This is a genomic window from Hyalangium sp., from assembly GCF_045802625.1.
In the GTDB taxonomy this organism is placed as follows: domain Bacteria; phylum Myxococcota; class Myxococcia; order Myxococcales; family Myxococcaceae; genus Hyalangium.
Window position 1 is genome coordinate 1 of sequence record NZ_JBJMQP010000189.1, and the last position, 41,816, is coordinate 41,816.

Annotated in this window: 30 protein-coding genes and 1 pseudogene; 17 read left to right on the forward strand and 14 right to left on the reverse strand. The window is 64.8% G+C overall.

Annotated elements, in window-relative coordinates:
- The 3 genes and pseudogenes from ACJ8AT_RS31525 to ACJ8AT_RS31535 form a co-directional block, all read left to right on the forward strand.
- A pseudogene (locus ACJ8AT_RS31525) lies at positions 1-537 on the forward strand (hypothetical protein); the annotation flags it as partial.
- 326 nt (positions 538-863) lie between these two features.
- On the forward strand, positions 864-1,601 hold the full coding sequence (locus tag ACJ8AT_RS31530; protein ID WP_407741647.1) for an alpha/beta fold hydrolase: 738 nt from the start codon (positions 864-866) through the stop codon (positions 1,599-1,601).
- Positions 1,602-1,615: 14 nt separating this feature from the next.
- Positions 1,616-3,643, forward strand: a complete 2,028-nt coding sequence (locus ACJ8AT_RS31535) for an ATP-binding protein (protein ID WP_407741648.1) — start codon at positions 1,616-1,618, stop codon at positions 3,641-3,643.
- Between the two features lie 9 nt (positions 3,644-3,652).
- On the opposite strand, the gene ACJ8AT_RS31540 is transcribed toward ACJ8AT_RS31535, so the two are convergent.
- On the reverse strand, positions 3,653-4,486 hold the full coding sequence (locus ACJ8AT_RS31540) for a class II glutamine amidotransferase (RefSeq protein ID WP_407741649.1): 834 nt from the start codon (positions 4,484-4,486) through the stop codon (positions 3,653-3,655).
- Between the two features lie 229 nt (positions 4,487-4,715).
- Here ACJ8AT_RS31540 and dnaK point away from each other — a divergent pair, with 229 nt between their 5' ends.
- The 3 genes from dnaK to ACJ8AT_RS31555 are packed head-to-tail and all read left to right on the forward strand — an operon-like array spanning position 4,716 to position 9,107.
- A complete protein-coding gene (dnaK, locus tag ACJ8AT_RS31545) occupies positions 4,716-6,317 on the forward strand; it encodes a molecular chaperone DnaK (protein ID WP_407741650.1) in 1,602 nt (533 codons plus the stop codon).
- A 24-nt stretch (positions 6,318-6,341) separates the two neighbouring features.
- Entirely contained in the window at positions 6,342-8,330 is a 1,989-nt protein-coding gene (locus tag ACJ8AT_RS31550; RefSeq protein WP_407741651.1) for a DnaJ domain-containing protein, read from the forward strand.
- A 30-nt stretch (positions 8,331-8,360) separates the two neighbouring features.
- Positions 8,361-9,107, forward strand: a complete 747-nt coding sequence (locus ACJ8AT_RS31555; protein WP_407741652.1) for a CvpA family protein — start codon at positions 8,361-8,363, stop codon at positions 9,105-9,107.
- Between the two features lie 36 nt (positions 9,108-9,143).
- Here ACJ8AT_RS31555 and ACJ8AT_RS31560 read toward each other — a convergent pair whose 3' ends face one another.
- Positions 9,144-9,470 (reverse strand): hypothetical protein, encoded by a 327-nt coding sequence (locus tag ACJ8AT_RS31560; RefSeq protein WP_407741653.1) that lies wholly within the window; start codon positions 9,468-9,470, stop codon positions 9,144-9,146.
- A gap of 694 nt (positions 9,471-10,164) precedes the next feature.
- Between ACJ8AT_RS31560 and ACJ8AT_RS31565 the strand changes: the two genes are divergently transcribed.
- Positions 10,165-11,043: an AHH domain-containing protein gene (locus ACJ8AT_RS31565; RefSeq protein WP_407741654.1), complete on the forward strand. Its 879-nt coding sequence runs from the start codon at positions 10,165-10,167 to the stop codon at positions 11,041-11,043.
- 16 nt (positions 11,044-11,059) lie between these two features.
- Positions 11,060-11,623 carry an imm11 family protein gene (locus ACJ8AT_RS31570; RefSeq protein ID WP_407741655.1) on the forward strand — a complete coding sequence of 188 codons (564 nt, stop codon included), beginning with the start codon at positions 11,060-11,062 and terminating at the stop codon, positions 11,621-11,623.
- Between the two features lie 22 nt (positions 11,624-11,645).
- Here the strand turns inward: ACJ8AT_RS31570 and ACJ8AT_RS31575 are convergent, their stop codons facing one another.
- Together ACJ8AT_RS31575 and clpX are read right to left on the reverse strand one after the other, a co-directional pair.
- The gene (locus ACJ8AT_RS31575) at positions 11,646-14,663 is read right to left on the reverse strand and encodes a tetratricopeptide repeat protein (protein WP_407741656.1); all 3,018 of its coding nucleotides are present in this window, start codon (positions 14,661-14,663) and stop codon (positions 11,646-11,648) included.
- Positions 14,664-14,783: 120 nt separating this feature from the next.
- Positions 14,784-15,857 (reverse strand): ATP-dependent Clp protease ATP-binding subunit ClpX, encoded by a 1,074-nt coding sequence (clpX, locus tag ACJ8AT_RS31580; protein ID WP_407741657.1) that lies wholly within the window; start codon positions 15,855-15,857, stop codon positions 14,784-14,786.
- A gap of 226 nt (positions 15,858-16,083) precedes the next feature.
- Here clpX and speA point away from each other — a divergent pair, with 226 nt between their 5' ends.
- Positions 16,084-18,105, forward strand: a complete 2,022-nt coding sequence (gene speA, locus ACJ8AT_RS31585; protein ID WP_407741658.1) for a biosynthetic arginine decarboxylase — start codon at positions 16,084-16,086, stop codon at positions 18,103-18,105.
- A gap of 846 nt (positions 18,106-18,951) precedes the next feature.
- Here the strand turns inward: speA and ACJ8AT_RS31590 are convergent.
- A complete protein-coding gene (locus tag ACJ8AT_RS31590) occupies positions 18,952-20,853 on the reverse strand; it encodes a hypothetical protein (RefSeq protein ID WP_407741659.1) in 1,902 nt (633 codons plus the stop codon).
- Positions 20,854-21,374: 521 nt separating this feature from the next.
- Entirely contained in the window at positions 21,375-22,085 is a 711-nt protein-coding gene (locus tag ACJ8AT_RS31595; RefSeq protein ID WP_407741660.1) for a hypothetical protein, read from the reverse strand.
- A gap of 814 nt (positions 22,086-22,899) precedes the next feature.
- Between ACJ8AT_RS31595 and ACJ8AT_RS31600 the strand changes: the two genes are divergently transcribed.
- The 5 genes from ACJ8AT_RS31600 (at position 22,900) to ACJ8AT_RS31620 (ending at position 27,423) form a co-directional block, all read left to right on the forward strand.
- Positions 22,900-23,817: a DUF6310 domain-containing protein gene (locus ACJ8AT_RS31600; protein ID WP_407741661.1), complete on the forward strand. Its 918-nt coding sequence runs from the start codon at positions 22,900-22,902 to the stop codon at positions 23,815-23,817.
- Positions 23,814-24,569, forward strand: coding sequence for a DUF5953 family protein (locus ACJ8AT_RS31605; RefSeq protein WP_407741662.1), 756 nt, complete (start codon positions 23,814-23,816; stop codon positions 24,567-24,569). The genes ACJ8AT_RS31600 and ACJ8AT_RS31605 overlap by 4 nt, the downstream gene beginning before the upstream one ends.
- A gap of 77 nt (positions 24,570-24,646) precedes the next feature.
- Positions 24,647-24,949, forward strand: a complete 303-nt coding sequence (locus ACJ8AT_RS31610) for a GNAT family N-acetyltransferase (protein WP_407741663.1) — start codon at positions 24,647-24,649, stop codon at positions 24,947-24,949.
- 127 nt (positions 24,950-25,076) lie between these two features.
- Positions 25,077-26,645: a rhomboid family intramembrane serine protease gene (locus tag ACJ8AT_RS31615; protein ID WP_407741664.1), complete on the forward strand. Its 1,569-nt coding sequence runs from the start codon at positions 25,077-25,079 to the stop codon at positions 26,643-26,645.
- 172 nt (positions 26,646-26,817) lie between these two features.
- A complete protein-coding gene (locus tag ACJ8AT_RS31620; RefSeq protein WP_407741665.1) occupies positions 26,818-27,423 on the forward strand; it encodes a hypothetical protein in 606 nt (201 codons plus the stop codon).
- Between the two features lie 51 nt (positions 27,424-27,474).
- On the opposite strand, the gene ACJ8AT_RS31625 is transcribed toward ACJ8AT_RS31620, so the two are convergent.
- The 3 genes from ACJ8AT_RS31625 to ACJ8AT_RS31635 form a co-directional block, all read right to left on the reverse strand.
- The gene (locus ACJ8AT_RS31625) at positions 27,475-28,128 is read right to left on the reverse strand and encodes a DnaJ family molecular chaperone (protein ID WP_407741666.1); all 654 of its coding nucleotides are present in this window, start codon (positions 28,126-28,128) and stop codon (positions 27,475-27,477) included.
- Between the two features lie 158 nt (positions 28,129-28,286).
- Positions 28,287-28,886: a hypothetical protein gene (locus tag ACJ8AT_RS31630; protein ID WP_407741667.1), complete on the reverse strand. Its 600-nt coding sequence runs from the start codon at positions 28,884-28,886 to the stop codon at positions 28,287-28,289.
- Between the two features lie 23 nt (positions 28,887-28,909).
- Positions 28,910-30,412, reverse strand: a complete 1,503-nt coding sequence (locus tag ACJ8AT_RS31635) for a hypothetical protein (protein ID WP_407741668.1) — start codon at positions 30,410-30,412, stop codon at positions 28,910-28,912.
- A gap of 572 nt (positions 30,413-30,984) precedes the next feature.
- Here ACJ8AT_RS31635 and ACJ8AT_RS31640 point away from each other — a divergent pair.
- Positions 30,985-31,692 (forward strand): hypothetical protein, encoded by a 708-nt coding sequence (locus tag ACJ8AT_RS31640; protein WP_407741669.1) that lies wholly within the window; start codon positions 30,985-30,987, stop codon positions 31,690-31,692.
- Positions 31,693-31,836: 144 nt separating this feature from the next.
- Entirely contained in the window at positions 31,837-33,474 is a 1,638-nt protein-coding gene (locus ACJ8AT_RS31645; protein ID WP_407741670.1) for a sigma 54-interacting transcriptional regulator, read from the forward strand.
- Between the two features lie 932 nt (positions 33,475-34,406).
- On the opposite strand, the gene ACJ8AT_RS31650 is transcribed toward ACJ8AT_RS31645, so the two are convergent.
- The 4 genes from ACJ8AT_RS31650 to ACJ8AT_RS31665 form a co-directional block, all read right to left on the reverse strand.
- Entirely contained in the window at positions 34,407-34,601 is a 195-nt protein-coding gene (locus tag ACJ8AT_RS31650) for a hypothetical protein (protein ID WP_407741671.1), read from the reverse strand.
- Positions 34,602-34,666: 65 nt separating this feature from the next.
- A complete protein-coding gene (locus ACJ8AT_RS31655; RefSeq protein ID WP_407741672.1) occupies positions 34,667-34,837 on the reverse strand; it encodes a hypothetical protein in 171 nt (56 codons plus the stop codon).
- A gap of 30 nt (positions 34,838-34,867) precedes the next feature.
- Positions 34,868-35,362, reverse strand: a complete 495-nt coding sequence (locus ACJ8AT_RS31660) for an HNH endonuclease (protein WP_407741673.1) — start codon at positions 35,360-35,362, stop codon at positions 34,868-34,870.
- 83 nt (positions 35,363-35,445) lie between these two features.
- Complete coding sequence (locus ACJ8AT_RS31665; RefSeq protein ID WP_407741674.1) at positions 35,446-38,085, reverse strand: N-6 DNA methylase; 2,640 nt, start codon at positions 38,083-38,085, stop codon at positions 35,446-35,448.
- A 503-nt stretch (positions 38,086-38,588) separates the two neighbouring features.
- Here ACJ8AT_RS31665 and ACJ8AT_RS31670 point away from each other — a divergent pair.
- On the forward strand, positions 38,589-38,735 hold the full coding sequence (locus tag ACJ8AT_RS31670; RefSeq protein WP_407741675.1) for a helix-turn-helix domain-containing protein: 147 nt from the start codon (positions 38,589-38,591) through the stop codon (positions 38,733-38,735).
- A gap of 328 nt (positions 38,736-39,063) precedes the next feature.
- On the opposite strand, the gene ACJ8AT_RS31675 is transcribed toward ACJ8AT_RS31670, so the two are convergent.
- On the reverse strand, positions 39,064-41,816 hold a 2,753-nt coding region (locus ACJ8AT_RS31675), incomplete at its 5' end, for a choice-of-anchor A family protein (RefSeq protein ID WP_407741676.1).

Below are 41,816 nucleotides of genomic sequence, written 5' to 3' on the forward strand. Positions count from 1 at the left end.
ATCCTTCAGGAGCAGACGGATCTGTCCAGCCGCCGAAAGGAGATCGAGCGCTACAACCTCTACCGTCCTCCTCCAGTGGCCGAGTGGCGCCCGGCCCACGAGGTTCAAACGAACGTCGAGGACCTCGCCTCGAAGATCGAGTTCTACGAGGTGCAGGCCGAATCTCTTGTCGCCTTGCTGTACCTGAAGGAGCCTTCCTTCGTGAGCTACGAGGCGCACTCCCTGATCGCGGTAGACCACTACGTCGGGCACGAGCGCTGGGCCGAGCTCCATCGGTACATGCCCCCGGCGCAGCGGGACCGTCTGGTCCCCATGCTGGGAGGCTACCTGGGAGAGCTGCTCGTCACACAACTGGGGGGACGCTGGGTGCCACGACGCTCGCTGCTGGAGACCGCCGTGGTGGTGGACCAGAGGGCCTGGCTCCCCTTCCTTCGCGCCCACCACCTGCTGCAAGTCCCCAGCAACACGCTGGGCAAGTCCCTGGACTTCACCCTCTCCCAGTTCTTCCGCGAGGCCGCTCGCCACGCCCGCCAGTGAGAGGCTGAAGGGCGAGTCGGCGTCCTCCAAGGGGATCCGCCCTCGCAGATCCGCCAGCCGCGAGCCAGGCCGCCAGCCCGGCTTTTGTGACGTTCCTGCAACGGCTGTGAACGCAGGGGCTTGCGGGGTTATGATACGGACAGTCCGCGCGGGAGTGCGGACTGTCTCACATTCCGTCATCCGGAACTCTTGAATTCCAGCTTTCGCATCCTAGGCTGACGCGTGTCACGGAGGACTACCGCCGTGACTTATTTTTTGAGGTTTCAATGCCTGCGACTGCGAACAAGCGAAACAACATCAGGGTTTTGGGTAACGGCAGCCAGGCCATGATCTTCGCCCATGGGTATGGGTGCGATCAGAACATGTGGCGGTTCATCACTCCCGCCTTCGAGAAGGATTATCGCATTGTCCTCTTCGATCATGTCGGAGCCGGGCAATCCGATATCTCCGCCTACAACCGCAACAAATACAGCTCATTGAGCGGCTATGCCAACGATGTGCTGGAGATCTGCCGTGAGCTGTCCTTGACGAACGCCATCCTGGTAGGCCATTCGGTGAGCGCGATGATTGCCGTGCTGGCCGCCATCGCCGAGCCGGAGCGCTTCGAGAAGCTGGTCTTGATCGGGCCCTCTCCCTGCTACGTGAATGAGGGCGACTATGTGGGAGGCTTCAACCGGGGAGACATCGACGGCTTGCTGGACTCTCTCGAGAGCAATTACCTGGGCTGGTCCAGCACCATGGCGCCCGTGATCATGGGCAACCCGGAGCGCCCCGAGCTGGGCCAGGAGCTCACCAACAGCTTCTGCCGGACCGATCCCGAGATCGCCAAACACTTCGCTCGCGTCACCTTCCTCTCGGACAATCGAGCGGACCTGCCCAAGCTGAAGACCCCGTCGCTGCTGCTGCAGTGCTCTCAGGATCTCATCGCCCCGGACATCGTGGGCGAGTACCTGCACCAGCACCTGGCGGGCAGCACGCTGCGGAAGCTGGAGGCCACCGGGCACTGCCCTCATCTCAGCGCCCCCGAAGAGACCATCGCCGCGATGAAGGCGTTCCTGTGCTAGCCGAAGGCCGCGCCTTGAGAACCCCCGCCACCCCGCCCCCGGTCCCGCCCCCGGCGCTGCTGGAAGAGAGCGTCGAGGATCTCTATGAGAATGCGCCCTGCGGCTACATCTCCACGCTCCCCGACGGCACCATCGTCAAGGTCAACCGCACGCTGCTGGCCTGGACGGAGTACCCCCGCGAGGAGCTGCTGGCGGGCAGGCGGTTCCAGGATCTGCTGTCCATGGGCGGGAAGATCTTCCACGAGACGCACTACGCCCCGCTGCTGCGCATGCAGGGGTTCATCAACGAGATCAACTTCGAGCTGGTGGGCAAGAACGGCCGGACGCTGCCGGTGCTCGTGAACACCGCCCAGAAGAAGGATGCGTCCGGCAAGCTGCTCTTCTACCGGACGACGATCTTCAACATCGCCGACCGCAAGAACTACGAGCGGGAGCTGCTGCTGGCGCGCCAGAAGGCAGAGCAGGCCGCGAAGGCCAAGGCGGACTTCCTGTCGATGATGAGCCACGAGATCCGCACGCCGATAAACGCCATCATCGGCCTGTCCCATCTGCTGCGGCAGACGCGGCTGTCGCCTCAGCAGGAGAAGTACGCTGGCATCCTCCACTCCTCCTCCGAGAACCTGCTGGGCCTGCTCAACGACATCCTGGACTTCAGCAAGATCGAAGCGGGCAAGGTGTCGCTGGAAGAGCGGAACTTCAACCTCTCGCAGATGGTCCACGGCATCTTCCACAGCCTCCATGTGAAGGCCGAGGAGAAGAACCTGGCCCTGCGGGTGGAGCTGGACGAGCGGGTCCCGGACTGGCTCGTGGGCGATCCGGTGAAGATCGGCCAGGTGCTCACCAACCTGGTGAGCAATGCCATCAAGTTCACCGAGCAAGGCTCCGTCACGGTGGCGGTGCGGGTCCGGGAGCAGCACGCGGACACGTTCGCGCTGGAGCTCCAGGTCAAGGACACCGGCATCGGGATTGCCCCGGACCGGCTGTCCAAGGTCTTCGAGGAGTTCACCCAGGCCAGCTATGACATCAACCTGAAGTACGGCGGCACCGGCCTGGGCCTCACCATCTGCCAGCGGCTGCTAGAGCTGTATGGCAGCAAGCTCACCGTGCAGAGCGTGCTCGGAGAGGGCACCACGTTCTCGTTCGGCCTGCGGTTGAGGCTCGGGCAGGAAGAAGCGCCCGCCGGCCTCTCGAAGGACCGGGCGGACACACGCAGCCTCAAGGGCGTGAAGATCCTGGTGGCGGAAGATCAGCCCATCAATGTCTTCGTGCTCTCGCAGTTCTTGAACAAGTGGGGCGTCGACTTCGAGGTGGTGGAGAACGGGCGGCAGGCGATCGAGAAGATCCAACAGAAGCCGTACGATCTGGTGCTGATGGATCTGCAGATGCCGGTGATGGACGGCCACACGGCCACCCGCACGCTCCGGAGCCTGCCCGATGAGCGGTACCGGCACCTACCCATCCTCGCCCTGACGGCCTCGGCCCGGCTGGGCCTGGAGGAGCGGGCCGACTTCGCGGACTTCACGGACTTCGTGAGCAAGCCGTTCCGCCCGGAGGATCTCTTCGCGAAGCTCGTCCAGCACAGCGGCCGCTCCCAGGCCCCCGCCTCGGCGCTCCCCGCCATGGAGGCGCCAGAGCCGGGCCCCGCGGCGAAGCGGCCCCCCGAGCCTCCGCGCGTCAGCCTCGAGAAGTTCCGGGAGATCGCCGAGGGCGATGCGCACGCCCTGCTGGAGCTGAGCACTTTGGCCATCCACAACGCCGAGCGCAGCAAGCTCGACTTCCAGCAGGCGATCGAGAACGAGGACTCGGAGGAGTTCGAGTTCCATGCCCACCGGATGAAGATGACCCTGGAGCTGCTCCAGACGCACGCGCTGTGGGGCGCGCTCCAGCGGGCCCGGGAGTACCTCGCGGAAGCAGGAACGGACCCGGCCAGGGTCCGGGCCCTCACCCACGACATCCACCAGGAGCTGGATGCCCTGATCCTCGTGCTAAAGGATGAGGTGCGGCGGGTGGCCGCGAGCCTGTCCGTGCTGGAGCAGGTGTAGCGCGCCGGCTCAGGCCGCCGGGAGGTGGCGGACCTGCAGCTCCTCGCTCACCGCCAGCGTGGTGCCGTGCGCCAGCTCCACCCAGCCCTGGGGGCGCTTCACGTGGCTGGCCACCACCACCGCCCGCTGCCGCCGGTGCTCCGCTACCGCGGGCTGCGACTCCGGCGTCCTCGGGGTGATGCCGTGCACCTCGCAGGTGTCCGAGCCCTCCAGCCGCGTGTAGTAGAGCGGCGCCTCGCCCCAGCGCGTGGCCACGAGGATCCGTCCGTTCGTCGCCACGAAGTTCAGCGTCGAGGTGCGCACCGCCCCCGCCTTCGCCGCCGCGCGCTCCAGCTCCCGCGCCGTGTCCGCCAGCAGCGCCCCCGCCACCTCCGCCTCCAGCCGCAGATCCTCCATGCGGCCCTTGTCCCTCAGGTGCTTCAGGAAGTACGCGAACGCCACCTCGCTGTCCGTGGCCCCCTTCACCTGCCACTGGAGAAACTCCGGCAACGGCTCCAGCAGCGAGGCCCGCAGCCGCTCGAAGCCGTTCAAGGCCCCTTGGTGGGCGAACAGCCAGCTGCGCGCCCGGAAGGGCTGCGTGTTCTCCTCCAGGGACAGCCCCACCGGCAGCTTCCCCTCATGGAACACCAGCGCCCCGGACTCGTGGGGCGGCGCCAGCGAGTCCAACGTCAACCCCGCATCACTCGCGAGCCGCCGTAAGAGCACCTCCCCGTCCGCATACGTCCCCACCCCCACCGCGTTGGCTCTCGGCTCCGCCTGCGGGGCCACCTGGCCCTCCAGCCGCCGCAGCTGGCAGCGCAGCAGGTTCGGATCGGATGTGAGCACCGCCAGGACTGCCGCCATGGAACCGCACCCCCTGATGAAGCCTGTCGCCTAGGAGATAGATAATGATGGCTCCCCCCCGCCCTCAACCCACGCTCCCCAGGCCCCTCTCCTCCCGCTAAGCCCTTGAAATGGCTCGGATTTGGCCAGAGGGAACGTTTGACAGGCCCGCTTTGGGGTGCCTAACATCCCACCGCTTTACGCGAATTCGAGAGTGCCTGCGCTCGTGCAGGACTTCAGCGGAGACGGAATGTCGGACGAGATTGCGATCGGCATCGACCTGGGCACGTCCTATTCGTGCGTGTCGGTGGTCCAGGACGGACAGCCGGTGGTCGTTCCCAACGAGTGGGGCGAGATGACCCATGCCTCGTGCGTCTCGTTCCTGGAGGATGGCTCGGTGCTGGTGGGCAACGCGGCGAAGAAGAACATCATCGCCGCGCCCGAGGCCACGGTGTACTCGGCCAAGCGGCTCATCGGCCGGTACTTCTTCTCCGACGAGGTGAAGAAGGCCCAGGCGGTGATGCCGTACCGCATCGTCGAGGGCGAGAACAACTCGGTGCGGATTGAAGCGCGCGGCACCACGTATTCGCTGCCGGAGATCTCCGCGCTGGTGCTCAAGGAGATGAAGGCGGTGGCCGAGACGTACCTGGGCCGCGAGGTGAGCAAGGCCGTCATCACCGTGCCGGCCTACTTCAACGACAACCAGCGCCAGGCCACCAAGGACGCGGGCCGCATCGCCGGGCTGGAGGTGCTGCGCATCCTCAACGAGCCCACCGCGGCGGCGCTCGCCTACGGCTTCGGCCGGGACGTCAACCAGCGCATCGTCGTCTACGACTTGGGCGGTGGCACGTTCGACGTGTCGATTCTGGAGATCGGCAAGGACGTGTTCGAGGTGCTCTCCACCGCGGGCGACACGTACCTGGGCGGCGATGACTTCGACGACCGGATCATGACGTGGCTGGCGGAGGACTTCCTGGCCAAGACGCGGCTGGACTTGAGGCAGAACAAGTACTGCCTGCAGATGCTCAAGGACGCGGCGGAGCAGGCGAAGATCGACGTGGGCCAGCACGGCACGGCGGACATCCTCTGCGCGGGCATCTGCCAGGACGCCAACGGCAACGTGCTGGACCTGCGCCAGCAGCTCAACCAGGACCAGTTCAACCGGATGGTGATGGATCTGGTGCAGCGCACTTTCAAGGTGTGCGACGAGGCGCTGCAGAGCGCGCGGCTGACGGCCTCGGACATCGACGCGGTGATCCTGGTGGGTGGCCCCACGCGGCTGCCCATCATCCGCAACTCGGTGAAGCACTACTTCCAGAAGGAGCCCATGGAGGGCATCAACCCGGATCAGGTGGTGGCCATGGGCGCCTCGCTGCAGGCGCACGCGCTGCTGGAGGCCGGGGGCGAGACGTTCCTGGTGGATGTGACTCCGCTCACGCTGCGCATTGGCACGGTGGGCGGGTACACCGAGAAGATCATCGACAAGAACACGCCGGTGCCCATTGATCGCTCGAAGACGTTCACCACCAGCCGCGACGGGCAGGAGAAGGTGAAGATCCGCGTGTACCAGGGCGAGTCCAACCGGGCCGACGAGTGCGAGATGCTGGGCGAGTTCGAGTTCTCGGGCTTCCGCATCGGCTACCGCGGCGAGGTGAAGATCGAGGTGACGTTCGAGATCGACACCAACGGCCTGGTGAACGTGTCCGCGTGTGACACGGAGACGGGCCAGCGGACCACCACCACGCTCACCCTGTCCTCGGGCATGACCGAGGCCGACATCCAGCGGTCCATGGAAGCCACCCGCCAGATTCAGCTCGCTGGCCACAACACAGACCTCCCCTCGGTGGCCTGACGAGGCCTGGCAGGAACCGCCCCGATGTCCCAGCCCCCCGACTCCAACGCTGGCAAGCCCCCCGGCCCCCCCGCAGGCCCTGCTCCCGCGCGCCCGGCGGCCCCGGCCGCGCCTCGGGCTCCTGCTCCCGGCACGCCGCCCACGGCGCCGGCCGCCGCCCCGCCGCGCACGATGTCCTCGGGCGCTGTACCGGCGACGGCTCCGGGAGCCCCCGCACGCCCCGGCGGGCCTGTTCCCGTGGCCCAATCCCTCCCCTCGGTGGGCGCTCCGCAGCGGACCGTGTCCTCGGGAGCCATTCCCGCCACGCAGCCCGGGCCGGCCCAGGCCGCGCCTCGCCCTGCCGCTCCGGGCGCTCCGCCCGCGCAGGGGGCTCGTCCGCCGCCTCCTCCTGGGGCCGTGAACCCCGCCACGCTTCCTGTCGGCAGCCGGCCCACCGTGCAGGGCATGCCTCCGGTGAGTCCTTCCGAGCGCCCCGCCGTTCCGGGCATGCCGCCACCTCCGCCCGCGGCGTACCCGGCCGGCGCTGCTCCCACGGTGGGCTCGCCCGGCGTCGCTGGCCCCTCGGCAGGCTCGCCGGGGGTCGCGGCCCCGAGGCCTCCTCCCGCCGTGGCCCACCGCCCCACGGTCCAGGGCATCACTCCCATCTCGGTCAACCCCCAGCCTGGCCCGGGCGTCTCGCTGAACGAGCCCACGCCGTACTCGCCCGCGGCCCCGGCCTACCGGCCCACCGTGCCGGGCATCGTTCCGATCTCCGTCTCTCGCGGCACTCCGGCGCCGATCTCTCTCTCGCCCGCGCCCGGGGCTCCGGGCCCGGTGACGCGCCCGCCCACCGCGGGACAGCCGCCCGCGCCGCCTGGGGCCGCCGCCTCGCCGCGGCCGCCTCCGGTGATCATGCCGGGACAGCCGCCTCCGCCACCCCCGGGGGCCATGCCGCCTCAGGTCAAGCCTGGCGCCAAGGCCACCACGTCACTCCCGGCGCTGGCCACGGGGCCCGCGCCTCGCGCTCCCGCGGCTCCGCGCCCCGCCGGGCCGGGTGTGCCTGTCGTGCAACCTGTCGCCCCGGGCCAGCGGCCTCCTTCGCGCTCGGGCATTCCCACCGTTCAGCCGGCACAGCCCGCGGCTCCGGGCCAGCGGCCTCCGTCCCGCTCGGGGATTCCCACCGTCCAGCCAGCGCAGCCCGTCGCCGCCGGTCAGCGGCCCCCGTCCCGCTCGGGCATTCCCACCGTCCAGCCCGCGGGAGGCCACCGTCCCGTGCCGGGGGTGGCCCCGGCCGTCCCGCCGGGTGGGCCTCGGCAGCCCATGATGGGCAGCGCGCCGCTCGTGCCTCCCGTGGCTCCCGCTGCTCCCAGCGTCGCGCCCGTCGTCCCGCCTCCGGCCGCCGCGCGCGCTGCCGGGCCTGCCACGCCGCCTCCGCCGCCCCCGGCCGCCGCGGGCAAGGGCACGCTGGACGCGAACCAGATCGCCGATCTGGAGGCGCGCTGCGCGAAGCTCGATCAGCTCGACTACTTCGAGGTGCTGCAGCTTCCTCGCGAGGCCACTCCCGCGGACATCAAGAAGGCCTTCTACCGCGAGAGCCGCACCTACCACCCGGATCGCTTCTACCAGCTGGACTCCAAGGCGCTGAAGGATCAGGTGAACGAGCTCTACAAGCGCGTCACCGAGGCCTACTACGTCCTGCGCGACGACTCGAAGCGCCGCAAGTACCTGGCGGACATCACCGGCCCGGAGCGCGCCCAGAAGCTGCGCTTCACCGAGGCCTCCGAGGCCGAGTCCAAGGCCGCGGTGAAGAAGGAGCACGAGGAGCAGATCGGCACCCACCCCAAGGGCCGCCAGTTCTACCAGCTCGGCGCGGCCGATCTGGAGGCGGGCCGATGGTCCTCCGCTGAACGCAACCTGAAGATGGCGCTCACATATGAGCCCGCCAACGCTCGATACAAGGAGAAGCTCCTCGAGGCGCAGAAGAAGCTCAACGAGGAGTCCAAGTCCAAGGGCGAGGCCTTCAAGATCAAGTAAGGCGCCGCCAGCGGCAGGAGCGGGTCCGCGATGAACATCGATCTGTTGATCCTCTTCCTGGTGGTGTTCTTCGCGCTCGTCGGCGCCTATACCGGGGCCGCGAAGCAGCTCGCCCACATGGTGGGGATGGCGCTGGCCTACTACGTGTCCCGGAAGCTGGGCAGCGTGGTGGGCGCCAGGCTGGCGGCCTCGCTCGGCACCTCCGAGCTCGTGGGAGTGCTGGTCGGTTCGATCCTGCTCTTCATCGTCGTGCTGGTGGTGGTGCGCTACGCCCTGGGCGCCCTGCTCCAGCGGGTGATGACAGGCAAGGATCCGAACAACCGCGGGCCGGACCGCGCCATTGGCTTCGTGCTGGGCGGGGCGAAGGTGGCCTTCATCGCGTACGTGCTGCTCAGCGCGCTCACCTTCGTGGAGCAGCACGTGGAGGTGGCGGGCAAGAAGGTGGGCTTCTCCCCCGAGAACTCGCGCTCGTTCGCCTTCGCTCGGAACCACAACCTCTTCGAGCTGACGCAGTTCGCCCCCGTGAAGGACTTCGTCCGGGTGGCGCAGGCCAGCACCCACCCGGAGCAGGCCGCGAAGCTCGCGAATGATCCGGCCTACAAGTCGCTGCGGCAGGATCCGCGCTTCCAGCGCGCGCTCAAGGACGACGCCCTGCGCCACTCGCTCGAGCAGGGAGACACCCGGGCGCTGCTGCGCAGCAACCTGATCCTCCAGCTCATCCAGGATCCCGAGTTCGCCGCCCGGCTGGGCGCCGCCTCCCACGCCGCGGATCGTTGAGCGTCGTGCCCGTCCGAAGCGCCTGACACGGGTGCGTCACAACACGCGGGCGGCGCGGGCCTCCTCCAGCGTGTACTCCTTATGGCCCGTGGCGAAGGGGCCTGTCTTCTGGATGAGCCACGCGCGGGTGCCTGGAGGCATGTAGAAGTCCTCCTCGAAGGGGGACAACCCCAGGTGGCGCAGGTAGTCCGTGCCCGTGACGGGGAGCTCATCCACGGTGATGGCACGGGGCGTCATCAGCCCTCTCTGCCACGTGGCGTAGGCTTGCGCCGCCTGCTCCGCTGCCAGCTCCAGAAAGCCCATCGTCGAGGTGACAGGCGCCCAGCGGTCCTCCAGCAGTAGTCCCTGCATCTCTTGCGTCATTCCGGCTCGTCTCCTCCCTCAAGGGATGATGATCAGGATGACCTCGCCGTCCGGGGCTCAGGCACTGTCTCCGCGCTCTGAGGTTGCCCCGATTACTGAACCGGGGCAACCTCACCTGCCCGCACAGCCCGTGGGTTCCTAGCGCGAATACCACCCGGCATATCCTCCTCTGCCGGGTGGCGGCCCCCTAACCTGCTCCCCTGTTCACACCAAGGGGCGCCCCATGCTCTGGCGAATTCTCTGGAAGGCCGAAGCACTGTTCCTCGCCGTGTTGGTGGGGTGCTCTACCGCCCAGCCAGTGATCCGGGTGGACTCAGGAGCAGAGGGCGAAACGCTGATCTCCATCCCCCGCGCCGCCACGGCGGAGCCCGTGGAAGTGACACCAGAGCAAGTCACCGAGGCGATCCGGAGAATGGCGCGCGAGGTGCGCTTGACGGGCTCACCCCGGCAGACAGTGGAACGACTGTTTCAACTGGACGCGCTCTATGGGGATTACCTCTACCTGCTGCGAGAGCGAAAGCTCGTCCCTCTGGAGCCGGGCGTGCCCCTGGAAGGAGCGTTGACGGAGGGGGAACAACAGCTCGTCAGCCGTTACAAGGCATGGTGTCGCAGTGCCCAAGGAGTGGAGGGTGATTGCCTGGGGGCGCTCGTGGGGGGCAAGTACCTGGACATGCAAGGCCGGTACATGCTGGCCATGGCCTTGAGCAAGAGCCCCGTGCTGGAGGAGTTCCAGAAGGCGCTCGGTGACATGGTGAGCATGCAGGCCGTCCTGCAAGCAGCCATCGGCACTGTCGTCACGCTGCTCGTCTTGCTCGCGATGCCCGAGCCCGTGACCAAGTTTGTGGCCGCGTGGGCAACTGCGGCGCTCGTGCTGTGGGTCGGCGCCTTCACGCTCTACAACCTCGTGAAAGGCTGGTTTGAGTTGATGGAAGAGATGAAGGTCGCCACCACCTTCGAGGAGATTCGCGAAGCGGGCGAGAAGTTCGGCCGGCTGTTCTCACGGGAAGCGGCGCAAGCCTTTGCCATGATCGTCATGGCGCTGCTCACGCACAGCGCGAAGGGGTTCGCGGAACAGGTGGCGACGCTGCCCGGCTCGGCTCAAGTGTCGCTCCATGCGGCGGATCAGGAAGGAGTCCTGCTGTCCGAGGTGGGCGCGGTGGAATCGGTGGCCGTGACGGATGACGGCTTCCGCATGGCGCTGGCCCCAGGCGCGGTGGCGATGGCGGCGAGCGGTGGGCGCAGCACTCGCAAGCAGAATCACCACATCGGAACCATCGCGAATGAAATTTCGACCTTGCGTGGTGGCCCGTGGACCCCTCGCCTCAAGAAGCTTTTCGCCAGGGCGGGGATGCGGCTGAGGGACGAGGAAAACATCGTGCCCATCCAGGGGCACAAGGGGCCGCACCCGCAGCGCTACCATGAGATCGTCTACAGGCGCCTCCGGGTAGCGCTGGGAGACTGCGCCAGCATCGCTGCATGTCGGACGGAGTTGATCCGCGAACTCCGAAGCCTCGCGGCAGAGATCTCCACACCGGACACGGAACTAAACCGGCTCGTCACCGAAGGGGAATGACGCTAGAACTTTTCCGATGACCCAACGCTTCTTCGACCTGTCCGACGATGTTTATGTCCCCCATCGCTGGCACTTGGATACGCCCGTCAACAGCAAGGGACAGCCTGTGCATGACTGGGACTTCACGCGAGGAAGGTCCGTTGACGTGGGAGGGCGGTTGAGGGTTCCTGTCGAGATTGCGGGCAGGCCGTTGGACTTCACCGAAGCGGGCTTGGGCATTCCCGTTGTCCACGCCAAGCTGGCCTTCATGCTGGCGGAGCAGGCTCGTGATGATGTGCAACTGATCCCCGCAGACATTGAGGGCCAACCGGATCAATACGTCGTTCTAGTGGCAACGCGTCTCATCCGCTGCATCGACGAAAAAGCATCAAGGATTCTGCTGTGGACCCCTGAAGATGGAGCGCCGCACAAGGTTGGCAAATACCGCGATGTTCGGGACATGCGCATCGACAAGGCAAAGGTGGGCGGCGCCAAGGTGTTTCGCCCCGAAGGCTGGGAGGTAGCCTTGATCGTCTCCGAGGAGATCAAGAACGCCCTAGAGCACATGCGCACGACGGGAACACGCTTCACCGAGGTCTAAGACCTTAAATAGCCTCCGAGGCTCAGCGCGAGCCGTGTGAGGCGAGCCACTGGGAGGCCTCGGCCCCCTTCGGGTGGTGCAGCCCCTGCCAGTGCGAGCGCGCCTCGGTGGCCAGCTCCACCGCGCGGGGGCGATCCTTGCCCAGCTCCCAGAGGGCCCGGGCCAGCAGGAATTGGAGGCGGGCGCGCAGCCGCGGTGGCCCCAGGGACAGGGCCCGCTCGAGTATGGGCTCGGCCTCGGCGGGCTTGCCCCGGGCCAGCAGGAGGCTGCCGGAGGCCCTCAGGGTCTCGGCGATCTCCGGGTTCTGGGGCCCCAGCTCCTTCTCCTGAATGGCCAGGGCTCGCGCCAACAGCCGCCCCGCCTCGTCATACCGCCCGAGCGCGGTGAGCACCGAGCCCAGCTCATCGAGCGAGCTGGCCACCAGGGGATGATCCGGGCCCAGCGCCGCCTCCCGCAGGGACAGCGCATGCTGGTACTGCCGCAGGGCCTCGTCGTAGTGCCCGGTGGCCTCGGCCACCCGCCCCAGCCCGCTGATCGAATCCGCCAGATCCGCATCATCCTTGCCCAGCGCCTTCTCCTCGAGCGCCAGCGCGCGCTCGTGCCGCTGCCGGGCCTCGTCGTAGCGCCCCAGCTCCTCGAGCACGGTGCCCTGACTGAGCAGCGTCGCGGCGAGGCGGGGATGATCGGCGCCCAGCGTCTTCTCCTGGAGGGCCAGGGCGCGCTCGTTGTGCCGAAGCGCCTCCTCGTAGCGCCCCAGCGTCCTCAAGGTGTCGCTCAGGTTGTTGAGCGTGTTGGCCACCAGGGGATGGTCAGCGCCCAGGGCCTGCTCGCGGACGGCCAGCGCCCGCTCGTGCCGCTCCAGCGCCTCCTCGTAGCGCCCCAGGGAGGTGAGCGCGTTGCCCAGGTTGCCCAGCGCGCTGGCCAGATCCGGGTGCTGCGGCCCGAGCGCCTTCTCCCGGATGGAGAGGACGCGCTCGTGCATGCGCGCCGCCTCCTCGGGGCGCCCCAGCTCCTCGAACACATTGCCCAGGTTGTTGAGCGGAGGCGTCACCAGGGGGTGCTCGGGCCCGAGCACCTTCTCGCGAAGCGCCAGGGCACACTCGTACTTCTGCCGGGCTTCCTCGTAGCGCTTCATGTCCGCGAGGATGATCCCCTCGCTGTTGCAGGCGTTGGCGCGGGTGAGATCGTCATCGGCCAGCTCCACGGCCATCTCCATGCCGATCTGCAGCAGCCCCGCGTCCTGGTGCCGGGCCTCGCGATAGCCCACGAGGAAGTAGAGGAGCCCCGACGCGCGAGCCGCCACCAGCCGATCCTGCCCCCGCGCGGCCATGCTCACGGACTGGCGCGCCAGCTCCTCGGCTCCCTTGTAGTCCCCGGTGCCATCCCGTGAGAGCGCCCCGAGGAACAGGGCGCGGGCTTGCAGCGGCGGGTGGCCCAGCTGATCCGCCTTCCGCAGCAGCTCATCGGAGCGGGCCTGTCCCTCCTTGTACTTGCCGGCGTCCAGCAGCGTCTCCACCGCGTCGAGCTGCTGTTGCAGGGCCTCGGCCTGGGCTCGGAGCGTGGCGTCCTCCGGGGGAGGCACCGCCGCCGTCAGCGCCTTGGTGTCCGCGCAGTACTCCAGCGGCGGCAGCGACTGGGCCACCTGCACGGCGCGGGGGAGCAGCTCCTTGTCCGGGCCGCGCGCCAGCAGCTCCGTGAGCGCGCGGAGCTGGCTGCGCCGCCGCTCCAGGCAGTACTCCCGGCGCACCGCGAGGCCCTGGCCCTGGGCGGACTCCTGCCGGATGAGCTCGCACACCTCGGTGCGCTGCTTCACCCAGGCCTCCGTGTAGCCGTCCAGCACCGAGGCCACCCGCGTGAAGGTGTCCGCCGCATAGGGCAGCTCCGTGCCCAGCAGCGCCTGCTTCACCCGCGCCCGCACCTCCGAGTCCCAGATCCCCCCAAGCTGCCGCGACACCTGGGAGCAGCCCGGCACCGGCCCTTCCTGCCGAGCCCAGCCCCACACCGCCAGCGCCGCCAGCCCCACCATCGCCAGGGCCACGCCCGCCCGGCGGAGCACCCCCCTGCGCCGCTTGTCCGGATCATCCGCCAGCGCCGCCAGGAGCGGCTCCATGGAGGCCGGGCGCTTCCGCGGATCCGGCTGCAGGCCCCAGAGCACCGTGCGCGTCACCCACGCGGGCACCTCGGAGGCCTCCGGCGGCGTCACCGCCTTGCCCGCGAGCTGGGCGCGGGTCAAATCGGTGGGGGTGGAGCCTCGGAAGGGCAGCTGTCCGAAGAGGGCCTCGTACAGCGAGGCGCAGAAGGCGAACAGATCCGTGCGAATGTCCGCCGGGCTGCCTCGGAAGAGCTCCGGGGCCATGTACGCCGGCGTGCCCATGAACATGCCGGGCAGCGTGAGGACGCTGGACCACGAGCCGGAGGGGCGCGCGGTGACCCTCAGGTCCGTGGGAACCGAGGCCTCCGGGAGCGAGACGGGCTCCTGCGCCACCGGAGCCGGCGCCGTCTCCGGGGAGCCCACCGCGGTCTGGGTCCGCGCCAGCCCGAAGTCCGTCACCCGCGCTCGCCCATCCTCGCCCACCAGCACGTTGTCGGCCTTGAAGTCCCGGTGGATCAGGCCCGCGGCGTGCGCGGCGGCCAGCCCTCGCCCAGCGGCGATGTACGCCTCCAGCACCTCACGCCAGGTGCGGGGCCGCTCGCTCTTCCAGCTCCGCAGCGTCCGCCCCTGGATGTACTCCATGGCGATGAAGAGCGAGCCGTCCTCCAGCGTGCCCGCGTCGTAGACGGCCACCACGTGGGGGTGGCTCAGGCGTGCCATGGCCTGGGCCTCGCGCACCAGCCACGCCTCTTCGCCCTCGCTGCCCTCCGTGCTCCGGCCGCGGCGCAGCAGCTTGAGGGCCACGCGCCGGTCCAGCCGCGAGTCATACGCGGCGACCACCACGCCCATCCCGCCCTGGCCCAGCTTGTCCAGCACGGTGTAGCGGCCCGCGAGGATGTGCCCGGGAATGAGCCCGGCGGGCGCCTCCTCCACTTCCGCGCCGCTCATGTCCACGCCTCCGCTCGCGAGCCGCCTCACCGGCCCGCGCTGGGAAGGATCTTCCCAGGTTCGGCGCTCTTACAGAAGCCCACCTGCCAGGTCCAGCCTTCTCGGGCGCTCCCCCAGGGTTCAGGCGCTGATCTGCGCCGCGTCCAGCCCCGCCAGGCGAGCGCGCACGAAGTCCGCGTCCACCCTCACCCGCCGGCGGCGGAGCTCGGGCGCATCGAACATCACATCCGCCATCACGTGCTCCAAAATGGAGCGCAGGCCGCGGGCCCCCAGCCCCTTCTCCATGGAGAAGCCCACCACCGCGCGCAGGGCGTCCTCGGTGAAGTCCAGCTCGATCTCGTCGTACTGCAGCAGCTCGCGGAACTCGCGCAGCACCGAGTCCGGCGGCTCGGTGAGCACGCGCAGCAGCTCCTTCTCTCCCAGCGCGTGCAGCTGCACCATCACCGGCAGGCGCCCGAGGAACTCCGCGAGCATGCCGAAGTCCACCAGCTGCTTCACGGCGATGCGCCGCTGCACCTTGCGCACCACCTCCTCGGCCCCGAAGCCCACCGGGCGCGTGCCGCCGTCGCCGTACTCGTGGAGATCCGAGAACGTGCCGGCGCAGATGAAGAGGATGTCCTTGGTGTCGATCTGAACGAAGTCGCTCTTGTTCCAGGCCTGGGTGACGTTCATGGGGACGAACACCTCGCGCCCCTCGAGCAGCTTGAGCAGCGCCTGCTGCACGCCCTCGCCGCCAATGTCCCGGCTGCCCGCGCCGTTGCGCGCCCCCTGGGTGCGCCGGGCGATCTTGTCCACCTCGTCCACGAAGATGATCCCGCGCTGGGTGTCCTCGACGGAGTGGTTGGCCTTGAAGAGCAAGTCCGAGATCATCACCTCCACGTCCTTGCCGTAGTAGCCGGCCTCCGTGTACTCGGTGGCGTCCACGGTGGTGAACGGCACGGAGAGGAGCTCCGCCAGGTTCCGGGCGATGTGCGTCTTGCCGCTGCCGGTGGGGCCGATGAGCAGGATGTTGGACTTCTTGATCAGCGAGCCCCGGCGCATGCGCCGCGCCTGGATGCGCTTGAGGTGGTTGTGGGCGGCGATGGCCACCGCTCGCTTGGCCTCTTCCTGGCCGATCACGTAGCGATCCAACCGCTCGAAGATCTGCCGAGGCGTCAGTACCGGCTCTTCTTCCCTGCGTACGGACGACTCCATGTACCCTCCCCTTCGGTCCACACATCCTCCCCGCATTCGAGAGAAGGGTAGGAATGAAACAGGAGCCGGCCCACCTTGGACGCTCCCTGCGCCTTTCCCGCCGCCCGGTTGGCTGCCCTCCGATCAGTCGACTATTGAAGCCGGGACGCTTTCCCTATAGTTGCGCGCGTCCATGGGTTGAAGGCACTCACGCCCCAACCCCTCGCCCCGGAGGCCCCGAGACTCAATGGCCATCACCTCGCCGCCGCAGCACCGCTGGACCCTTGCCGACGCCCTGGAGACCTATGGCATCCGGAACTGGGGCAACCCCTACTTTGGCATCAACGACAAGGGCCACGTGTGCGTCCATCCGGACGGGCCGCAAGCGGCCAGCATGGACCTGAAGGAGCTGGTGGACGAGGTGCGGCGCCGGGGCATCGGCCTGCCGCTGCTGATCCGCTTCACGGACGTGCTGCGCCACCGGGTGACGCACCTCAACGAGGCGTTCCTCAAGGCCATCACCGAGCACAACTACAAGGGCCAGTACCGGGGCGTGTACCCCATCAAGGTGAACCAGCACCGGTACGTGGTGGAGACCATCGTCGAGACGGGCAAGCAGTACGGCTACGGGCTCGAGGCGGGCAGCAAGCCGGAGCTCATGGCGGTGATGGCGCTGTTGGACAACGAGGACGCGCTCGTCATCTGCAACGGCTACAAGGACGAGGAGTACGTGGAGACGGCGCTGTTCTTCTCGCGCCTGGGCCGCAAGGTCATCCTCGTGGTGGAGAAGCCCAGCGAGCTGCCGCTGATCGCCGAGGTGGCGCGGCGCACGGGCATCTCCCCGCGGCTGGGCGTGCGGGTGCGCCTGTCCACGCGCGGGGCGGGCAAGTGGGAGGCCTCGGGCGGAGACCGCTCCAAGTTCGGCCTCACCTCCTCGGAGCTGATGGCCTCCATCGCGTTCATGCGCGAGACGGGGCTGTTGCAGCACTTCGAGCTGCTGCACTTCCACCTGGGCAGCCAGATCTCCAACATCCGCAACGTGAAGAACGCGCTGCGCGAGGTGGGCTGCTTCTACGTGGAGGTGGCCCGCCAGGGCGCGCCGCTGCAGTACCTGGACGTGGGCGGCGGCCTGGGCGTGGACTACGACGGCTCGCAGACGAACTTCACCTCGTCCATGAACTACACCACGGAGGAGTACGCCAACGACGTGGTGTTCGGCGTCATGGAGGCCTGTGACAGGGCCGGGGTGAAGCACCCCACGCTGGTGTCCGAGTCCGGGCGCGCGGTGGTGGCGCACCACGCGGTGCTGGTGGTGGACGTGCTGGGCACCAGCGAGTTCGATCCGGCCCAGGTACCTGACAAGGCGGACGACAAGGCCCAGCCGGTGGTGCGCAACCTGGTGAGCACCTTCAAGGACGTGACGAACAAGAACCTGCTGGAGTCCTGGCACGACGCCCAGGACGCCAAGGAGGAGAGCCTCACCCTGTTCTCGCTGGGCCACCTGTCGCTGGAGCAGCGCGTGGCGGCCGAGAACATCTACTGGGCCATCTGCCACAAGATCATGCGCATTGCCCGGGAGCAGGGAGAGATCCCCGAGGAGCTCGACTCGCTGGAGAAGCAGCTGTCGGACACGTACTTCTGCAACTTCTCGGTGTTCCAGTCGCTGCCGGACTCGTGGGCCATTGATCAGCTCTTCCCGGTGATGCCCATCCACCGGCTGAGCGAGAAGCCCACGCGCAAGGCGACGCTGGCGGACATCACGTGCGACTCGGACGGGAAGATCGAGCACTTCATCGACAAGCGCGAGGTGAAGGACTCGCTGGAGCTGCACCCGCTCAACGATGACGACTATTACCTGGGCATCTTCCTGGTGGGCGCCTACCAGGAGATCCTGGGCGACTTGCACAACCTGTTTGGAGACACGCACGCGGTGCAGGTGTCGCTGGCGCCCAACGGGGGCTACCTGATCGATCACGTGGTGGAGGGAGACACCGTGAACGAGGTGCTCCACTACGTGAGCTACAACAAGGACGACTTGGTGGCGCGGCTGCGCAAGTTCACCGAGGTGGCGCTGCGCCAGGGCCGGATCAGCCTGGACGAGTCGCGCACGCTGCTGCGGATGTACGAAGAGGGCCTGTCCGGCTACACGTACCTGGAGCGGGACGTGGACGCGAAGTTCGCCGCGTCCAGCCACGGCCAGCTCCGCCTGGTGGCCCCGCCCGAGTCCGGCGCCCCCCCGCGCATCAACCCTCCGCCCACCGGCACCTGAGAACCCGGTGCCCCCCACTTCTAAACGTTTAGAAGTGGGGGGAGTGGGGCCTCAATCAAGAAGAAGACTGAGGCCTCCAAAGGAAGCAATGAGCCTCGCCACCTCTTGAGACGGCGATGCGTCCCGGGAGGCGGCGGGAATCGAACCCACGCCGGGCGGTGCGAAACCTCTAGCAGAATCGCGCCCTTACCTCGTAACCGCCCGGAATGCCTTGGAGTCGATATCCCGCCGCGTCCCGTCTCGTCCCGTCCTGTCCCAGTCCGTTCCGCAGGCTCCTGCGACATACGTGCAACATGGCGGAGGCCGAACCCGCGCAGGCGTAGCCCGATCCACAGGTACTTCACGAAGGGAGCCCACCCGTCCAAGCCATCAGGAAGTCATGGAGATCCCCGCCCCACACCCGCATTTCCACGCTCGCGCCGATTGTGGCTAGGAGTGTGTCGGGGTACCGCCAAAAAATCGAGTCCTAATGTAGTGGGTGGTCGAGGTTCTCCGCAGGCTTTATTACTGTGTCATAAACGTCTGGTTTGTCAGCAAGCAAGCTGGCCATCAGCGCGTGAAGGCACTCGGCCAGACTCAGCGCCGCGCCCAGCTTGTTAGCGACGGCCGTGCGGGCCTCTGATGGTGGCGCACCAGTCAACACGTGGGAAGGATAGGCCGCGAGTCGCGCGCAGTTCGTCCGCGCGTTGCACCAGATCCCCGAGCGTGTCAGCGCTGACTGGCTCGCGCTGGCACTCCGGAAAGCCAATGCAACTGAGGCCAGGGCCGCGAAGGTGCCCACAAGGTTGAGTGGTACAACATCGTCTCGCGGGGAGCGCCCACTCCATCACTTTGAAAGGGGTGCCACTAATGTGCAGCGTTGAACTGAGTAGTGGTCGAATGAAAGCCGTCGCTAGCCTCTACTTCAATCAAGACAAGTTTTGGGTCTGTGACTTTTGCTGAATCAACTTTGATTCTCGGGGTATGTAGCCTGATAGCAGCAATGTCCCAAGTCTTTCCACCATCGTAACTGATCCGCACCGTATATGAAAGATCAGAGTCATCGGCATCAGCCCCTTTCCAGGTAACAGAACCTCCCTCTGGATCTACGCCAAAGGAATTTGGAAGACCGATCCCATAGATGGTGGGAATATTCTTATCTGTGCGCATTTTGTGTATTGATTTGTCACCGTTAATAATCTCGATGGCCGCAATTTGCGGCTCGAATGAAGCGACGCCCAACAAAGATACTGCCTCACCTTCGCCTGATGGGATCTCGTATAGGGGGAAGGGTTTGGCATCTCCGTCGCTGCCGATAACCTTCAACGAAAAACGCGGACTCGGATTTACGGTTGGCAAGACAGCGTAGGTCGTTCTGCGCACGAACATCGACTGAGTCTTGCTTCCCGCTGAATTCACAATAGCACTCACAAGCAGGAGGTCGCCTCTCCTAATGAACTGCTCTGCTTTGGATTCATCTGCTTGCCAGGGTTTCTCGGGCGCGTCTGCGGGTGCATTTACTCCGGCGTCTGCGGGTGCATTTACTCCGGCGTCTGCGGGTGCATTTACTCCGGCGTCTGCGGGTGCATTTACTCCAGCGTCTGTTGGTTCTGTGATTGAAGGGGGAGGGGCACCGGCTTGCACTCGGATGGCACTGTCAATAAAGGCATTCGCAACTGGTGATGACAGAGTTTCCTGTTCTGCGCGCAGTCGGGCAAGAATGCCTTCGTAAGTGTACTTGCTAACCCACAGAAGATCACAATAAGTCATCACGTCAGACCATTTATCGACGGGCATTGTTGAAACAGGAATGCCAGCATCAGGATCGCCAACATCTAGGGCAACAAATTGCGCATCAGTTGTCGACAAGTATCCAGTTGGATTTGGATAACCAGGATCAGGATCAGTAAGTGGACCGCTACATTCTTTTCGCTGTTGAGCATGAGACCGCCCCAATGTGTGAGCCAATTCGTGCCCACCATACCAATCAGCGATAGTTCCATCAGTGTCCCAGGCACGCATTGATTTACCTGATGGGCCTGCACCCACTGCCATAAAGTTAACTGTTGGAGGGGTGTCGGAACATCCGCGCATTTCGTCAATGTTCCCGTCGGCATATTGGAGGTTGGGTACTAATGCATAGTAATGCGTCGCAAGATCGGCGATAGTGCCATTTTTTAGTTCCTGCTGTTTGAGATCCCTCAATGCCTCTTTGATTAAGTAGCATCTGCGAAGCCCGTCGTAAGCAAGGGTCTTCCTTGTTGTATAAATCTTGCCCGTTGGGTAGGCCCGCCGAAGCCATGATTCCAAAAGTGCATAGTCAAGCTCGCTAGGCTCGTATACTTTTTTGCCAATATAATGCTGGATACCAACTAGGCGAACTTTGAGCGTTGGGGAGGCACCGATCTTTAATGATGCGATATTCTGGCAATTGGTGCATTCAACTGAATTGCCAGGCACAGAGAGAGAAGGCTGGAAACTTATTTGATCCAAGTCGACGCGAAAAGAAGCGGGAGGAATCAGGAAGTTTAGGCTGCTTTCTAGCCTCTCTCTCTCGTGCGAGGACGGCGGACTCATATCTGTGGATGTGTTGATGGCACCTAGGCTCGACAGGCTTGTTATCTCGCCTGATGAATAATGAAGCATCAGATTGCCATCGACTTTTTCGATAGGCGTCGATCCCCCCAGATAAAGTCTGATGATCGCAGCTTTGGATGCAATCAGTGGAATTCGGCCCCTTTCATCTTGGATGGATTGATTGATCTCCACATGACGTATAGTCAGTCGAATTGTCGGGGGGGGTGATGCGTCGGGCGGATCAAGGGTAGGAGGGACTTGGTTTGCTAATGACCAAAGCGCCAGCAATAGTGCTTGTGCGTGCATAATTGATTTTGCGTAAGTGGTTCTCTGCTTAAACCTGATGGTAAAAACCCGGGCTCCGTTAGCCATAGCCACCTGTCATCAGCGACCGCTTGATGCGTACTACAGTGGTCGATTTCCTCGGATAGGAAGCCTCATTCTTCGGAGATAACTATCACTGCAGCACTAGCACCAAACGCGCGGAGGGGCCGAAACCGATGACCTGAGCAGTTCCGATGCCTCAGAGGGGGAAGCACCATCATGCCTCTTCTGGGGTGCCGGAACTTACATGTGAACCATAAACGGGCCGTTTACGCGTTTGGTGCTAGCGAAGGAACTTCGGCACCAACCGCCTTCACCTTATCAGCACCCGGTAAACTGCCTTCTGGGAGCAGGGACGAACCCTGCCGGAAATCATCTCGAAAAGCAGTCTACTTCTTTTCGAAGTCACTGGCCTGGATTCTCATGCATTGACTGAAAGCATTTCCGATAACCACCAGCACTGCATCGCCTTGCAGTTTGCTTAGGAAGATATCTCGTACTTCAGCACTCCGGTCCTGCCCGGGAGGTGGCGGCCCCTGTTGAACGTTTGTGCTAATTGCTTTGTCGAGACCAAGGCAGGATTGAGATTTTGATGGATCAGGAAGCGCGCTGCATCGTTGAAGATCCGAAAGCCGTGCCTCAGCTTGCGTCTGCAATGAGTAGGCTTGGCTCCACGCCGCATGCAATGCTTCCGACTTATTTTGAGGGATAAATGCATCCACCAATTGAGTTGCTGCTCCTGTTCCTGTGACTATGTATCCGGATAGCGACTTTGTCTTGTCATCTGATGCACTAGAGGCTGATAGTGCGATACCTACAGCAGAAAGTAGTCCTGATGTCGCCGAAACAATGATACGCCGGATATCTCTTGCCTTAGCCGCGTCCTCGGTTTCCTGCCTCAGCATTTCCACTTGATCATGGCAGGCTTTTTGCGACTGTTTGACGACACCGCCTAGGTCAACATCTCCCGTAGCTTGCCAAGGAGGGCCTTGTAACGACATTGAATCAGGTGTCCGAGCCAATGCAATGCCACACCCCGGGACAAGCAGAGCGATTATACATAGGTTCATGATTCGAAATCGAGAATTTTCGGCTTGCACGAATGGCGTCTCCTTTAGGTTCGTACTTTTCGTGAGTTGCGTTCGCTTACATTCGAACGATTGATGATGCCCGGTTCCCAGCCTCAGCAGGTAGCCTAAAATTCGTGCTGGGGACCACTTCGAACACCTACTCCGGAAGGGCCAATCACCCCACAGGGAGAGAGTGTGTGAGGGGCAAGAGGTGATCGGACGGGTCCGGAATTCGAACCCGCTCCGGGCGGTGCGAAACCTTCAGCAGAATCGTGCCCTTACCTCGTAACCGCCCGGAATGCCTTGGAGTCTCGATCCCGCCGCGTCCCGTCTCGTCCCGTCCTGTTCCAGTCCTGAACCATCCCCTCATTTCGACGAAGCCCAGTAACTTCAAGGGGTTACAATCCAGACAGGCTGGCGAAATCCCAAGTGGTTACGGGCACTTGCGAAAATGAGGGGATACCTCAGGTTCCAGTCCGTTCCGCACGTTCCTGCGACATACGTGCAACATGACTGGAGACGATCTTCAGGAAGTGCGGCGTCGCGATCGCGGCGACGGAGATCGCTGGAGCCTGAAAGGGAGAAGCTTGCAGTCCCTTGGGCGCGGGCTGCGGGCTGCTTGGGCGATCTTCACGCCGCGCCAGTTTTCGCCCCGCCGCGATCCTCATACCGCTGTGGTGGCAAGCCCGCGCATCTGCGCGCTCCCCTCGATCGGGAACCCGCGTTGTCTGAGGATCGTTTCCACCTCCATCGGCTCTCGCTGTTGGGGCGTGCTGATATGCTCCAGCGGAGAACCGGCGGAGCCTTGACCCGCAGCACCTCGCTTGATTGAAAGGACGTGGCCATGCGTCCGCGAACTTGCAGCGCCCCCCTGCTCCTGCTCCTGCTCTCGGCCTGCGCCACGATGGATCCGAGCCCGGGAGAGCTGGAGGACTCGCGTCCCCCGAGTCCGAGATTCGCCAACCTTCAGCGGGCGGCGCAGTACCCGTGGACGGATGATGGGAAATGCGTGGTGCGGGAAGCCTCCAACGAGTGGCCAATCCTTGCGGAGCGGTGCTTTCATGCTCTCGATCACGACAGGGTCAGGTTCCGGGATGTCACCAAAAGATGCGCTGTCGCCTACGCGGATGCAGCAGCTCCCGCAGTCGTGGCGCTCTGTGTCTTTGCGGCACCCGAGATCGTTGCGGGTGCAGTGATTGTGATTGGCGCGGTGGTGGTGGCCGCCGCCATCCAAGAGGGGATTGATGCTTATCAACGGAACGCATCCCGCGAGCGCGCGAAGCCCAAGGCTCAAACGCAGCCCGCTCAGGAACCGTTAGCGAACCGAACGCCAAAGCCAAAGGGATCACCCACCGGAGACATTTTCCCCCCACCGCCAGAAACCACGCCGCGCCGTCCGTCGTGCGAGCCCATCCCGGTGCGGCACGCAGGCGGAGATGTCCCGCATAATGAGTGCGCCGATAAGTTTCCGCCCAACCGTTATCCCGGCATGGACGTATTCGTGGGCGGTGAGCGCTTCGATGCGCTGCAAGTTGGCGTGCGTGTGCTGTGGGAGATCAAGACCCATCAATTTGACACCTACCCTGACTTCATCCGGAGGCGGGAGATTGAGAAGGAGGTGGAGCAATTGACTAAGGAACTCGGCGCTGCGCGGGCCTGTGGATACGACTTCGTCGTTGGGGTGAGCACGCAAGCGCACAAAGACGCGCTGCGCGAAGCGCTTCCCGAACTCAATATCGTCGTTACGGGGTGCATACGATGACCAAGCCCAGAGCCCTCACCCTCATCGTCTACGCGCCTGCGCTCGTGGGCAAAGACAGCCGTACGCTCGATGTCATCCATGGGATGGAAAAAGCACTTCCCGGTTTGCGCTTGGCGTGGAGGATCTCCGAAGGCGGGCGCCCCATCGCGTTGCCGCATCGCGACGCGTGGCTCGTGGAAAGGACGCAGGACGGGAGATTCCCTCTTCTGTGCAACGGGGACGAGACTTACCCCGTGACGGTGAACGGCAGGGAAAGCTCGGTACTCTTCAGCCCGGGCGGTCAGCCGCAGCTCCAAGTTCATGCGGAGTTGCCGCTAGACGAGGCCGTTATCTCGGCAGCGGAGGCTATGCTTGAGGCCGTGGCGGAGGGGGCGCACTCGTTCTGGGGGCATGCGTCCCGGTATGGTTACGGCTCGGAAGTCGGGGAGCAGTTTCGCCGCTCCGCTCATGGGCCGGAGCGCTCACCCCGTGGGCTTCCCATGCTCAATCTTCCAGAAAAACTCCCCGGGCCTGAGATTCCCTATTTCCTCGGGTGGTTGAACTATTGGTCTGCTGCTGCCGCGCAGTCCATCGGCTTCCCGGATCCTGCTCGCGACGCCGAACTGCTCACGCGGGCGCGGCGCACGCCGTCGGGCGGATGGGTTGTGAAGCTCACGGATGCGCCGCTCGATTATGACAACCCCGTCCACCTGGACGCGCTCAAGCGGGCCTACGAGCGCTTCCCGGAGATCGGCGGGCGCGCGGCACGGTGACCGAATCAGCTCAGGGCTCTGCGCGGGTGCTGGCGATGGGAGGGTGCAAATCCAGGAGGGTCACCCACCCCGAGAACGTGACCCGCACCATCGTCGTTGGCGGCTGGGTCGCTGGGTACATCGGCAGTTGGGAACAGGACGGCAAGCGCCTTGTCGCCTATTGGATGGGTCGCGAGCACTGGGGCAAGGGCATCGCGACACGGGCGCTCTCGGAGTTCCTCGGTCTCGAGCCGATTCGTCCGCTCCATGCGTGGGTCGCTGTCCACAACATCGGGTCGCTCCGCGTCCTCGAGAAGTGTGGCTTCCGCACGGTGGCCCAGGAGAACCCGCAGCACGCGGACGGAAGCGCGGATTTGTATGACGCCAGCAGTCTCCCGTGAGCCGTGGGAGCCAGAACGGTGCCCTTCCCAGACCCGTCCGTTCTATCCCCGCTGGAGGGGCTGAGCTCGCACGCAGGTCGGCCGCTTTCTTGCCTACTGACGGAGCCACGTAGGACGTTCAGGGGCCATGAGCCCCAATCTCGTCCTGCTTTGGACCGTCGGAGCGGCATCGGCCGTCGCCTTGATTCGCCTGCTCCGCCTCCGAGCCGAGGCCCTGGGCGGGTGGATCGCCGTCAATCTCCTCCTGCTGGGCGTGGTGGGACTTGGGCTCCTCCTCTTCCCCGAAGTCGCGGGCTTCGTCTCCTTCGCATTGTGGGCCACGCTGGTTCTCGTCCCAGGGCTCGCCAGCCGTTTCATTCATCGCCTGACCTTGGCGCAGCGCTACGGTCCCGCGCGCAGAATGATGCTCGTCATCCGCTGGCTCCACCCACTGGATGGTTGGCTGAGACAGCCCGAGTTACTTCGTGCACTGGAGCTCGCATCGGCCGGAGACCTAGCCACCGCGGAAGCCATCCTCGACCGATTTCGCGACGACACAACATCGCTGGGCCATTCCGCCAGGGTCCACCTCTTCCGGGTCCGTGGACAATGGGAGCAGCTCCGAAGCTGGATCGACACAACTCCAGAGGGACGAAAGATCGTGGGCGTCCCCTCGTTCCTCCCCTCCTATCTCCGGGGCCTCGGGGAGACCGGCGACCTTCGTCGCCTGTGGAGGGTGTACGAAGAATCTCGGGCAGCGCTTTCGGCTCCGGCCCTGGCCCCGCACAGAACGCAGTGTCGTCTGATGGTCCTCTCTTTCCTGGGGCAGCGGCCCTCCGTCGAGAGACTGTTCCAGGGACCGTTGAGCGCGATGCCATCGACCCATCGCCAATTCTGGCTGGCGACGGCCGACATGGCTTCGGGAAACGTCGAACCCGCCCGCGCCCTGCTTGAGGGGATACGGGGCACGTGTGACCCGGTCGTTGGCGTCGCCATCGATCGCCGGCTGGCGCGTCCCCCGGAGCTTGCGGCCCCACATCTCGCCGACGCGCGGCCGCTTCTGGAGCAGCTCGACAGGGACATCCTCGAAGAGGAACGATTCGGCGAGCACCATGCATCACACGGCAAGCCGCGCCTCACGCTCGCACTGCTCGTTGCCAATGTGCTCGGCTTTCTGCTCGAAGTGGCGCACGGCAGCACGGACAGCCCCGATGTCCTCTTTCGGCTCGGCGCGCTTCAGGCCAGGGCGGTCATGGGCGGGGAGTGGTGGCGCATCCTCGCGGCCCAGTTCCTTCACAGTGGCACCGCGCACCTCGTCCTCAACGGCCTGGGGCTGATCGTTCTAGGGCGCTATCTCGAGTTTGCGCTCGGGAGAGGCAGGTACCTTGCCGTCTACCTGCTCAGTGGAACGGGAGCCATGATCCTCTTGGTGCTGACCCACTTGAGCGAGTCGCAACAGGATCAACTGTTCGTCGGCGCTTCCGGAGGCATCATGGGCCTGATCGGAGCAACCGCCGCCGTCATGCTGACGGGCTGGCGCCGAGAACGGGCGCAGCTCGCCAGGCAACGGCTGTCATCCATCGTTCTCATCCTCGGCCTGCAGAGCTTCTTCGATATCTCGATGCCCCAGGTCAGCTTCATCGCCCATGTCAGCGGAGCGGCCATCGGGTTCCTCACCGCGCTCGTGTTGAAGCACCGTATTGCGTCGAAGTTGTAGTGCCGGCGGCCGAGCTGAATCTCAATACCGCGGGGTCAAGGACTCCTCCGTCGCTCAGCTTCCTCTTCACAGCCACGACCGAGGCGGATATACGCGAGGAGTACGGGCCGGCGTACCCAGTGCCTGAGGCTTGCTGCCACTCACTGGGGTTTGAGCCGAGGAGGTTCAACTGATGCATCTTCGAGCCCGTGTCTTCCTCTTTGCGTTATTGGCGTTTCCGATGCTGGCTGCTGCTCAGCAGGCAGCTACGCCGGTGGCCGCTGAGCTCATTCCCCATCGCTTGGAGCAGGAGAAGTCATTCCCCGCTGCGCCTCGCTTCATGGTGGAGGCCTTGGTGGGAACCGCGGCGGGCGCGGGTGGAGGGGTCCTGGGATATCTGCTCGGCCTCCAGCTCACGAACTGCAACCCCACCGATGACGTGTGCGGTGCTGGGTCAGCATTGCCGCCGGTGGTGGGGGTCGGGCTGTTCTCCTCACTCGCCGTGTACGGGGTGGGCAGCCTGCTCGATGGGCGAGGGACGCTGCTCTCCGCCATGATGGGAGGAGCCGCGGGCACGGGGCTCGGGCTGCTGAGCACGGCCATGTTCGGCTACGGAGGGCTCCTCGCGATGCCACCGCTGGCGGCCCTTGGCGCGCTCATCGCCTTCGAAGTCTCCGGCGCCTCCCGGGAGCCCGAGCGAGTGCAGCTTTCGCTGGCCGGCACGGGGCTCCAGCTGGTTCCGGTGCTCGGGACGACCCCTCAGGGTGGCTTCCTCGGAGGACTTGCGGGCCGCTTCTGACGGGTCATCCGGGTAGGGCGAGACCTGGAAGCGAGCGACGGCGCGGAGCGCCTACCTGGAGCGCCGAATCATCTCGTAGGCGGCATTGATGGTCCGCGTCTCCTCCTCGGCCACCTCCCTGAGCTTCTTGCCCAGGTTCGCCACCCGGTCCGGGTGGTACTCCAGCGCCCTCGCCTTCCAGGCGGTGCGGACATCCTGGCGCGAGGCGTCCGGCCTCACCCCCAGCACGTCGTACGGATTCAGCCGGGCGGGGGGGGCGGGCACGCTGGGGGCTTGCCTGCCACTGCCGTCGCGGGCGTTGTCCGCCAGCGTCTTCAGCCGCTTGACGAACTCCTGGCGCAGCCGCTGCTTCCGCTCGTGGGCCCGGGCGCGGACCATGAGCCGGCCCAAGGTGTCCACCAGGGGCCCCTCTCCGGTGCTGTCCGGGTGGGACTCGCGCCACACGGGCCGCGCGCCCCTGAAGATGACCGGCTCGTCCGGGCCCAGCGGCTCGGCCCAGCTCCCACTGAGCCGCTCCAGACAGGTTTGGAGCACCCACGGAGAGGCCACCGCCATTCCGATGCTCTCTCCCACGTACTGGATGCAGCTGATCAACTCCCGCGGAAACACCGAGGCGGCCTTGCCAGGGTGCACCACGCACAGGTGGGACCTCTCGAGGAACCACCCCAGGGCTGCTGTACTCTCACAGTGGATGATGGCTGCCATGGGCAGGGGCGCGTGGAAGAGTGTGCTACAGGGCTCAACAGCCCTGTGGCGCGATTAGACTCGCGCGGCGAAGCGCGTCAAGAAAATGGCTCCGCTCTGGACGTGTTCGCCTGCACGTTCGGGAGGGGGCACTTCCTCTGGCGCCACGACAAGCCGGGTCAGTAATACACCCCGTCGAGCTCCTCGATGAGCGCCTTGATGGCCTCCGGGGTGGTGCCACAGAACTTCGCGAGCTCTGGTGCTGCGTACGTCACGGCAACGGTGGAAGGCGGGTCCTCCGCGAACCCTTCCGCGATGATGTACCCTTTCTTCCCCGGCCAAGGAAGCGCGCCCAGCTCGGCGGCCCTGCTCGCGGTGTCGTATAGGGTAAAGCACGGCCATTGCGGAAAGCCGAGCGTGTCGGCGTCGCAACTGAGGAATCGAGTCTGATCCAAGTGCGCAGCGGTGAAATCACAACCCACAATGCTTCCTTGGCTTGGCGAGGAAGGCCACTCTCCAAAATCGTTGCCGATGAAACGCCCCTTGAACTGGCAACCTTTCAGATGGACCGCGTCCCACCGGCAGTTCTTCAGAACGCGCGCCACCTCAATGGTGCAGTCGATCATGTGCACCTGGTTGAGCACCAGCGCTTTCTTGGGGACCTTCACGACGAGAGTGCAGTTCCTCAGCGTCAGCGCGGGGCCCAGGTAAAAGAGTTCGGTTCTGCTCTCCAGGACAAGTCGCTCATTGGCGATTTCACGGTTGCGGAATGTGATCATGGCGCCCCTGGGGCCAGCTTGGCTCAGAAGGTAATCATCCGGAAGAACTCCTCTGCCATCCTCCGGCCATGCAGTTGCATATTCCAGTCCGTCCCGGTGAGGATCTCGTATTGGAGCCCCGTCACCGGGTCAACGGCATCCACGCCGGTCGGGTTCCACTTCAGGTTCGTGAATTCGCGGCTCAGTTGCTCCTCCACCCATTGCCCCCGGAACATCCGCTCCATCAAGTGGGCTCGTAGAGATTCGCCCGCATCGCGCGCATCCTTGAGGGCGCGGCGTTGAGCCTGCGATAGCTCGCTACGGCTCCAAGCATTCCGGAGGCGCTGGGCAGCTATCTGCAGAGCATCCCCGACAGGGTCTTTCACCGGGATGTCCCGGACGGACCTGTTGGCGTCCAGGTGCCAGCGCTGGCCGTTGAAGAGGACCTGCCGGTTGCCACCCTGGTGGCGGATGATGACGGTGGCGCCTTCTCGCTCCGCCGCTGCCTCCTCCGCCACCGCCGCCGCGCGGCCTCCGGGCTGACGCACCATGAGGGTGAAGGTCTGCTCGTCGGCGGCGGCTACCGCCTCCACATCCCCGGCCCTCGCAAGGCTCAGCCCCTGCGCCTCGGCCCAGGCAGCGGCTTGAGCGAAGCCCGGCAGCTTCGGCAGCTGCGTGGCGAGCTTCCCCGTGCCTGCTGTCAACACGGCCGTCACCACCATCACCAGCACGTGCGCCGTGTTCTGTCCCAACTGCTGGCTGAACCGGGCGCTGGCCTCTTGCACCTGCTCGAAGGAGGTGGCCCGGTCCACGTCGTGCACCAGCTGGCCCCAGTCGTCCATCAGGCCCCACAGCGTGCGCACCGGCAGCCACGCCAGCAGTGCCAGCGTCAACCCGGCGGCCACCACCTTGGACACGGGCTCAGGCAGCAGCCAGAGCGTGAGGTACACGCAGCACGTCCATACCAGCATCCCCACCAGGGCCTGTGGCGACACCATGCCTTGGAGCGCCACGCGCGTTTGCCGCAGCACGTCCTTCAACGCCAGCGCCAGGGCCAGCGTGCGCACGTCCTCTCGCGTGAGGGTGGGGCCATCCGCCAGCAGTCCCAGGCAGTCGCCTCCGCCGTATTCCTGCTGGCACAGCCCCAGGTACTTGCGCCTCAGCTCCGCCGCCGAGCCTGCCTCCAGGGGACTGTCGCCCTCCAATGGCATCAGCCGCACCACGCGCCCGTGCTCCAGTTCCGCCAGCAGGTCCGCTTGACGCGAGCCCTCCAGCAACCAATGGGCTGTCTCCGCGGGCTGAGCGGGCGGGCGGAACTCCCGCGCCAACACCTTCATGGCGCGCTGGAAGTCCTCCGTGTTCACCTCCACCGGCTCGGAGCGCCCGCTGTCCGCGGTGAGCACGTGCAGCTCGTAGCGTGCCGCCGCCAGCTGCGCCTCAGCCGGATCCGTCTCCGGGTACAGCACGCGCGGAGTGCCCGCACAGGCTGTCAGGTACGTCAATACCAGCGCCCCCACCTGCCGCAGCCGCATGGAACACCCCCGCATGAGCAGGGGCTCAGGCTACGAGAGCCTCCCAGGGGAAACGATGACGCTCCGGGTTCTTCAGGCCCTCCCCACGCGGACGGTCCGCAACCTGAGCACCGAGACGGTGCGCTTCCCCTGGCGCGGCGGGTGAACTTAGATCTCCACACGGTAGCGACCGGCCCACCGCCCGCGGGGCCTTTCCTGAAACGTTCAGAACCGGGGGGGCACTTCTAAACGTTTAGAAGTGGGGGGGTACCCTTCGGCCTCGTTGGAAACCGTCTCACCTCTGGGACGTAGGCTCCAGTGAGCAGCGTGCGCACACCTCTGAAAATCAGCAGGTTGCACTCCCCTACCGCCCCTGCTCTCTCGTCAGCGCGCTCGTAATCCCCCGGTCTTCCAGCACATTTTCGAAAGTGTGCCAGGGCTGGGACACTTTTCTCACACCTGGCACAGTTTTGGAGGGGACCTGCCGCGCAAGTGCTTGTGTTCACAAGAGAGCAGGCCTTGGCCCGCCGTGTGCTCTAGGCCCGGGCACGGCCGACGCACAAAGCGGCCGGGGAGCGGCATGGTGCCTCTCCGAGGGGGAACAACCGATGTTCAAGCTGTTGCAGCAGAGCTTCAAGGGCGGGCCGCCGGTGCAGTGGACTCCGCCGGATGACATGTCGCTGGAGCAGGCCCGCGTGGAGATGGTGGGCCTGCTGGCCCAGGAGGAGATCAACCACCACCGGCTGGGGCTCATTTACAGCTACGTGGTGGACAAGAAGCTGGCGGAGCTGTCCGGCTACAAGGATGCCAAGGACTGGGCTCACCAGAACCTGGGGCAGGTGTCTCAGTCGGCCTTGAGCCTGTACGGCACCGTGGCCAACCGGTTCTCCGCGGCGGTGGCCCAGAAGTTCGGCATGACGGCCTTGTACCTGCTGCTGACGTACAAGGAGCTGGCGGGCCTCAAGGTGGATCATGACGAGCCGGGCCCGGCTCCCATCGACGTGCCGGACGCCAAGGGCGTGGTGACGAGCAAGCCGTTCGCGGCGTGCACCGTGGCGGAGCTGCGCCGGGCCATCCTGGCCAAGCGCAAGCCCACCTCCAGCAAGCCCCTGCCGCCCGAGGCCGTGACGCTGGCCGATCAGGTGACCCAGGCGGTGGTGAGCTGCTTCCAGAAGGGCGACCCGGTGCGGGTGCAGCTGCGCAACCACCAGGGCGAGCCGGTGCTCGACTTCCGGGGCATCCCGCTGGCGAAGCTGAAGCAGCTGGTGGCGGCGCTGACGGCGGACGCCATCGCCGAGCTCCTGGCGCACACGTAGGCGCCTCGCAAGCAGCCTGAGGCCTGAACGGTGGCACCGCGCTCCTGAAGCCCAGGGGCGCGGTGCTCCTTTTTTTGAAGGTGGTGGGCGCTGCCGAGCCCTGGGCAGCTGACATATAAGAGCGAGCTTCCAGGAGGCTCGTGAATGCCGGAGTTGGTGTTCTTTCGCCGAGGCCAGGAGCTGCTCCGGGTGACACTGGGGCGCACGCGCCTGGTGCTCGGCCGGGGCGACAACTGCGACGTCGTCATCCCGGATCCGAGCGTGAGCCGCCAGCAGGTGGCGCTCCATTTCGACGGCACCCGCTGCCTGCTGGAGGATCTGTCCGGACAGGGCACGGAGGTGGCCGGCCAGCCCCTGAAGCACGGAGAGCTGCCGGATGGGGCCGACCTGAGCCTGGGGCCGTGGCGCGCCCTCTTCCGGCTGCACAGCTCGGGCACGCAGGATGGGCCTACCGGCGTGGGTCCGCGCACCGCTGTTCAGCCACGCGGGCTCCCCCAGGCAACCCCCTCCCCTGCCCAGCTGCGCGTGAAGCAGGGAACCACGGAGTTCGTTCACGAGCTTCGCGGCGACAGCCTCACCCTGGGCAAGGAGGCCTCCAACACCGTGGTGCTCCAGGATCAGTTCATCTCCAACCGGCACCTGAAGGTGACGCGCAAGGACGAGGGCTTCCATGTGGTGGATCTGAACTCCACCAACGGCACGTTCCTGGGCCCCGTGCGCATCTTCGAGGCGAAGGTGCCCCTGAACACCGTGCTGCGGCTGGGCGAGACGGAGCTCATCTTCGAGCCTGTGTCCCAAGGGCGGCCGCGGGAGTCCTTTCACGGCATCATCGGCAAGGAGCCCTCCATGCGGCAGCTGGTGGAGAGGATCCAGCAGGTGGCGCCCTCCACCGTGGCGGTGGCCATCCTGGGCGAGTCTGGCACCGGCAAGGAGCTGGTTGCCCGGGCCGTCCACGAGTGCTCCCCACGCGCCGCTCAGCCCTTCATCCCCATCAACTGCGCGGCCCTCTCGCCCCAGCTGATCGAGAGCGAGCTGTTCGGCCACGAGAAGGGGGCCTTCACGGGGGCCGACGTGAAGCGCAAGGGCGCCTTCGAGGAGGCGGACGGCGGCACGCTCTTCCTGGACGAGCTGGGCGAGCTGCCGCTGGAGCTGCAGGCCAAGCTGCTGCGCGTGCTGGAGAACGGAGAGGCCAAACCGGTGGGGGCCACGCGCCCCATCCACGTGGACGTGCGCGTGGTGGCGGCCACCAACCAGGACTTGAGGGCGCAGATGCGAGCGGGGAAGTTCCGCGAGGACTTGTACTACCGGCTGTGCGGCATGTCGCTGGTGCTGCCCACGCTGCGGAGCCGGCCGGGGGACGTGCGGGCGTTGGCCGAGCACTTCTTGAGGGTCCTGGCGCCCCTGGAGCAGACGGTGAGGTTCAGCATCGCGGCGCTGGACAAGCTCGAGCAGCACATCTGGCCGGGCAACGTGCGGGAGCTGCGCAACGTGGTGCAGCGCGCCCTGCTGCTGCGCAAGGGCCCGAGGATCGACGTGGGCGAGCTCACCTTCGAGGAGGCGGAGCCACGCGAACCGGAGGGGCTGGCGGACCTGGAGCTGCCGGTGGGAGTGACGCTGGAGCAGATGCTGCAACGGGTGGAGCGGCAGCTGATCGAGAACGCGTTGCGGCGCTTCAAGAACAACCGGGATAGAACGGCGCGGGTGCTGGGCATGGGCCGCTCCAGCCTGTACCGGCGGCTGAAGGCGCTGGGCCTGGACTCGGGGGATGAGGAGGCGGGCTGATTCAACCGGCCAGCAGCTGGCACGGCGCGCCGAAAGATGCTGAGCGAAGCCTGGGCGAAAGCCAGTTGAAGCGGCGGCAAGCGAAGCCGTCGATCGGCTCGCGGTGCGCTGGGGCTCGTGGAGCGCGTCCAAGCCGGTCACGTCGGATCGTTCCCCCGCTCCGTCCCGTTTCGTCCCGTCTTGTCCCGTCTTGTCCCCGCTGGAGGGGTAGAGTCGACGGGAGGCGCGGTGCCGCTCGGGCTCGTCGGCGCCTGCTGCGAGGGTCTGCTTTCGCTCGCCCTCTCGCCGAGTCTCACCCACGGTCCGTTTCCTCCACGCCGCTCATCGAACCGGACGTGCAGGTTTCCTGCATCCGGCTCTCGGACAGGTCTCACGCGAGGCGTGTCGGCGCAGACGTGCACGCGGCTCCCGCTGCGTTCTCTCCTTGCGAAGCATCCTGAACCAGGGCCCCTTCCCTCCACGGTCATTACCCGCTTCATCGGTAGTACGGGCCCCTCCGACTCCTGGCCTTCGCCACGCTCCAAGAGCGTGTTCGGGTCGCCATCCCGCTCGGACCAGGTCTCCCGTGTTGCGCACTTCACCGTGTGCTCACATGCCGCGCCCCACTACCCCGGTGGAATGCTCAGCGATGCTTCGTCGACCTTCTGGCTGGACACGTGGCCTTCCCCGTATGTTGCGCCAGGTCGGCTTCCACGACTGCCCTTTCGGGGCCTGCTCGGGCTTCACTCACGTTGCGGCCTGCGAACTCGCTCGACCTCCTTTCGAGGCCTTCTGTCTCTGGGCTTCGAGTCCGGGAGTCACCTCCCGTCCCCGCCAGATAGCTACCGAGGGGTCGACTTCCTCCTCGGGCGGGACTTCCACCTGCTGGTCAAGTGCACCTTTCACGGCGCACGCACACTGGGGGCACATGCTGCCCAACAGGGTCAAGTGCATCAAGCGCCCACGCCCCTGCTGCCATTGGCCTGGGAGGCTGCCTGGGCGGACGTGGGCATCAGGTGACTGCACCGCCTCTGCACCGGGCTGGTGCACAGCCCCAGCGGCTCCGGTCCGCAGATCTCTCCGCACTTCTGCACCTGCACATCACTCTCAATCCAGCCCCTCTCCGTCTTATGCTCCTTCGTTCTCATCTCCGGGCAGGACTGGCTGGGAGGTAGGTACTGTCCCACACAACAACTGCTTTGCTACGCGCGACTTACTTCTTCTTCCGGGCTTCTTCGATCTCCAGTTTCTCGCCCCAGGAGAAGACGTTGCGGCACTGGTCGCAGGTGTAATCCCCCGTTTGCGCGCCGTTAATGCGCTCCTTGGTGAAACTGGGGTGCTCACAAGGATTCGTGGGCGGCTTTGGACTGGTCGGCTTGGTCATGTTGGGCACCTCATGGTGGGCAATAAGCATTCAGTAGGTTTCTTCGAGTTCTCCGCGCTCTCGCCGAGCAAAGCAGCACTCGTTTACGCCATCTTGTTTAGTGTTTCCCTTTGGTCGTTTCGTCCGCAAGTCTGGCAAATCCGGAGGATAACAGAGCCATTGGCGCGCATTCTCTCGGTCCTGACAGAGTGCAATCATCTTACGGCGATACGCCACCCTTTCGTTGCTGTCGAGCCGAAGCACCAGCACAAGCCGACGGCCGTCATCATTCTTCGCGACGATGGTGCCGTCAGATTTTACTTCGAGGCAGTTTGCCAATGCGGTGTGACAGGGGTCGGGGAGTGCTCTCGCCTGCTTCATAATATTGCATGATGCACAAAGATACAGGAGGTTTTCGTAGACCTGTGCAAGGCTTGGCGCATGCTTCTGGGCTACAGCATGATCCAGGTGAAAATGGGCCGACCCCGGCAGCCAAAGCTCGCGAGAGAGACAGAAGACACAGCGGAAAGTAAATTCGTCACGCACCCAATCCCTGTACTCCGAATAGTCGGAGTAGCCATATGGTCCATGCCGACGGACGTGGGCTGCGCTCGGATACCTAAAGGGCGTCATCGCTCGGTACTGACATTCTCTACATCCAACCGCTTCGTCGCGCTCTGGAGCAGAGGTCGAAGTTTTACATCCGCTAAGATCTGCAACCGATCCAGTTCAGCCGCCTCATCACTCGAAATCTCTTGCCCAAGCAGTCGCTCAATGAGATCCAGACGCCGCTCGTTGAGTTCACTCCAACGCGTCTCTACAGCGACGTAATCTCTTAGAGAGATGCCTACGTCTGCGTGCGGCGCGAAATAGCGCAGAAACGCCATCGGGACCGCGCGCTCATGACCATCAAACCAGTGCAGCAACTCTAGTTCCAATGATTGAGGCAAGCCGTACCCTTCGAGTACGAGGGCGTCAATCTCGCGCAACACTACTGAGGCCTTTTGGGCTTCGTCTGCTGTCCCACTCGCCAAGTGTCTGTACTCGTTGGTCAGTCTCCGCAGTCTCTCGGCATCGAGTGCCCTCATATTGGGCATAGGGACGGCTTCAAGCGTACTGATGCGGACGTGCCTTTTGGCCTCGTTGGTCGCAACATATGCGTTCGCCACTGGTCCGTTGAGAACTGCCTCGATGACATAAAGAAGTTCTGGCTTGCGCGGCCAAATCCCCGTGAGGTTCTGGTAGCAAATGAGAGGTCGTTCGTCAGCGAATGCTGCCAGCGGCCAGTGCCCACGAGACTTGCGGATCGCATTCACAAATACCTTTGGCGCGTTCCAGTCATGGTCAAACGCGTTGTAGAGGCGGTCCTCTTTATGTACGGACAGGAACTTGGTTGAGGGGGCTTGAAATTGGCACCATTGGCTTTTGGGGGGAAACCCCTCACGGTAGCCTTCGCGAGGTACGTCCACAACCAAGCGCGCACGGTTGCCAGTTTCCGCGCCGTCTTCGCGCATATTCTTGTTCCACTGGATGCCTTGATGGACCTCTCCATACTTCGACAACCGAGGAGCTTGGCTAAGCCTCTCCCACACCGAAGCTAGTTCGCGAACCGCGAGGATCGAGCGGGCCTCCTCGCTCGTAGTGCGGCCCCGATCCGCTCTCCCGTCATAGGCGCGCGCCTCAAATTGTGGCCATTCGCGGCGCGTGATTCGACGATGCGTCACGCTGGTCAACGTTTGTCGCGAAAGTTTTGGGTTCGTTGCGATTAGTAGCAGCGTCTCTTGATCAGCCGTGGGAAACGCCACTTCGGGAAGATTTACGATCTCGATCGATTCCCAGCGCTCTACGAGTGCGCTCCGCACGTCCCGATACGCTTGTCCGTCTTGAAATCTCCATGGGAGTACGAATCCGAGGTTTGACTCCCTAGGTAGTCTCGTGAGCACTCGACGCAGCAGTTCGGCTGGCTTATGAACTTGCGACAACTCGTAGTTTTCGCGGTCCTTCTCAGCGAAGTCTCCGAAGGGAGGATTGCAGACGACAACCGCTGCTTGCGCGACCGCATGGTCGAACGATTGAGAGGCGAAAACATCTGCCTCGTTGAGTTGCCATCCATTCGGGTTCGGGAAGTCCGCCAGCGTGAGGCTTAGCCTGCTGATCTCCAGCGCAAAAGGGTCAACCTCATAGCCCACAAGCAATTTCTTGATTGCCTCATGTCGCTGCTTGGGTCTGTGCTCAGGAATGATATCTCGTAGGCGGTTCAGCGCAGCAATCAAGAACGTGGCGCTGCCGCAGCAGGGTTCAAGAATTGACCGCTTCGTCTCGACAGCTGCCTCGATAGGAAGGCGGTCTATGACAAAACGTGCAACCGATCGCGGTGTTTGATGGATGCCGAGAGAGTCTCGGACCTTCTTGGTGACCAATGTGTTCAGCCATACGTAGGCGAGCACGTCGACCGAAAGGTTGCTGAAGTCGAGCTTAGTCCAGGTTCGCTCATGAACAATCCTTCGTGTCGACTTCAACAGGGGCAGCGGATGATGTTCGCTGTAGTAGTTTGCAACAGCACTCAGTACATCATCGGGATCAGTGTCAGCAGAGAACTCCGAAAACGGTGCGACGCCGCGATCGTGGAACACTTTCCCGGCAAGTGACCAGACGGCAAGACGAAAGAGCGCCCGCGGATCGAGGGAATTGGCCGATCTGCGGATGTAATCCCGCCGTGCATCGGCGAGGACGTTCCGAAGCAGAGGATCTAGCTTCGTCCGGATGTGCCCTTCGAGCGCAGGAATGAGGCCAAGGTCGAAGACCAGATCCATTTGTGTCGCAACAGGCAGACCGATATTCTTCGCCCGCATCACTGCCTCTGGGCGCCACATGCTCCTTTTGTCCTCGAAAATACGGTGGAGCGCCTCGGCGGGGATGACCGACCGCTGATCGTCGTAACCCGGCTCGAGCGAGACGAGCCATTCGACCACCCGATCCTCGTGTACCTCGAACGCTATGGGAGCCCCAAGCGCTCGAAAATCGCGCAGCAGTTCGGGGCCGCTGCGCCCATTTGCGAGGACAACGACGGCACATGCGCTGTCGTAGGAGACTGGTGTTCGACCAAAGGCGGCCGCCGGGGCCAGTCGGGAGTCGTTACTTGGGGAGAACCAGTCTTGGAAGCTGTACTCTTGCTGAAGCAGGTCACCCCGGTACCCGATGCCGCTCAGTTCGCGTGTGAGGGTGCGGAAAAGCTTCTCCTGGTACGTACTCTTGAACTCAAGCTGCACGGAGTCCTCTGCTGGTCCGGAGCCAAACTCCGGCGTAGGCGAGTTGCAGGCGCGGGAGCCTATTCTACCTGCACGGATGTGTCAGCCGCGATCCGAGACTCTTTCCTACTATGAGGACGCCGACCGGCTAGGGCAAGGCCGTGGCAATGCGCCCGCACGGGCCTCTCCCGTCAGCCTGCTGGCCTACCCCAGATGAAACAGCCCGAGCAAGAGCCGGAGTTGGTGACGACGCGCCGCAACTCGCCGTCAGCTGCCGCCCCTGCGGATGGTACCCGCACAATCACCGCTGGGCCAGAGTCATCGACCGCCGCTTGAGCAGTTCGGCACGAGCATTCGTGACCACCTCTGCTCGCAGCAACTGGCCGCGCAGCACCTAGTCTAAGCGTGTCCGTTCCATCCAAGGTGTGGGCAGTCATCGCGGAGCGCGGAAATCGGGTCATCGGTCGCACGACGGTCCCTCCCCCGCGCCGGAGCATGCGGAGCGGAGAGAGGAGCCGTTGCAGGTGGAGTGCCAGCTCATCGAGAGCCCCCTGCGCCGCTGCGGCAACCACAGGGACCGCGCCGCCAAGCAGCTGAGCCTGGCCCGCTCCTCTCTCTTCAAGCGTCTGAAGGAGCGGGGCGTGGGGGGCGTGGGCGAAGGGGAGCAGTGAGGACTCCGAGTGACACGAAAAACACAGCCTCCTTGAGATTGCTGGGCTTCTCGGGATGGAGGCGGCGGCAATCGACCCCGTAACAAGGCGACAGCAAAACCCTAAGCAGGTCGCGCTGTTACCGGCTAACGCCTTGATCTCACACCGGATCGTTCCCCCGCGCCGTCCCGTCTCGTCCCATCGCGTCCCGTTCAAGTCCCCGCTGGAGGAACACACTGGGAGCACATGCGCCCCAACTGGATCAAACCGCTCGCGGACGTGAGCTTCCCCGTGGCAACGCGGTGGGAGCTGGCGCGCGATCGCCCGTGCGAAAATGTCGGACTTTGGCTCATTGGCAGATGTCCCTGTCATACAGGGGATTGATGTGCCCCTCAGCGTTGCCGGTCAGCGATTTGGCGTAGATGCCTCCATCGAAGCTGCCACTGCTGAAGTGGATGTCTGCATGCGGCGCCAGGACCGTGCCCCAGAAGCCGAGGCCCTCGGCGGTGATCTCCGTGGCGTTCACGAAGTTGTAGAGCACCCCGTGCTGGTCGATGCCGCCACTGAACGAGTGCCCAAAGCCTCTGAAGGTGGCCGCAGTCCCTGAGATGTTGACCACCACCAGTGAGCCGGCCGGGGAGTCGATGGACATCAGCACAGCACCACTGAAGGCGCTGGCGGGCACCTGGAACACATTCACGTTCGGGTCCGTGCCGTGCAGCATGATGCCGCCCCACGGCTCGAGCGTGGTGGTGCCGTTGGCCGGTAGGCTGTCCAGCCGCGAGGACAGTTCGCGCAGCGCGGCGCCCCTGGCAGCGAAGTTGATGGGCGTGCCCTGAGCGGAACTGCCCCGGGCGAAGGTGACCGTCGAGTCGGCGGAGTAGCTGCCGCCGTACCAGGCATCACCCCAGACTCCGCCGTGCGTGAGCGTCAGATTGCCGCCCGCCACCAGAGTACGGGCCGTGTTGCTGTCCGGCAGGCCCGCGCCCACAGCGAAGTGGTTCAAGGTGATGTTACCGCTGGCGGCCACCTTGCCCTGGATGTCCGTGCCCAGGGTGTAGTCCCCCAGCAGGAAGAGGTTGTAATCGCTCAGGCGCAGCTCGATGCAGGAAGCGCAGGTGAGGCTGACCTGGGCAGAGGTGGCGTTGTTGCCTTCGCGGCACTCCTGCTCACGCCCGAGACCGGTGCCATCATCATCTGCCACGGCCCATACCTCGGCCTGCCCTGATGGATCCTCGGGGACCTGCAGCGTGGCCGTAGCCTCGCCGCCTGGGAGGAGCGGGCCCGTCAAGAGGTGAACGCCCAACAGCGTGCCGCCTGCGGCAGGGTTGCCGCGGTAGAAGGCCACGGGTAGGCCGGCGGAGGTGCTCGCATCACCCTGGTTGCGCACTCGGGCGGTGAGGGTGACGGTGCGCGTGCTGCCGCTACATGAGGCCTCGACGCCTGAGGCGGTCAGGTCCGGCACGGTGAATGGCTCGGAACTGACGACGACCCCATCCGAGCCGCGCAGAGCCATCCCCTGCATTGTCGAAGCGTGCAGTTCCAGGGATTGTGTCTGCTGACCGAGCTCGCCGCGTGACACCAGCTCCGGGATGGAGAAGTAAGCGAGCAGGTCCAGGTCACCATCGTGGTCGGCATCCTCCAGCCAGGCGAGTGGCGCACCGGAGGGACCGCGGGCGACTGGGAGTTCCTCGCCGGTGCCGTTGCCAAGTGTGAGGGTGGCGGGGTTGACGTCTGCGGCGTTGAAGCCGTCCGTCGTGAGCACCGCAACGGGGAGCATGCCGCAGTTCCCGAGCAGGACGAGGTTCTGGGGGCTCACGGGCAGGATGTCGATGGTGAGCTGGGTGGATGGCTCGCAGGCCGGGGTGAGACAGAGAGGGGAGTAGAGGATGAAGTCAGTGACTGCGTTCCCCAACCCTCCGGGATTCGAGAGGCCGAGGGAGTCGTTGATTCCCTCGACGGGGACATCGCGATCCAGCGGCCCCGTGGGGTGGCCCCAGTAGTTGTTTCGAGCGTCAACGGTCCACTGGCTTGTCTGGGTCGCGACACCGAAAACGGTGTTGTCCGTGATGGTGTTTCCCGTGATGATCATACCTTGCGAAGCAACTACAACGACACCCGTTCGATTGCCACGAATGATGTTGCCCGGACCTACACGAGAGTCGGTGACTGCGGATAGCCACAAGCCTGCCACCCTGTTGTCTGCGATGATGTTGCCCGAGAAGGTGTTGCCAGCCTCAGAGGGGCCTCCTCCTTCTATGTGCATGCCGTAGTTGTTGCCAGAAAGGGCGTTGTCCGTGAAGGTGTTGCCGTGGATCTGATTGCCCCCAATGCCAACGCCGCGGTTGCTGGCCTGGATGTGGCTGAAGGTGCTGTTGAGCACAGCAGACAGAAAAAGCCCGTAGCCTGTCCCTTGGCCGTGAGCTGAGATGTTGCGCACGGTCATCCCTGTCGAGGCCTCGATATCGAGAGCCATGCCAGAAATGTCAGGGGGGAATTGCAGGTTCTCGATAGTGGAGTTGGTAGAGCGAATGACACTCAGCCCATCGGCACAGCCAGAGAAGTTGAAGTCGTTCTCGGCTGTCACCACGATGCCAGAGAATAACTCTAGGATCAGGCCCCAAGCGCGGCTGTGCGAGACGTCGTTTCGGAAGAAGGTGTTGCCAGCCTCAGAGGCGCCCCCTCCTTCTATGTGCATGCCATAGTTGTTGCCAGAAAGGGCGTTGTCCGTGAAGGTGTTGTCGTGGATCTGATTGCCCCCAATGCCAACGCCGCGGTTGCTGGCCTGGATGTGGCTGAAGGTGCTGTTGAGCACAGCAGACAGAAAAAGCCCATAGCCTGTCCCTTGGCCGTGAGCCGAGATGTTGCGCACGGTCATCCCTGTCGAGGCCTCAATATCGAGAGCCATGCCAGAAATGTCAGGGGGGAATTGCAGGTTCTCGATAGTGGAGTTGGTGGAGTGAATGACACTCAGCCCATCGGCACAGCCAGAGAAGTTGAAGTCGTTCTCGGCTGTCACCACGATGCCAGAGAATAACTCTAGGATCAGGCCCCAAGCGCGGCTGTGCGAGACGTCGTTTCGGAAGAAGGTGTTGCCAGCCG

Coding starts and splice junctions, on each gene's coding strand:
- ACJ8AT_RS31635 (WP_407741668.1), bottom strand. CDS start 30,412: ATGCGGGGGTGTTCCATGCGGCTGCGGCAGGTGGGGGCGCTGGTATTG.
- ACJ8AT_RS31640 (WP_407741669.1), top strand. CDS start 30,985: ATGTTCAAGCTGTTGCAGCAGAGCTTCAAGGGCGGGCCGCCGGTGCAG.
- ACJ8AT_RS31530 (WP_407741647.1), top strand. CDS start 864: ATGATCTTCGCCCATGGGTATGGGTGCGATCAGAACATGTGGCGGTTC.
- ACJ8AT_RS31625 (WP_407741666.1), bottom strand. CDS start 28,128: ATGGCAGCCATCATCCACTGTGAGAGTACAGCAGCCCTGGGGTGGTTC.
- ACJ8AT_RS31565 (WP_407741654.1), top strand. CDS start 10,165: ATGGCCTTGAGCAAGAGCCCCGTGCTGGAGGAGTTCCAGAAGGCGCTC.
- ACJ8AT_RS31550 (WP_407741651.1), top strand. CDS start 6,342: ATGTCCCAGCCCCCCGACTCCAACGCTGGCAAGCCCCCCGGCCCCCCC.
- ACJ8AT_RS31600 (WP_407741661.1), top strand. CDS start 22,900: ATGCGTCCGCGAACTTGCAGCGCCCCCCTGCTCCTGCTCCTGCTCTCG.
- ACJ8AT_RS31605 (WP_407741662.1), top strand. CDS start 23,814: ATGACCAAGCCCAGAGCCCTCACCCTCATCGTCTACGCGCCTGCGCTC.
- ACJ8AT_RS31555 (WP_407741652.1), top strand. CDS start 8,361: ATGAACATCGATCTGTTGATCCTCTTCCTGGTGGTGTTCTTCGCGCTC.
- ACJ8AT_RS31560 (WP_407741653.1), bottom strand. CDS start 9,470: ATGACGCAAGAGATGCAGGGACTACTGCTGGAGGACCGCTGGGCGCCT.
- ACJ8AT_RS31655 (WP_407741672.1), bottom strand. CDS start 34,837: ATGACCAAGCCGACCAGTCCAAAGCCGCCCACGAATCCTTGTGAGCAC.
- ACJ8AT_RS31540 (WP_407741649.1), bottom strand. CDS start 4,486: ATGGCGGCAGTCCTGGCGGTGCTCACATCCGATCCGAACCTGCTGCGC.
- ACJ8AT_RS31570 (WP_407741655.1), top strand. CDS start 11,060: ATGACCCAACGCTTCTTCGACCTGTCCGACGATGTTTATGTCCCCCAT.
- ACJ8AT_RS31630 (WP_407741667.1), bottom strand. CDS start 28,886: ATGATCACATTCCGCAACCGTGAAATCGCCAATGAGCGACTTGTCCTG.
- ACJ8AT_RS31650 (WP_407741671.1), bottom strand. CDS start 34,601: ATGAGAACGAAGGAGCATAAGACGGAGAGGGGCTGGATTGAGAGTGAT.
- clpX (WP_407741657.1), bottom strand. CDS start 15,857: ATGGAGTCGTCCGTACGCAGGGAAGAAGAGCCGGTACTGACGCCTCGG.
- ACJ8AT_RS31620 (WP_407741665.1), top strand. CDS start 26,818: ATGCATCTTCGAGCCCGTGTCTTCCTCTTTGCGTTATTGGCGTTTCCG.
- ACJ8AT_RS31575 (WP_407741656.1), bottom strand. CDS start 14,663: ATGAGCGGCGCGGAAGTGGAGGAGGCGCCCGCCGGGCTCATTCCCGGG.
- dnaK (WP_407741650.1), top strand. CDS start 4,716: ATGTCGGACGAGATTGCGATCGGCATCGACCTGGGCACGTCCTATTCG.
- ACJ8AT_RS31645 (WP_407741670.1), top strand. CDS start 31,837: ATGCCGGAGTTGGTGTTCTTTCGCCGAGGCCAGGAGCTGCTCCGGGTG.
- ACJ8AT_RS31615 (WP_407741664.1), top strand. CDS start 25,077: ATGAGCCCCAATCTCGTCCTGCTTTGGACCGTCGGAGCGGCATCGGCC.
- speA (WP_407741658.1), top strand. CDS start 16,084: ATGGCCATCACCTCGCCGCCGCAGCACCGCTGGACCCTTGCCGACGCC.